The following is a 57,671-nucleotide window of genomic DNA, read 5'->3' on the forward strand; positions in this document are numbered from 1 at the left end:
ACGCCGTCGGTGACCTCGAGGGTCTCCAGCTCGTCCGCGTCGAAGCCGTCGAACGCCTTGTCCGCGTCCTGGTTCTTGATGTCCTTGGCGGTCATGTCGAAATCCTTCCGAAGATCCGGGGTGAGTGGTTCAGCAGGCCGAGCAGGTGCTGGACGAGGAGGACGAGGTGCCGATCGAGCCGCTGGAGGCGCCCATCTCCGGCAGGGCGACGCCGTCGGTGACCTCGAGGGTCTCCAGCTCGTCCGCGTCGAAGCCGTCGAACGCCTTGTCCGCGTCCTGGTTCTTGATGTCCTTGGCGGTCATGTCGCATTCCTTTCGTCGAGGCCGTGCATTCCGTCACCGGAAATCCCGGCCGTGAATTCCTGGTCGCCTTCCGGGATTGTTTCCGTCCCGTCCGGCTCTGACATCCATATTGCTCGGGCCATCACCCCGGCGCCAGGGTTCGCGGCCGCCGGCTGACATTTATCACGGGGTGGATGACTTATCGCCGCCGCCCGGGTTTTCGGGGCCGTCGAGCGGAATTGCCCAGTCAGGGCTGTTCACCATGTGCCATTCCTCGCCCGGGTCCGCGGGCAGCCCGGTGCCGCCGGCCGGCGTACCCAGCAGGAAGTCGCCCACCGAGGACTCCTGGAGGTAGTCCAGGCCCAGCACCCGCGCCGACAGGTCGGCGTCGCCGTTGCCCAGCCCGCAGGGCGCCAGACCCATCGCCGTGGCCACCAGATACATGGTCTGGTAGAGCACCCCGGTGTGCCGCAGCGTCGTCGCGTACGCCATCGCCCGGTACTTCCACGCCATCCGCTGGAAGCGCGAGGTCACCGTGAACAGCACATCGGGATGGACGTCGAAGCCCACCGAGCGCGACGCGACGCCCAGCAGTGCCCGCCGGTCCGCCTCCTCGGCGCTGACCAGGACCAGGCGGTGCGCGTAGGAGTCGTAGTGGTAGACGCCCGGCTCCAGCCCGTCACAGCGCAACACCGTGACGTACAACTCCAGTTCGTACAGCGAGCCGCCGCTCGGATACGGCCGTGACACCACCTCGTCCTCGCCCGGGGAGTCCGCGCCCGGGGTGCGGTGCACGCGCACCCGCTGCACCCGGTACAGGAACTCGCCCAGCTCCCGCGCCGTCAACGCCCGCTGCCCGAAGGTGCGGTGGGAGCGGCGGGACTCGATGGCGGCGGTCAGCGACGGGTCGGCGGCGTCGAGGTCGGCGCGGCGCGGACGGTACAGCTCGGTCACCGGGCCGGGCGGCGCGGGCTTCACGGCGGGCAGCGGGTCGATCTCGCCCCGGTAGGGGTAGACGGCCCCGAAGACACCGTCGTGACGCCCCGAGCGGACCCGCGAGTGGAACAGCAGATCGTGGAAGTCCCACTGCCGCAGCACCGGTTCACTGTCCGAGGCGAAGGTGCCGTCCGGCCCGGCGACCTCGGCGAACCCCAGACCGACCAGGTGGGCCAGGACGTCGAGGGTCTCCGCCTCGCTCAGCCCGGTGACCTCCCCGGCGCTCCCCGCCCGGCCCGGCTGCCCCAGGGCGGCGGCGAGCTCCCGCGCCGCCCGGTCCACCAGCACCGCGCGGAACTTCACCAGCGGCGACTCCAGGACGAGCACGCCCTCGCGGGTACGGCAGAGCGCGAACCGGGAGAGCCGGACGCGGTCGCCCGCGGCCACCTCCGCGACCCGGTGCCCGGCGTCCCGCGCCGTCGGCTCCAGCCGCAGCAACTCCCGGCGCAGCGGCGGCTCGTCCTGCGTCAGCACGCTGTACGCCAGCAGCTGCCCGGCCCGCTGGAGCAGGGCGTCGGCCCGCTCCCGGCCGGCCGCGTCGAGCCCCTCGTACAGCTCCTCGCGCGGCAGCGGCCCCTCGGCCAGCCGGAGCAGGACCGTACGCAACGGGCCGCGCACCGGGCGCAGGACCAGGGAGGTGACGGGCCCCCTCAGCAGCGCGGTGTGCGAGCCGTCGTCGAACGTCACCCGCACATCGGTGCGCAGCGCCCGGGCGGCGGACCCGGGGGGTTTCTCGGTGATCGCTTTCGTGCCTGCGGGATTCATCGGGCCTCCGGTACTCGACTCGCGTGGGCGGACCTGTCGAAATCCACTCTGCGGCCCGCTACACCGGCTCCCCCCGCCCCGGCCGCACCGAATGACAGTCGCCATTCCCGCTCGTGACCGGGGTCATGGAATACATGACAGATGACAGGGGCGGACTTCAATCGCTCGGACATTCGGCACCCGGCGCGCATCCTCGGAACAGGAATTCTCCCCGCAACTCACCGACAGTGAAGGAAAACCTCGTGTTCAGTCGTCGACATGCGATACGTCTCGGTCTCACCACCGGCGCCGTCGGGGCGGTCGGCGCGGCGGGCGGGGTCTTCCGGACGCTCACCGCCGGACAGCCGGCCGCGGCGGCCGAGGGAGCCGCCGCGGCCGACGGAGCCGCCGCGGGGAAGGCCGCCCCGGCCGGTGCGGCAGCCGCCCCGGTCGAACCCTTCTCGCTGCCCCTGACGATCCCACCGGTCCTGGCCCCCTACCGCCGCACCAGGAACGCCGACTTCTACCGGATCACCATGCGCCGCGCGGGCGTGGAGATCCTGCCGGGCACCCGCACCGACGCCCTCACCTACAACGGCTCGTTCACGGGCCCCACCATCCGCGCCCGCACCGGCCGCACCACGGTCGTCCAGCAGGTCAACGCGCTGGACATGCCGACCTCGGTGCACCTGCACGGCGGCAACAACCCGGTGGCGCACGACGGCGGGATGATGGACACCATCGCCCCCGGCCGCAAGCGCACCTACGTCTACGAGAACGAGCAGCCCGGCGCCACCCTGTGGACGCACGACCACGCGCACCACATGGAGTCCGAGCACGTCTACCGGGGCCTGTCGGGCCTGTACCTGCTGCGCGACCCCGCCGAGGACCGGCTGGGCCTGCCGTCCGGGAAGTACGACATCCCGCTGGTGCTGCGCGACGCGCACTTCGACGCGGGCGCCCAGATGGTCTACACGATGGACGACGCGGAGAACCGCACGACCATCCTGGTCAACGGCCGCCCCTGGCCCCGCCTCAAGGTCGAGGCCCGCAAGTACCGCTTCCGGCTGGTCAACTCCTGCAACCTGCGCATCTTCATCCTGGCGCTCTCCGACGGCTCGGCCACCCAGCACCCGGTGCGGCAGATCGGCACCGACGGCGGCCTGCTCGCCGCGCCCGCCGAGACGCCCGTGCTGGTCCTGTCGCCCGGCGAGCGCATCGACTTCGTCGTCGACTTCTCGAAGTACGCCCCCGGCACCAAGCTGACCCTCGCCAACATGCTGGGCCCAGGACCGACCGAACTCGTCGGCCAGGTCATGCGGTTCGACATCGGCGAGCGCACCGCCGACACCAGCAGGGTCCCGGACACCCTCGCCACGCTGCCGGCCCTGCCCGAGCCGACCGTGGAGCGCGACTTCGAACTCTCCATGGACGAGCCCGGCTCCGGCGGCCACCGGGCCTACATCAACGGCAAGACCTTCGACCCCGACCGCATCGACACCCACATCAAGTGGGGCAGCACCGAGGTGTGGACGGTCACCAACAAGAGCGCGACCGTGCCGCACAACTTCCACACCCACCTGGTGCAGTTCCGCATTCTCGAACGGGACGGCCAGCCGCCCTATCCGGCGGAGACCGGCTGGAAGGACACGGTGCTGCTCTTCCCCGGCCAGACGGCGAAACTCCAGCTCACCTTCGATTCGCACCGCGGTGTCTATCCGTACCACTGCCACATGATCGACCACAGCGCCATGGGAATGATGGCGCAAATGAAGATCGCCTGAATCCGCCGATCGAATTCCGACCGGCTTCCGACCGGCTTCCGACCGAATTTCGACCGGCTTCCGACCGATTTCCTTTCCAGGAAAGGAGGACCATGAACACCGAGGCAATCGAGCGGCCTTACGCCCGCCGCGTTCTCGCCGCACTCGGCCGGGACCCGACCCGGGTCGCTCTGCACCGGCCGGAACGGACGGTGACGGCAGGCGAGTTGCGCGCGTCCGTCCTGGGCAGCGCGGCGCTCCTGCACTCCCACGGCGTCCGCCCCGGCACCACCGTCGCCATCCTGACCGGCCCCAACCACCCGCTGATGCTCAGCGCCCGCTGGGCCGTCCATCTGCTCGGCGCCACCTCCGTCTACGTCCGCTCGATGAACCCGCGCACGGACACCGAGACCTTCTCGGTCGCCACCCAGACCGGGCTCCTGCGTGACCTCGGGGTGTCGCTGCTGCTGGTGGACGACACCGACGAGGAGAGCACCGCCCGCGGCCGATGGCTGGCGCGGCGCAGGCCCGGACTGACCGTGCGGGCGATCCCGCGCACGGCGGACGGCCACGACACCGTGCCGGCGGCCCCGCCGCCACGCCCCGACGACCTCGCCGTCGTCGACTTCACCAGCGGCAGCACCGGCCGGCCCAAGATGGTCGCCCAGCGCTACGGCACCCGCGAACACCTCGTCCACCGGCTCGCCACCGGCCTCGACCCACGGGGCCCGGCGACGCTGCTGTCCGTCACACCGGTCAGCCACACCACGGCTCCCATGGCCGACGCCGTGCTGTGCGGAGGCGGCACGGTCGTCCTGCACGACGAGTTCGACGCCGACGCGACCCTGACGGCCATCGCCGAACTGGGCGTCACCGACGTCTACCTGGCGGTGCCCCACCTGTACCGCCTGCTCGACCATCCGCTGGTCACGTCGTTCGACCTGTCCTCGCTGCGCCGCGTCACCTACAGCGGCACACCGGCAGCCCCCGAGCGGGTCCGGCAGGCGGTCCGGGTCTTCGGCGACGTCCTCATCCAGGTGTACGGCACCACGGAGGCGGGCGGCATCAGCAGTCTCACGCCGCTCGACCACCGGGAACCCGAACTGCTGGGCTCGGCGGGCCGCCCCTTCCCCTGGGTGCGCGTGGAGATCCGGGCAGCGGACTCCGGCGCCCCGCTGGGCCGCGGCCGCACCGGCGAGATCTGGATCAACTCGCCTACCGTGTCCGCCGGTTACCTCGACGACGCGGAGCTGACCCGGGCGACCTACCGGGACGGCTGGCTGCGCACCGGAGACCTCGGGCACTGGGACCGCTACGGCTACCTCCGGCTCGACGGCCGGGTCGGCGACGTCATCAAGCACGGCGGCCTCAAGCTCGACCCGGCCGCCATCGAGGCGGCGCTGCTCCAGCACCCGCAGGTGCGGCAGGCGGCGGTGTTCGGCGTACGCGACGACGACCTGGTGGAACAGGTCCACGCCGCCGTCGAACTCCACTCCGGCGCCGGCCACACCTCCTGCGACCTGCGCGGCTACGTCGCCGCGACGCTCACCCCGGAACACGCCCCGGTCGGTGTCTCGGTCTGGCCCGAACTCCCGCTGACGCCGTCCGGCAAACCGGACCGGACCAGATTGCGAGAGGTCACCGCCCCAGTACGGACCCGTCCCGGGGGGTCTGGACCGCGGCCGGTACCTGCCCGGCCGGGTGAGTCTGGTCCGCCGCCGGTACCAGCCCGGCCCGGTGAGTCAGGACCGCCCGTCGGGCCGCGTGGCGCTGGTTCGTCCGGTCCGTCCGCCGAGCCGCGTGGCGCCGGTCCGCCCGATCCCGGCGGCTCCGCCGGACCAGACGCCCGCCGGGCCACCGACCGGCGTACGCGCAGCGATCCGCGCAACAGAAAGGGCATCCCATGACCACATTCGGCCACTTCGCCAGGTCACTGAGGCTGCGGCGGCTCTACCGCCACAGCACGGCAGGCCTGATGATCACCCCTCTCGACCACTCGATCAGCGACGGGCCCGTCGCTCCCAAGGGCACCAGCCTCGACCACCTCGCCGGGCAGCTCGCCGCCGGCGGCGCGGACGCGGTCGTGGTGCACAAGGGCAGCGTCCGGCACATCAGCCCGGAGCGGTTCGCCGCGATGTCGCTGATCATCCACCTCAACGCGTCCACCAGCCAGGCCCTCGACCCCGACGCCAAGTACGTGGTGACGCAGGTCGAGGAGGCCCTCCGGCTCGGCGCGGACGCGGTGAGCGTCCACGTCAACGTCGGCTCGGACGACGAGCGGCAGCAGATCGGCGACCTCGGGCGGATCGCCGACGCCTGCGACCGGTGGAACCTGCCGCTGCTTGCCATGGTCTACCCGCGCGGCCCCCGGGTCACCGACCCGCGCGACCCGGACCTGGTGGCGCACGCCGTCACCGTCGCCTCCGACCTGGGCGCGGACCTGGTCAAGACCGTCTTCCTCGGCTCGACCGCGGAGATGCTCGACCTGACCGCGGCCTGCCCGGTGCCCGTCCTCGTCGCGGGCGGACCCGCGATGCCCACCGAGGAGGACGTGCTGGCCTACGTCCGTGACGCCCTGGCCGGCGGCGCGGGCGGGGTGGCGATGGGCCGCAACATCTTCCAGGCCTCCGACCCGCGGCAGCTCGCCGCCAAGGTCGCCCGACTGATCCACCACTTCCCGGAGCAGCACTTCGCCCCGCTGGCCTTCCCGGCCGACGCGCACCGTGCGGAGCGGCTGACCCCCGATCACCTGGACGCCCCGGCCCATCTCGGCGCGCCCGGCTCCCCGCTCGAGAACGACACGCCCCACCTCTCCGACCCTTCGTACTCCTCAGACCCGACAGGAGGTCCGCATCATGACGGACGCAAAACTGTGCTGGCTTGACATCCGCGGAGCCGGCAACGCCACCCAGGCCGTCCTCGAAGAGGCCCTGCACCAGCGCATCGACGGCATCGTCGCCGCCGACCCGGCCGCCTTCGCCGGGCTGCCGCCCACCGTCCGCAAGGTCCTGCTCTTCGAGGACGGACTCGACGCCGTCCCCGCCGACCTGGGCGCCGCCGACCTGGTCGTCGTCCCGGGCCCGCGCGAGGCCCGTACGGCGCTCCAGAAGGCGCACCCGGACGTCGAGTTCGGCCGGTACGTGGAGATCGTCGACGCCGACACCCTGGAGGACGCCTGCCTCGCGGCCCGCCTGGAGCCGTGGAGCGTGCTGGACTTCCGCGACCCCACCAAGATCCCGCTGGAGATCGTGATCGCCGCCGCCACCGGCGCCCCCGGCTCCATCATCACCACCGCGTCCAACACCGAGGAGGCCGAGATCATCTACGGCGTCCTGGAACTGGGCTCGGACGGCGTGCTGATGCGGGCCAACACCGTCGGCGACGCCACCGCCCTGCGCACCGCCGCCAGCGCCCGGGGCGGCGAGATCGACCTGGTCGAACTCACCGTCACCCGCACCACGCACATCGGCATGGGGGAGCGGGCGTGCGTCGACACCACGACGCACTTCCGCAAGGACGAGGGCATCCTCGTCGGCTCGCACTCCAAGGGCATGGTGCTGTGTGTCAGCGAGACCCACCCGCTGCCGTACATGCCGACCCGCCCCTTCCGCGTCAACGCCGGGGCCCTGCACTCGTACACCGTCTCGCAGGCCGGCCGCACGCACTACCTCAGCGAACTCCACGCCGGCAGCAAGGTGCTGGCCGTCGACGTCAAGGGCCGCACCCGGCCCGTCAGCGTCGGCCGCGTCAAGATCGAGACCCGTCCGCTGATCTCCATCGACGCGGTCGCCCCGAGCGGGCAGACGGTCAACCTGATCCTCCAGGACGACTGGCACGTGCGCGTCCTCGGCCCGAACGCCGCCGTCCTCAACTCCACGGAGCTGAAGCCCGGCGACACGATCCTGGGCCACCTGCCCACGGCCGACCGCCACGTCGGCTATCCCATCGACGAGTTCTGCCTGGAGAAGTGACCCCGGCACCACACCGCACACCCCACGCCGTAGCGAACGCACCAGCCCGCCCAGGGCTCGCACGGCACCAACGCCCCGCCCCGGCACCCCTCGTGCCGGGGCCGGCGCGCGTTCCCCCACCGCCGGCACGGCCCGCACCACCGTCGTCCACACCGCTCGCGCCGCCCACCGCGCCCGCGCCCGCGCCCTCACAGCAACCCGTGTTCCCCGGCTATGCGCGCCGCGTCGAAGCGGTTGCGCCCGCCGAGTTTCTTGATCGCGGCGGACGTCAGATTGCGTACCGTGCCCGCCGCCAGATACAGCTCGCCCGCGATCTCCTTCACCGTCGCGCCGCCGGCCGTGAGCCGGAGCACGTCCATCTCCCGCGTGCTGAGGGACAGTTCACCGACGGAGACCGGCCGCAGCAGGGACGGGTCGACGGTCAGACAGCCGCCCGCGACGCCCATCAGCGTGGTCACCAGCTGGGGGAGCCGGGCGTTCTTCGGCACGACACCCAGCGCACCGGCCGCCACGGCCCGGTCCACCACCGATGACGTGGCCGCCCCCACCATCAGCGCGACCCCGCACCGCGGATGCCGGCTGCGCACATCCGTGGCGACGCGCAGCGCCTTCCCGCCCATCGTGGACTCGCCGAGCAGCAGCACCGTGGGCCGGTGCCGCTCCACGGCCGGCTGCACGGAGTCGTACGACGTGGCCAGACCGACGACCTCCAGCCCGTCGACGCCGTTGAGCGTCTCGGCGAAGGCCTCCAGCACGAGTTGGTGATCACCAGCGAGGACTATGCGTATCGACATGCTCGACCCCCGTACGGCAGGACTAAGGCAAAGACTCTGAAAAACATGACAGGCGGTGTCCGTCAGCCGGAGGGGGTGCGCCACCGCTCGTGCAGCCGCACCAGCCGCTCCACCACCGCCTGGGCCGCCTCCTCAAGACCGAAGCCCTCACGGCCCACATCGACCTCGATGTGCTCGGCGCCGGCCGGCAGCGAGGCCGCGACGACCCCCGACAGCACACGGAACGCCGGACCCAGTCGCCCGCCTCCGCTTGCGGACGGCACGACCACCACACTGGCGGTCACCGGCCCGAGGTCGGCGGCGATCTGACCGGTCAGCGCACCGAAGCTCTCCGGCCGTTCCACATCGGCCTGATACGGCAGCGCGACCAGCCCGATTCCGGCCAGTTCCTTGCACAGGAACGCCGCATTGGTGGCGGCGTCGTCGTCGCGCCCCGGATGCCCGGCACCGACCACGGCGACCGCCGCGCCGAGCGCGCACAGCTGACTGGTGACCCGCCGCCCGACGCCGGTGGTGGCGTCCACGACGAGCACGACACAGCCCTGCAACGGCGGTGATACATGTGCGACTGTGTGCGACACCGGAACTCCTGAGCGGGTAACGTGGCCAATATGTGAACGATCTACGGGGGAACTTCGACCGACCTGCGACGCCTCCCCCGTGCCGCGCTGTCGCTCTCGAGCCGGCGCGACGGTCCGGACCAGACATGCGGTTCACATGTGGTTCAAGGGGGAGATGCCACGTGGACGACGTATCGCCGCTCGATCAGCAGACCCTCGCGGTGTACCGCGCGATCCTGTTCCACAAGCAGCATGATCCGGACAAGCTCGCCGAGCTCCTCGACATCGGCCCCGACGACGTGCACGCGGCACTCATGCGCCTGTCGGACCTGTCGCTGCTCGCTCCGTCGGGTGACTCACCCGGCTCACTGCGCGCGGTGAACCCCTCGCTCGGCCTGAAGGTCCTGCTCCAGCGGGAACAGGACGAACTGGCCTGGCGGCAGCAGCGCATCGAGCAGAACCGCGCGGCCCTCGCCGCACTCGCCGCCGAGTACACGGCGTCGGGCGGATCCGGCTCGGACGGCACCGAGCAGCTCGACAACGTCGACGAGATCCGCATCCGGCTGGAGGCCCTCGCCGAGTCGTGCCAGCAGGAGTCCCTCGTCTTCCACCCCGTCGGCGGGCTGACCAAGGAGGCCATCGAGGCCTCCCGGCCGCTGAACGAACGCGCGCTCGCCCGGGGCGTGCGCTTCCGCTCGATCTACCTCGACAGTGCCGTCAACGACCGGGTGACGAGATCCCACGCGCAGTGGATGGCGGAGCACAACAGCGAGATCCGCACCTCGCCGACCCTGCCGATGAGACTGCTGATCATCGACACGACCGCGGCCATCGTGGCCAACCTGCCCGGCCAGACGGGCCCCGCGGCGCTGATGTTCCACAGTCGGCCCGTGGTGCTCGCCATGCGGGCCCTGTTCGAGGCCTACTGGGAACACGCGACGCCGTTCCATCAGCACCCCTCACCCGACGACGACCCGCAGGGCCTCACCCCGCAGGAGCGCAAACTTCTGCAACTCCTCGCCACCGGCCTCACCGACGAGGCGGTGGCCCGCGCCCTCGGCATCGGCGTCCGCACCGAACGCCGCATCATGGCCGAACTGATGGAGCGCCTGGGCGCCTCCAGCCGTTTCGAGGCCGGAGTCCAGGCGGCCCGCCGCCAGTGGATCTGAGGACCGGTCCCGGGCGGAATCACCGCTCGCCCACCGGACCGGGCTGCCAGGTGAAGTCGTCGGGACCCTCGGCCGGCGACCGGTGCCAGGTGAAGTCGTCACGGTTGTGCAGCGGGTCCGGCGTCCAGGTGAAGTCGTCGCCGCCCAGGGGCACCGGCGTCCAGGTGAAGTCATCGGGCGTACCCGGCAGATGCGGCAGCACGATGTCACCCGGGACCCCGCCCCGCACGGAAACAGCCGCCCCGGCCGCCGCCCCCTGCACGGCAGTGACCGAGCCGGTCGCCCCCTGCGGGCCCGTCCCCTGCTGGCCCGCGGCCTGAGCCGGCGCCGCCCAGGCGAGCGTGGCGAGCACGGCCGAACCGACGACGACGGCGGCGGCGGAACAACGCTTGGTGATGCGGATCATTTCTGGTCTCCGTTCCCTGCGTGAGTCAGGACCTTTGCGACGATGCGCATGGAGCCAGTGGTGCTTCAGCTCCCCCGGACCGTTCCGCGTTCCCCGCGCTTCCCGGCCGCTGAGTAGAGACAACCACCCCGCCGACCCCCCTGTCCGCATCCGGCCACGCCAGGAAGCTGCCTGGCAGGGAGTTGCACTCCGGGGACCCGACGTGGGCGGCACCGCCCTGCCGAACACGACACGTTCCTCGCCCGGGCCCGGGCGTCTGAGTACCCGTACGGATGCGCGAGCCCGTGCCGCAACTCCAAGCTGTGGACATGCATGTGATGGCACGTCATCCCCGAACAGGTCGGCAAGGGGCATGAGCCAGTCGAAAAGACCGACGACCGGCAGCCAGATCGGCGTCAGCCTGGCGCTGCTCGTCATCGACCTCATGGTCATCGCCTGGTCGGTGTACAGCGTCGGCATCGCGGGATGGGCCGACGGCTACGAAAGCGACGGCGTCGTCCCGACGAGTGCGTCACGGGCGGCGTCGCAAGCACTGTGGCTGCTGTGCGGCGGCGCGGTGCTGACCGGCGGCGGCCTCCTCGTCCTGGGCTGGCGCATCCCCGGCACCGTGCAGCTGATCGTCCTGTTCGGCGGGGCGGTGCTGGTCTCTTCCATGGTTGCCGGTGGGTAGCGCGCGGCGGCGACGGCGCAGAGCGGGGAGGAAGGTCAGCAAGGCCGGGGTGTGCCGCGTTCCTGTGGCATAGGGTCGGCGGATGGATCTGGGATCGATCAACTGGGGCGATGCTCCCACCTGGTTCGGAAGTGTCGCCGGTGCGGCAGCGCTCGGTTTCACGGCTTTCACCGTGCGTCAGCAGACGAATCAGTTGAGGGCCCAGCAGGAGCTCAACAAGGAACAACTCGAGATCTTCCGGCTGGAACGGAAGGCGCTGGCCGCCGAAGTCCGTGACCGGCACACCGCCCAGGCACGCGGGGTGAAGTTCAGCCTGCAGAAATCAGCAGGGCAGGACTTCCCCGACGGACCCGACAGCGCGTGGTACTCCGCCGAAGTCACCAACCAGTCGGACGAAGCCATCACCGATGTGACCGTCGACTACAACGGCTGGGAAGAACCGCAGGCGGCTCGACTGAGCCCTGACCACATCCTGATGGACCAACCCTGCGTCATGGGCCCGGGCCACGTGGTCGCCTTCTCGTCCCAGCCGACCCACATCGACCGCCTGGAGCACATCCACCCGACCTGCCAGTTCAAGGACGCCGCCGGAGTCAGCTGGACCCTGGACCAGGACGGCCGTCTGACAGAAGACCTGAGCACACACCCCTGACCCCCGCAACGGGTGGTCCTCACACCCTCGATTGCCGCTCAGGTCAGCGATGCCTGGGAGCCGGCCCAATGGATCAGCGATGCCGGGTGTCAACCACGGTTGACGGCTCGGCGGTGTCAATCTATGTTGACAAGATGGTTGATCAAACGCTGCTCGCCTGTGGGGTGGCCGCCGGACCTCTCTTCACGGCCGCGTACTTACTGGAAGGCGCCAGCCGTGCGGACTACAAGCCGCTCCGCCATCCCGTCAGTTCGCTCACCCTCGGCCGCTCCGGGTACATGCAGACCGTCAACTTCCTCTTCGCGGCCTCGCTGTCCCTGATCTTCGCCGTGGGTTTGTGGCGTGCTGGGCCCTCCCACTGGGGTGCGCTGCTGATCGGCGTGTGGGCGGCCGGTCTGCTGGGTGCAGGCGTCTGCCGCACGGATCCGGTGAGCGGTTACCCCGTCGGCACGCCCGACCAGCTCCAACACCCCACCCGCACAGGAACCCTGCATGACCTGTTCTCCCTGATCGGGTTCCTCGCCCTCACCGCAGCCTGCTTCGTCTTCGCCCTGTCCAGCTCGCCGGGATGGGCCCTCTACTCGATCGCCAGCGGAGTGCTCTTCGCCGCCACGATGGCGCTGGCCAGTACCGCGTTCGGCCAGCATCCACGCTGGGTGGCTCTGGGCGGACTGATCCAGCGCGTTTCACTCACGATCGGCTGGACCTGGCAGACGCTGCTCGCTGTGCGCACTCTCCGCGGCTGACGGTCGTCCACACGGCTGGCAGGTCCAAAGCTGACGGAGCCACGCCGCGATGTCATGGGACTCGGCTAAGACGATGTCTCAGTTGGCGTTGGCTCGTTGCCCTTGCATGGGGATAGTTGAACGGCTCGTGCCGGATCGGTTATGGGAGATCTTCCTGGACGTGGCGCCGGAACCACCGGCTCGCGCACAAGGTGGGGGCCGTCGGCGGTGCGCCGACCGTGCGGTGCTCGCTGCAGTCATCTTCGTGGCCACGTCGGGCTGTACCTGGCGGCAGTTGCCGCCCGTCTTCGGTGCGTCCTGGCAGACGGTGCACCGCCGCTTCACCTACTGGTCCAAAGCCCGGGTATGGGCCAAGCTGCACCGCGTCGTGCTTGACCGGCTCGGCGCGAACGGCGAGTTGGACTGGTCCCGGTGCGCGATCGATTCGGTCAGTGTCAGGGCGGTCAAAGGGGGCCCTTGACCGGACCGAATCCGACCGATCGCGGCAAACTCGGGTCGAAGATCCACGTCATCTCTGACCGCAACGGCCTGCCGATCTCAGTGGGCATCTCCAGCGCCAACCTGCACGACAGCCGGGCCCTCATCCCGCTCATGCGAGGCATCCCACCCATCCGCTCCCGCTACGGGCCCAGACGACGCCGACCGGCCAAGCTCCACGCGGACAAGGGCTACGACTTTGACCACCTGCGCAACTGGTTGCGGCGACGACAGATCGTCCCGCGCATCGCCCGCCGCGGCATCGAGTCATCCGGCCGCCTGGGCCGGCACCGCTGGGTGATCGAACGCACCATGTCGTGGCTCAACGGCTGCCGCCGCCTGCATCGCCGCTACGAACGCACCGCTGACCACTTCCTCGCCTTCGTCGGTATCGCCTGCGCCCTCATCTGCTACCGCAGAGCAGTGCAGGTCTAGGACTTGGCCCAATAGATCATGCGCTCGTGCGGTCCCATGACGGCCGCCTCCGGAGCACCCACCACGACGCGCGCTTCGATCAGCGGGCCGTCTGGTTGGAGAAAGGCGTCCAGGTCGGCGATCGCATCGGCGAGGTCTTCGTCGATCTCGGTGGTATGGCGATGCACCCAAAAAGAGAGCAGCACTCTGTCCTCCTCGACCCCAACCGCTACCGCGACCACGTCGGAGGAGATCAGCCCCAGCAGGGCCTGCACCGCAGTGAGGGCAATGTCGTTAACACGCTCAAGCTTCGGATCTGCCATGCCGGTGCATCTTGCCTGGGAATCGAGCAATCACGCCAACTGAGACATCGTCTAAGTTGCACGAATGACTGACAGCAATCCACTCGTGCCGGCACTCGCCAACCTGCTCGTCGACGTCGTGTGGTGGCTGGAGAGCTGCGGGGACGAGGAAGTGGATCCCGACTCGGCGGTGAAGATGATGGAGAGCGTGGGCGGGGTGCTCCTGCGGCTGCCCTCAGACCAGCGTCAGCAGCTCTTGCGAGTGCTGGGGGACTTGGCCGAAGCGGAGCAAGACCCTGCGCGGCGCGAGTTCCTGGAGTCGTTTCCCCTCTCCATCGGCATGGTCGAGGACGAAGAGAGCTGAGGCGAGGCCGGTTGGTTGGCGCCTGATCATCCACAACTGACCACGGCCGGCCCTGACGTGCGGCCGCCTCATCGACCATTGCCCTGACCTGCTGCTGAGCTGTCGGCACCATTTGCGCACTCGGGCTCTCCTGGTTCCGACGTCCGCGGGTTCCTCGTCCGCCTGGAGAGGGAGACGATCGCCGCAACGGCCAAGGCAGGCGCCGGAGCTTCAGGCAGCTTCCGTCCGGCCGTTGGCAGGTCCGCTATCGCGACCCGGAGACGGGGCAATACGCCCGGCAGAGAAGACCTACGCTTCCAAGACTGATGCTCAAGTCGCTCTGACACACATCGAGTCGGACGTAGCGCGCGGGCAGTGGTCAGACCCGGATGCCGGGGCGGTGAACTTCCAGGAGTACGCCACCGCTTGGCTGCGGGACCGGAAGCTTGCCGACCGGACCCGTGAGCGGAACGAATCGGTGATGCGGCTGCACATCCTGCCGACCTTCGGGGCCGGGAGAGTGGCCGACGTGACGACAGCCCGGGTGCGCGGCTGGCGCGGCAAGCTCCTCGCGGCCGGCATCGGGGAGCCGACGGTGGTCAAGGCGTACCAACTGCTGCGCGCCCTGATGAACACTGCCGTGGATGACGAGCTGATCCGGCGCAACCCGTGCCGCATCAAGGGTGTGGACCGCTACGACGTGCCCGAACGGCCTGTCCTCACAGTGGCCGAGGTCTTCGCCGTGGCCGACTCGATGGCGCCGCGCTATCGGCTGCTCGTGCTCCTGGCGGCCTTCACCACTCTCCGGTTCGGGGAGCTAGCGGCCTTGCGGCGCCGGGACATCGACCTGGAGGGGCTGACCGTCACCGTGCGCCGTGCTCAGGCCGAATTGCAGGACGGTCGGCTCTTCGACAAGGCGCCGAAGTCCGCCGCCGGGGTGCGCTCCGTCTCCTTCCCGGCCGAACTGCTCGACGCGGTCACCCACCACCTGGAGCACTTCGCCGCTTCCGGCCGTGAGGGGCACGTCTTTGTCGGACCCCAGGGCGGGCAGTTGCGTCGCAGCAACTTCCGCGACGACTGGGTCAAGGCCCGGAAGGCAGCTGGTGTCACGGCCGAACTGCACTTTCACGACCTGCGGCACACGGGCAACACGCTGGCCTCCACGGCCGGGGCCAGCACGCGGGAGCTGATGACGAGGATGGGGCACAGCAGCTCGCGCGCCGCGCTGATCTATCAGCACATGACCAGCGACCGTGACCGGGCCATCGCCGATCGTCGGAGCCATGATCCGCGAGGGTGGGGGAGAGGCCGCCGACTAGGGGATGTGGACTCCGCGTGGACTCTAGTGGCACGCGTGTGGCACGGCCTCGAACACGACGAAGGGCCAGCCTGGGAGGAAAGCCTCCTGAGCTGGCCCTTTCTTGTGCCCCCGGCAGGATTCGAACCTGCGACACCCGCTTTAGGAGTGGGATCGGATCCTTGCCGGGGGGTGTTCGACACTGCTATGCGGTGCGGTTTCTCCTGGTCAGAACCGCATGCCGAGACACTCGATCCGGCTCATGCCGCCCTGTATCGGGCCGTCCGCTCACGCATCGCTCACGCGTGGATGTTCCCGACGGGCGTTGCGTGCGCTCTTGCCGCATCGCCAGCGCGCCGCGAGGCTTCCGCCTGCGGCTGGGTCTTGTCCTCGTTCTGCGACCGCATGCTCGTCACGGCACCCTGTCATACGGGCCTGGCGCGAGCAACCACAGGAGCAACGGCTTGAGCGCCTTTCGCGGGGTGCAGGAGTAGCTCCTGCGGAAGCGGCGCCCCCGATACAGCCACAGTGCATCACTTCCCCCGTCGGTCACAGATTCATCACGCAACGTTTCCATTCTCATGAGCATGGCAAATATTGCGCCAAGCAAAAGTCATGACTGGGTCGTGATCTTGGGGTGGGGTTGTGAGCTTGAGATGGGGGCGCCGCGCTGGCGGCATGCACGGAAGACCGATACGGACGCTGGTTTCGGCTGTGGCTACGGCGGCAGTGCTGGCATCTCTGCCTGCTTGGGGGCCGGTTTCCCAGGCGGTGGCGGACGAGGCCCAGCCATCGCCGTCGGAGGGGCAGAAGGCGCTCGCCGAGGCCCAGGAGTCGGGGAAGCGGGTCGAGGTCGTCGGAGAGCGGTCGGAACGCACGACGGTTTTCGCCAACCCGGACGGCTTCACCTTCACGCTGGAGGAGTCCGCGGTTCCCGTGCGGGTGCCCACGTCCAGCGGGGGCTGGCAGGCGCCGGACCCCATATTGGAGATCCGCGGGGACGGAACGGTAGCGCCGAAGGCCGCGGCAGTCGAGATGGAGTTCTCCGGCGGTGGGGACGCCGAGCCGCTGGTGAAGATTTCCGATCAGGGACGGTCGCTCCAGTTGGGGTGGCCTGGCATGCTCCCCAAGCCGGAGCTGGACGGGGCCAGTGCGGTGTACGCGGAAGTGCTTCCGGGCGTCGACCTGAGGGTTACGGCGTCCGTGGAGGGGTTCCGTCATGTGCTGGTGGTGAAGTCTCCTGAGGCCGCGACCCAGGAGGAGCTGGCACAGATCGACTACTCGTTGAAGGCGACCGGCCTGAGTCTGCTCAAGGGGAAGGCAGGCAACCTCACCGCGATCGACGACGACGGCAACCGGGTCTTCCGAGCTCCGCCAGCCCAGATGTGGGACTCTGCCGGCACGGCATCCGGTGCGCAGCCGATGTCCCTTACAGCAGCCTCGGTGGACGCCGCGGACGCAGTGGGCTCGGATCCGGCCGAGGTGGGTGCGTCATCTGCAGAGGGTGCTGAACCCGGCGCGGGTGACACCGTCACCACCATGGACGTGAAGGTCTCCGACGACGCGCTGACCGTGATCCCGGATGCGGAGATGCTGACCGGGACGGAGGCGTCGGCGTTTCCGCTGTACATCGACCCGACAGTGACTTGGGGTGAGTCCGAGCGCACGCTGCTGCGCAGTGACGGCTACGAGTCGTATGGCTGGGGCAACGGGGATGACGGCCTGGGCAAGGGCGCGGGCAAGTGCGGGACCTGGAACGGCTATTACTGCGGTCCGGGATATGTGCAGCGGCTGTACTTCGAGTTCTCGCCGGCCAGTCTGAAGGGCAAGCATGTCCTGGATGCCACGTTCCGGGTGACCGAGCCGTGGGCGTTCCAGTGCGACCCGCGCTGGGTGGACCTGGTGCGCACGAACAACATCTCCTCCTCCACCACTTGGTCCTCACGGCCCAAGGCGCTCGACCTGATGGGCGACCGGCACGTGTCGGCGGGACGCGGTTCGCTGTGTGACCCGGACTCCCCGGACGCGCCGATCGAGTTCAACGACAACCCGGAGGAGACGAACGAGAACCTCACGCCGACGGTGCGCAACTTCGCGGCCGGCAAGTTCTCCCGGCTCACGCTGGAGGTCCGGGCCCACGATGAGTCCGACACCAGTGCCTGGAAGCGGTTCAAGAACGATGCCGTCCTGTCCGTCGACTTCGTCGGCCTGCCTGCCAAGCCGGCCGGCATCGGGCTGGTGACCGGCTCGGGCACGGTGTGTGAGACGGCCGAGTCGGACCCGGCGATCGTCTCCGACCCCACCCCGGCCCTGACGGCGACGGCGCAGACCGCATCGGGCGGTGAGAAGGACGCGCAGTTGCGGGTCTACTTCGACCTCGACCACAAGAACAGCGACAGCACGTGGTCGGACACCACGGCGGGCAACGGTGATCTGAGCCCCTCCACCGGGTACGTCGGGGATGGTGTGAAGCTGACCAAGTCCTGGTCGACACTGACCGAGGGCAAGCTCTACCGGTACCGGGCGTGGGTCCGCTCGTACTACAACAGCGGTGGCAGCTACCTGTCGGGACCGTCGAACGCCTCGACGACCGGCTGGTGCTACTTCAAGGTCGACCCGACAGCCCCCAAGGCCCCGAAGATCACTGTAGGGAGCCCATACTCCGCCTGCACAGACACGGCCTGCGCGGCGGGAGGCGGACCGGGCCAGAAGGGCACCTTCACCTTTGCCCCGGCCACGGGTGACTCGAACGTCGCCTACCAGTACAAGCTGTCCTCCGAGGACGCCTGGTCGACGGCCATCAACGGATCGACCGTGTCGAAGGACATCACGCCCGATAGCTCCGGCACGTACAGCCTGTATGTGCGGGCGAAGGACACGGTAGGCCGCTGGGGTGCCCAGAACGTGGTCGACTTCCTTGTTGCCGCGGGCGAAGGCCCGGTCGGACGTTGGCACTTCGACGAGGCCAGCGGCACGGCGCTGGATTCCGCGACCGGCGACGGCAGCGACAACGCGACACTGGGCGGCGGCGCGGTTCGCGATGACCGGGGGCGGCGCGGGCTGATCACGCACGACAGTGAGGGACAGCCGCTGGCGGAGGCGATCACGGACAAGGGGCTGTCTCTGAACGGCACCACCGCTTATGCGGAGACCAGCGCGCCGGTGCTGGAGACCCGCTCCGCCTACACGGTCTCCGCCTGGGCGCGGCTGGACGATGGCGGCAAGAACGCCTCCGTGCTCGCACAGCCCGGGGGACAGGGCAACACGTTCGTGCTCTGGTACCTCGCCGATGTGAAGCAGTGGTTCTTCGGCGTGCTCGACCAGGACGGCTCCACCCTCCGAGGGAGGTACTCCGTGTACGCCGCCCAGACGGGAGTCTGGACCCACCTGGCCGGCAGCTACGACCCGGCCACGGAAGAGCTGATCTTCTATGTGGACGGCCGTCGGCAGAGCCAGCCCCTGGCGACCGGCGCGGGCTCCTGGGAGTCCACCGGAGGGCTGCAGTTCGGCCGCTACAAGTTCCCGAGCGGCAACGCCACCTACCACTTTCCCGGCTCCATCGATGAAGTCGCCGTCTGGCAGCGAGTCCTGACCCACGAGGAGGTCGCGGACGAGACGAAGCTGCTGGTGTCAGAGAAGTTCGCCGGCGTCGAGCTCGTGGCCGACTGGAACGCCGCCCGGGGAAGCGGAACAACGGTCGCGGACACCACCTCCGGCTACGGCAGGACCCTGACCCTGTCCGGAGGCGCCGCCATCGGCGAAGAGGCCATCGTCCTGGACGGAGTCGACGACGCGGCCACGGCCCCTGGCCCCCTGGTGTACGACCATGCCCCCTTCACCTTGTCCACGCTCGTCGAGCTGGACTCCGCGAAGCTGCTGGGCAAGGACATCGGATACACAGGCCAGGTCCTGGGCCAGCGCACGGAAGACGGCTCGGCCTGGGGCCTGTGGTACGAGCTGACCGGCAAGGACACGGTCCTGGACGAGGAGACACTGGAGGAGACCACGATCCCCGTCGGTGTCTGGCACTTCGGCCGCCTGAACGCTGACGGCACCTTCTCCTCGGTCGTCTCCGACGAAGTAGCGGCTCTGGACAGCCCGGTGCGGCTGACCGGTATCTACGACTCGGTGTACGGCACGATCAGCCTCTATCTGAGCTACGGGCAGAACGGCGACGCGAAGGCGTTCACCGTCCAGCTGGGCAGCGGGGACTTCGCTATCGGCAAGGGCTTCACGAATGGCGCGTGGGGGCATTACCTGCCCGCCCGTGTCTCTGAAGTCCGTCTGTGGGCAGGGGCGATGGCGAGCCCGGAGCAGGTCGAGGTCCGCGTGGGCGACTGACCTCGCGAAGCGGCGGTGCGGCGCCATCGTGGCGCCGCACCGAAGCGCCACACCACATCACTCGTCGGCCTTTCACGGCTCTGTCGGCCTTTCATGACGCGGAACAACGGGGTGGGAGCGGACAATCGTGGCTTTTGGCATAGGCACACCAAGAAAAATGCGGAGCGGCAGGAGACGCCGCGCCGGGACGATCGTGACGATCCTGGCGCTGTCTCTTGTGGTCCCCACCGGCCCAGCCCCCGTGGCTCAGGCGGCCGAGAAGGGGCTTGGCCGGCCGAAAGTTCCTGATCAGCGGGTGAGCAAGGTAAAGGAACTCGGCGGGCCCGGCGCGAAGGAAGCCCGCGCGAGGGTTGCCAAGGACAAGAAGGCCGATGCCGAACGCGTCCGGCAAGCCCGTGCGGAGCGGAAGGCTGCCTGGCCCGAGCAGGGTGACGCGAGCGTCGAACTGGACGCCGGCAAGCCAGTCCAGGCAGAGCCCGGCGGACTTCCCATTAGCATCGCTCCGCCCGGAGGCAAGAACGGCGCCGAATCCGGCACCACCGCACGGATCACGGTCCTCGACCAGAAAGCCGCCAGGGACGCCGGCATCACCGGCGTGCTGCTGACCGCCGAGGTGGACGAGGCAGGACGGGCCGAACTGGGCATCGACTACAGCGGCTTCGCCTCGGCGATCGGCGGCGGCTGGGCCTCCCGACTGCGCCTGGTGCGCCTCCCCGGCTGCGCCCTGGACACGCCAGAGAAGGCCGCGTGCCGCACTACCACCCCAGTCAAGTCCGACAACGACCTCGTCGGCCAAACCATCACCGCCTCTGTCCCACTGTCCGAGACCAGTGACGGCCCCTCGACGCAACTGGCCGACGCGGCCACCTCGGAGACAGCGGTGTTCGCCGTGACCGCGACCGACCCGGGCGCGGGCGAGTCCCCCTCGGGCTCCGGTGACTACTCGGCCACCGAACTGTCGGAGTCCTCGTCCTGGGAGGCGGGCGACAACTCCGGCACCTTCTCTTGGAGCCACGACTTCAACATGCCGCCCGCCGCGGCCGGACCGACCCCCGAGCTGTCCCTCACCTACGACTCGGGCAGCGTCGACGGCCGCACCGCCGCTACCAACAACCAGGGCAGCGCGGTCGGTGAGGGCTTCAGCATCACCGAGTCCTACATCGAACGCTCCTACAACTCCTGCGACGACGACGGCCACAAGGACGTCTTCGACACCTGCTGGAAGTACGACAACGCCCAACTCGTCCTGAACGGCAAGGCCAGCCGCCTGGTGAAGGTGTCCGGCACCTGGGACAGCACCTGGCGGCTGGAGAACGACGACGCCTCCCTGGTGACCCGCTCCACGGGCGCCGACAACGGCGACGGCAACGGCGAGTACTGGACCGTCATCACCGGCGACGGCACCAAGTACGTCTTCGGCCTGAACAAGCTCGACGGCGCCACCGATCAGCGCACCGACTCCACTTGGACCGTCCCGGTCTTCGGCGACGACTCCGGCGAGCCCGGCTACGGCAACGGCGACTCCTTCGCGGACCGCTCCGTGACCCAGGCGTGGCGGTGGAACCTGGACTACGTCGAGGACACCCACGCCAACGCCTCCACGTACTGGTACGCCAAGGAGACCAACTACTACAAGAAGAACAAGGCCACCACGGCCAACGCCTCGTACACCCGCGGCGGCTACCTGAAGGAGATCAAGTACGGACTGCGCAAGGGCGCGCTGTTCACCGACGACGCCGACGCCAAGGTGACCTTCAGCCACGCCGAGCGCTGCACCGTCACCGACTGCTCCTCGCTGACCAAGGACACCGCCAAAAACTGGCCCGACGTGCCCTTCGACGCGATCTGCAGCGACGGGGACACCGACTGTCTGGCCTCCGGCCCCTCGTTCTTCTCCCGCAAGCGGCTGACCGGCGTCGCCACCTCCTCCTGGAACGCCACCACCAGCGCCTACGACCCGGTGGACTCCTGGGCACTCACCCAGGAGTACCAGGACGGCGGGGACATCGGCGACACCTCCGACCACGTACTGACCCTGAAGTCGATCAAGCGGACCGGCAAGGCCGGTGACACCGCCATCGCGCTGAACCCGATCACGTTCACCTACCAGTGGCGCGAGAACCGGGTCGACGGCACCGACGACATCCTGCCGCTGACCCGCCCCCGGATCTCCACCGTCACCTCCGAGACCGGCTCAATCACCACGGTCACCCTCTCCTCACCGGAGTGCGTGCGCAGCGAGGTGACGGGCGCCGCGGAGGACACCAACACCCGTTCCTGCTACCCGAGGTACTGGAACATCAACGGCTCCTCCGAGGCGTCGGTGGACTGGTTCCACAAGTACCGGGTCCTGGCCGTCGTCGTTTCCGACCCGGCCGGGCACAACGACGCCGTCGAGTATGCCTACGACTACAAGGGCGCCGCCTGGCACTACAACGACGACCCGCTCACCCCGAAGGCGGAGCGCACCTGGTCCGGCTGGCGCGGCTACCGCGAGGTCACCGTCCTCACCGGCGCCGCGAACACCACCCGCTCCAAGACCGTCTCCCTTTACATGCAGGGCATGCACGGCGACAAGAAGAAGGACGGCACCACCCGCTCCGTCTCCCTCGCCCCGCTGACAACCCCGTCGATCGGGGTGGCGAGCATCACCGACAGCGACCAGTACGCGGGCACGCGCCGCGAGCACGTCACGTACAACGGCTCGACCCCGATCACGGTGGAGGTCAACGACCCGTGGTCTAAGGAGACGGCACGGCAGAGCGCGCCCGACGCCGCCGCCCACGTGGCGCGCTACGTCCGCTCGGGGAAGTCCACCACCCATACCTACCTGACCGCCTCCGGGACCTGGCGCGCCCGCACGGTCGCCACGACCTACGACGACTACGGCATGCCGACCACGGCCGACGACTCCGGCGAGGTCGGCAAGGGCGGCGACCAGACCTGCACCCGCACCTGGTACGCCCGTAACGACGCGGCTGGCATCACCGACCTGGTCTCCCGCACCCGTACCGTCGGCCAGTCCTGCTCGGTGGCCGACACCAGCCTGAACCTCCCGGCGAACTCGGAGACCCGCGGCGATGTCCTCACCGACACCGCCACCGTCTACGACAACCCCTCCGCCACCACCTGGTCGGCGTCCCAGACCCCGACCAAGGGCGCGGCCACCTGGACCGGCCGTGTCTCCGGCTACACCGCCACCGCGGGCACGGACGGCCTGCGCCCGGCCTCCGGCTGGCAGCGGACCACGACGACCACGTACGACACCCTGGGCCGCCCCATCGACGCCACCGACGCCGAGGGCAACACCACCAGCACCGCCTACACCCCCGTCGCCGCGGGCCCGCTGACAAAGACGATCGTCACCGACCCCCTCGGCCACAAGGTCACCAGCTTCCTGGACCACCGGCACGGCCAGGAACTGCGCGTGTACGACGCCAACCTGAAGAAGACCGAGACCACCTACGACGCCCTCGGACGGCTCACGGCGGTCTGGCAGCCCAACCGCAACAAGGCCGCCGGCTACAGCGCGAACACCACGTACGCGTACCGCATCAGCGCCACCGAACCGTCCTGGGTCTCCACCTCGACTCTCAAGAGGGACGGCGAGACGTACAACACCACCTACGAGTTCCACGACTCGCTGATGCGCCCGATCCAGACGCAGTCCCCCACCCCGGTCGGCGGCCGGATCCTCACCGACATCCGCTACGACACCCGCGGACTGGAGTACGAGAAGTACGAGGACATCTTCGACAGCACCAGCACCCCGAACGGCACTTACACCCGCGAGGAGTACGGCGAGGCGCCTCGGCAGACGGAGACGGTCTACGACGGCGCGGAGCGGGCGATCACCAGCACCTTGTACGTGTACGGGGTGAAGAAGTGGTCGACCACCACGACCCACACCGGTGACTCCACCGCCACCAGCGCCGTGCAGGGCGGCTCCGCGACCCGCACCATCACCGACGTCCGCGACCGGACGGTGGAGACCCGCGAGTACGCGGGCCCGAGCCCGGCCGACCCTCAGTTCGACGGCGGCGCGGGCACGGCCTCGTACACCAGCACCCGCTTCCAGTACACGCTGGACGACATGCAGACCGAGGTCACCGGCCCCGACGGCGCCAAGTGGACCTACGGCTATGACCTGTTCGGCCGCAAGACCAGCGCGGACGACCCCGACAAGGGCCTGACGAGGCTGGCCTACGACAAGATGGACCGGCCGACACAGACCACCGACTCCCGTGGCCGGTCCGTCATCACCGGCTACGACGCCCTCGGCCGCACCACCGGCACCTGGAAGGGCTCGAAGACCGACGCGAACCAACTCACCGCCTACACCTACGACGGACTCCTCAAGGGCGAGGCGGACGCGAGCATCCGCTACGTCGGCGGCAAGACGGCCAAGGCGTATGCCGAGACCGTCACCGCCTACGACAGCATGTCCCGCCCCACGACCACCGAACTGACCCTGCCCGCCTCCGACCCGCTCGCCGGGGCGGGTGCCACCACCGTCCAGTTCGAGACCAACTACAACATCGACGGCACCCTCCAGAGCGCCAAGGAGCCCGCGCTCGGCGGCCTGCCCTCGGAGATCGTCGACTACGGCTACACCGGCACCGGTCAGCTCACCTCCCTGGGCGGCAGCACCGGCTACCTCCTCGACGTCGACTACTCCCCCCTCGGCGAGGCCAGACAGGTGGTCCTCGGCACCGCCAACACTGAGGCACACAAGAAGGCGTACGTCACCAACACCTGGGAGGAGGGCACCGGACGGCTCCTCGGCAGCCACGTCACCGATCAGACGCACCCCTACAAGCTGCAGAACCTCGTCTACACCTACGACCAGGCGGGCAATGTCACCTCCATCGCCGACACCAGCACCCTCGGCGGCACCGCCGCGCCGGAGACCCAGTGCTTCACCCATGACGGCCACCGCCGGCTGACCGAGGCATGGACACCCGCCTCCCAGAACTGCTCCGACACCCGCGACGCGAGCGCCCTGGGTGGCCGGGCCCCGTACTGGACCAGCTACACCTACAACGACGCGGGCCAGCGCACCACGGAGACCGCCCGCACCAGCACCGCCACCACTAAGACGACCTACTGCTACGAGAAGCCGGCCCAGCCGCACGCCCTGACCGGCACCAGCAAGACCGCGAACTGCACCACACCGGATCGCGCCTACGACGTCGACAGCGCGGGCAACACCAGCACCCGCCCCGACGGCACGGCTACCCAGGACCTGGTCTGGTCGGACGAGAACAGACTGTCAAGCCTGACGGAGAACGGGAAAACAACGGACTACCTCTACGGCGCCGATGGCACTCTCCTGATCCGCGCCACGCAGGACGGTGAACGCGTCCTGTACGCGGGCGCGACCGAACTGCACCTGCGCGCCGACGGCACCACCTGGGCACAGCGCCACTACGGCACCGACGGCCTGACGGTGGCCGTCCGCTCCAACGAGAGCGGAACCAACCAACTCAGCTATCTCGTCGCCGACGAGCACGCCACCGCAGCCCTCGCCATCGACGCCACGGATCAGGCGTACTCCCGCCGCTACCTGATGCCCTTCGGCGCCCAGCGCGGCAGCACCACCGGCACGGCCTGGCCCGACGACAAGGGCTTCCTCGGCAAGACCACCGACACCGGCACCGGCCTCACGCACGTGGGCGCCCGCCAGTACGACCCCGTGATCGGCCAGTTCATCAGCGTCGACCCGCTCCTCCAGACGGGCGTGGGACAGACCCTCAACGGCTACAGCTACGCCATCCAGAACCCGTCGACTCTCGCCGACCCGTCGGGCCTCGGCGTCCCCGAGTGCAACGAGCCGCAGAAGTACGGCATCACGTGCCGGGGCGGCATTCCGGTGAGTACCAGCAAGAAGAAGGCCGGCAACTCCGAGGGCCCGGTCCGGGCCTGCCGCTGCGGCAGTCGCCCCCCGCTGGTCAAGGGCAATACCAAGCCCACCGGTCTCGGTGGCATCCCCGGCCGCCGCAACCTCGACCTGCCGTCCACGCCCGCCCCGAAGGGCTGGCTCAAGACCACGCCCCCGCCCAACCCCGGGCCCGCACCCAAGAAGGACGACGGCTTCTGGGGCAAGCTGAAGGGCGCGGCACGCGGCACGGGCGGCTGGCTGAAGGACACGTTCACCACCTGGGACGGCTGGAAGAACCGGGTCATCCCAGGGCTGGCCTTCGGCGCCTGCGTGGTGGTCTCGGCGGGAGTCTGCACCGTAGCAGGCGTGGTCGCCGTCGGAACGACCTTCGTCGGCGACGGCCTGACAACCGGAAGCTGGAACTACGCCGCGGCGGGCAAGAGCCTGGCCTGGACCCTCGCGGGCGGCGGCGTGGCCCGCGGACTGGCGGGCAGCTGGCGTGGCGCGGCCTTCGTAGGCCGAACACGGGTCAAGACAGTCTCCGAAATGGAGAACGTCACGATCTACGGCTACCGCAAGACCGTCGACTGGGGCGCCACCCAGGCCAACATGACCCTCAACCTCGGCAACTCGCTCACCTTCTGCGGCGTGGGCGCGTCAAGCCCGGGAGCGTCGGCGGGCTGGTGCTGAGCGGCCACCGCCGAACGCGACCATGAGAACCTGAGGCACCGCCGAAGGGCCAGGAACGGAAAGAGAGCGATGACGAAGCCATCACCACAAGGTCGAACCGTACTTCGCCGCCGTTCCTGGCCCGTCCTCTGCGGAACAGCCATCACGGCCCTCGGCATCGGAATGCTGGCGGCCGTCTGGAAAGTCACCTCGGTGAACGGCTTCCGCATGGGCTGGCAGGGAATCCCCGTCTACCTGGCCCTGGCAGCGATCCTGGGCCGAATCGCCACCTGCAAGGTCGTCCTGCAAGAGGCCACACTGGTCGTCATCAACCCCCTACGCACCCACACCATCCCACGGTCCGCCCTCGCCCGAGCGGAGGTGGACGACCACGGCACCCTGGAGCTGCACCTCCACGACGACAAGCGCATCCCGTCGTTCGCGTTCGGCGGCTCGCTCGTCGACCGCATCAAGGGGACCAGCGAGGAAGCGGCCCACACCATAACCACCTGGCTCAACACTCCCCACCCACCAACTTCCGACCTCCACACTGAAATCCACTGGACACGCTCCCTCTACGCCGATACCGCCCTCGCCCTCTGCGCGGCGACCACAGCAGCGGGCGCCCTCTGGATGGCGCTCAGCGGGGGTTCGTGACCGGTTCCGTCACCTGGTCGGGAGCCCAAGAGGGAAAACTCCCGAAGGGCTTGTGCCAGTTTGGATGGTGGCTTCTTCGTCAGCATGGAGGGCTCTGCCTGCATCGTGATGACGCATAACTAAGCCGGACGGGTCCGTGGACTTCGGGTGGACGCGGTCCATCAGTTTCGGCGGTGCCGGATTCGGTTTCAGCAGTGACGTTTCCATGCTCCGCAGCAACGCCGATGACAACGGTCAGTTCGCCGGATACGGGCGCGACGTCGGGGCATCCTTTGGAGGGCGAGCAGGTGCACAGCCTAGAGGTGGGCTTCGGTGTGAGCCTCAAGTGCGAGGGGTATGCCGGCGTGAACAAGACATGGAGTGGCACATGGTTCGCTCGGTGAGGGTCGGGAAGGTTCAGACATGTTAAGCCTGACCGTGGAATCCTCCTAATCATCCTCGGTGTCTGTCTCATCGGGGACTTCGGAAGGATTGCAAGTTGCCTCTACGCTTTCTTTGCCGATTTCATGAATCCTGGACGCGCCACCGCCGGGACCTTCCGGCCGGTGGGAGTATTCGCGGTCCTGCTGGGAGTCGGCTGGATCGCGACTTCATTCCCGCTCGGATAGCAGTCGGATGACGGGCGAGGCGTGCCGTGACATTCTGCGGCACGCATTGCTGATCTCAGTCACTCATGAGGAGCTATGGATTTCCTTTATCTGGCATGGAAAGGAATTCTTGGAATTCTCGGATTCTGCCTCGCTCTCAACATTCGCGACTCGGTCTATCGGATCTACGAGTTCCTCACGAATCGCGGGCCGTTTGCCCCTGGCCTCGGCTTCAGCCCGTTCGTCATCAGGATCGTCGGGGCACTCATAGGCGCCGCTTCGACTTGGTCATGCGTGAACGACCTAACCTTGGGTTAGCTCATGGTGGAATACGGTCGGCGTCCCTCCGTGGGAGCGCTCGATGAGCCGAAGCTGCTGCCGCTGCTGGTCAGATGGCACTTGCGGAGGGAACAGAGCAGAAGGCGAACAGGGGTTCTGTGTTCGCCGAGATCAGGGAGCCACTTCGAAGCCTGACGTACAAGGCGGGTGTCGTGTCTCTCTGGGAGAATGGCGTTGAACTCTGCTCCCGCAGTCGCGACGCTAAGATGCCCGAATTCCTTGAGCTGCCGCCTGGCGTGCACAGGTTCGAGTTCAAGGTGATACGCGTGAGGGCAGGGAAGAGTTTCTCGCTCCAGAGGGCCGTGGACCTGGAAGAAGGCGAGATCCTGGTCGCGGTGTGTGATCCCGTTCAATCGAACGTATTCTACAGGCGAAGCCCGGAACCTCCGAGGACACCACCCCCGAAGCGGAGCCCGAGCCCGACGAGGCGGAGGCGGGGTCCGTGCCGGATGGTGCTGATCCGTCGGGAGAGATATCGGAGCCTGGCGACCCGTCCGCTCACGCACCGCTCACGCAAACGGCCCCGGACGAGGAGTCCGAGGCCGAATAGAACCCCTCCCTGGGGGAGAAATCCCAGGTCAGAGCGGTAACGCGCTGTGCCCCCGGCAGGATTCGAACCTGCGACACCCGCTTTAGGAGAGCGGTGCTCTATCCCCTGAGCTACGAAGGCAGCGGCTTGTAGGAAACCTTGTTGAAAACCCAGGGTGTGGATCTTCGGCGAGGAATGCAAGCCAGCTGGTCAGATGTGGTGCGACGCTCTCCGTTGGGTGATCTGGGCAGACAACGTCACGTACCAACGACTGACCAGGGGTAGCTTAGCGGATGTGCGCCAGTGAGGGTCCTCGGTCTGGGGGCGGGCGGTCGGGGCGGCGGGCTGGAGGGCCTCTGACCTGCGGTGCCTGGGGCTTGCATCGCGCGGTGGGTGGATGGGCGGGCGCTGTGGGAGCCGGGGGCGAGGGCCGTTGGGCCGTTGTGTTCGCTGTGTCGGCTTGTGGGGCTACTTGCCCCCGTCTCGGTGCCTGGCCTGACAGGCCGACACGCTCACCACCTCGGGGTTGGCCCACGGTGAGAGCGACGCGCAGGTCAGCGTCAGTCACCATCGCCGACCACCTTCTCGCGCGGCACGCTCCCTCCGGGGGCGTCGGACGGCGAGGATGACGAGTCATGACGATCGTGTTCCGGGTGCCCGCCGGTGGCGCGGAGCGGGTGGGGTTCGCCTACTCGCCGACGATGGAAGCCGTGCTCAGCCTTCACGTGCTGGTGGAGCCCAAGCACCACCCCGTCCAACACGGCTGGGTGCGCGCGATGCGCAAGCTGTCGCCGGCGCTGAAGCGGGAGATCGAGGCGTTCTCCTACGCGGTGCGCTCGTACTTTCCCGAGTTCCTCTTTCCACGGCCGACCGGTGGGCTCGCCGACTTCGGCAGCGAGCTGGCCGGCCTGCGCACGGCGGACCCGGAGCTGGTCCGGCTGGAGTTCGCTGTCCCGCTGCTGTCGCCGTGGCCGGGCGGCGGCGAGGGCAGGGACCCTCACGCGCTGCGGGATCCGGACGTACGCGCCCTGCTGCGGGAGCGGGTCGCACGGGAAAGCGACGAAGCGATGGCCGCGATGCTCCTGGACGACCCCCGCGCACTCCTCGAAAGGTTCCTGAGCATGCTGGAACGCTACTGGCGGGAGGCGTTCGAGGAGGAGTGGGCCCGGATCGAACCGGAACTGGCCGCCGGGGTCAGCGAGGCCGGGCACCAGATCGAACAGCGCGGACTGTACGGCATGCTCCGCGGCCTGTGGCCGGAGGTGCGCAGCGACCGGCAGGCCGAACGCTTCTGGCTGGAGCGCCCCCACGACCACGAGGTCGCCATCGGCCCGGACGACACCCTGCTGCTCGCCCCCAGCGCTTATGTGTGGCCGCACGTCCGGGTCAACTGTGACGGCCCCTGGCCCCTCGGCCTCGTCTTCCCCGTCTCTTCGATCGCCCGGGAAGCCCGCCCCAGGATTCCTCCCGCACAGCTCGTCGCCATGCTCCGCGCGCTCGCCGACGACACCCGCCTGCGCGCCCTCCGGCTGATCGCCGAACGACCGCGCAGCACCCAGGAGTTGGCCCCGCTCGTCGGCGTCAGCGAGGCCGCCCTTTCCAAGCACCTGCGTGTCCTGGCGGACGCGGGCCTGCTCGAACGGCGCCGTGAGGGCTACTACGTCCTGTACCGGCTCCTGCCCGGGCAGATGGCGGGTCTCGCGCCCAGCCTGGAGAGCTTTCTGCACACCACCGACCCCATGGGTCGGCCCGCCGCTGATTAGCCATCTGCCTAATCAGTGGATCGGATGCCCGAGGAGATCCGACAGTGACGGCATGTCACTGCTCAGGGACCGCGATTTCCTGTTTCTCTTCGTCGGCCAGGCCGTCTCACGCTTCGGCGACGGCCTGTACACCGCCGCGACCGCCTGGCTGGCCTGGTCGCTGACGAAGGACCCGACGGCCGTCGCCGTGGTCAGCGTGGCCGCGTTCGCGCCCGCGTTCCTGGCCACGTTCGTGTCCGCTTCGTACGCCGACCGTTACGACCGCCGCAAGCTGATGATCGCCACCGATCTGGCCCGGGTCGCCGTGGTGGCGGTGGCCGCGGTGTTGCTGTCCCTCGGTCTGCTGAACCTGCCCCTGCTCGTGGTGACAACGGCCCTGCTGGCCCTGATCGGTGCCCCGTTCGCCCCGGCCCGCAACGCCATCGTCACGCAGATCGTCCCGGCCGAACGTCTGCAGCAGGCCAACGGGCTGCTGCAAGTCGCCTTCCGGGCCGCCTTCTTCGTCGGCCCGCTCATGCTCGCGCCGCTGCTGGCGTACGGCTCCATGCGGGCCGCGCTGGTGGTCAACGGACTGACCTTCCTGGGTTCGGCGGGCGCCGTGGCCGCGATCCGCGTGACCCGCCCCGTCCTCGCCGCAGGGCAGGTGGGGCTGTGGGCCGATCTCGCCGCCGGGCTCAGGGCCGTGCGGGCCGCTCCCGACGTGCTGGTGGTCATCGTGACCTTCGTGCTCGCCCTCGCTCTGACCAGTGGTTTCCTGACGGTGGGGCTGGTCGCGGTCGTCGGGCAGGGCGGCCGCTACGGCCTGTTGCTGGGCGTCGCCGGGGTCGCGGAAGTGGTGGGGGCGCTCCTGCTGGCCGGCCTGCGGATGCGCAGACTGGCCCTGGTGGCGGTGCTGGCCTGGGCCCTGCTCGGAATCTTCCGTGCGCCGCTCGGAATCGTCACCTCCACTGCCGGGGCCGTAGTGCTCCTGATCATCACCGGGCTGGCCTCGGCCCTCACGGACATCCCGCTGATCGCGCTGGTGCAGCAGCGCATACCGAGTCACCATCTGGCGAAGGCGTTGGGTCTGTGGGAGGCCGGAGTGGCGGGGGCCCTGGCCGTTTCCCCCTTCGTGGCCTCGACCACCATCGCACTCACCGGAGTCCGGGACGCCTTCCTCCTCTCGGGCGCCGCCCTCGTCGTCCTGGCCACCAGTGCCGCGCTCACCCTGGCCCGCATGGACAGAGCACAGCGGCCCGGGCAGTCGCGCACCGGCGTCCCGTCTGGTGCCGAGACCGAACAACCGGCAGCCGCGCCGGAGTCCGCCCGGTGACCGGCCCGGCCCCCTGCTGTCGTCCCGCCTGCCCCGATTCCGGACGGCCCGCCGTGAACGAGGCTCGCCGCACCAGTCGTGAACCGCCGTCGTGAGCGAGGCTCGCCGCACCCGTCGTGAACCGCCGTCGTGAGCGAGGCTCGCCGCACCAGTCGTGAGCCGTTCGTGCTGAACCGGACTTCCGCGCCGCCGCCCTTTTCCCGAGCCGCCGCTCACCCTCACCGGCCAACCGCGCCGCGCCCGGACCGTACCGGATCACGACCGTGTCACCTACGCCGGACAGCAAGCGGCGGCCGCATCGAGAAGGTCGATGCGGCCGCCGCTGCCGTGAGGAGGTTGGTCGCCCGACGGTGATGTCGGGACGACGAGAGTCAGACGCCGTAGGGGTTGTCGATGATGTAGACCCAGTCGCCCTCGCTCGTCCTCTTCATCACCTCGACCGCCTTTCCTTCCACGGTGCCGCTCTCGCTCGTGATCCGCCAGGACGGCTGGACCATCGCCAGATCGCCGTTCTGATGGACCGACGTGGCCACCACCTCCATGGTGCTGGGCGAGGCGAGGTAGGGCTTCAGCGCTTCCTTGATGCTTTCCCTGCCGTAGACGGGCTGCTGTCCCGGTCCCGGTACGAACATGGCGTTTTCGTCGAACAGGGAACCCAGTCCGTCGAGGTCCTGGTCCTTGAGGTAGTGGGCGAAGCGCTGGTGCACGGATTCCGGTGTCATGTTCTTTCCTAATGCTGGGGGAGGTGTCAGTGGGTGTGCGGGAGGGGCAGGGTGATGGGTCGGCCGGGGGTGGGCCAGTGCAGCGGGACGCCGACGCCGTCGAAGACCTGCTGGACGTGGCTGCGGTCCTCGGTGTAGTGCGCCCAGCCCTCGGCGTGCACGGCCACCACGAGGGGGTCGCCGAGCAGGCGGCGGGCCTCGATGGCCTGGACCGCGGTCATCGACAGTCGTATGTCACCGAGTTCCTCGAAGCCGGCCGCACCCAGGTGCAGCAGCGCCACGTCGACGCGGTGCCGCTCGGCCAGGGCGCTCATCGCCTCCAGGTCGACGGTGTCACCGGAGACGTACACGTTCGGTGTCGAGTCGTCGTCGGTGTGCAGGAGGAAGCCGGTGACCGGACCGGTGATGTGCTCGGTGCCGACGGGGCCGTGGCGGGCGGGGACCGCGGTGATGTGCAGCGGCGTGCGGTCCGGCTTCGACAGGGTCCGGATCTGCCAGGGTTCCAGGCCGGTGGCCGTGCCTCCGAGGTCGTCGGCGCCGGCGAGGGTGGTGAAGACCTTCGAGGCGGCGGTGGCCACCGTGCGTCCGGTGGTGTCGAGGTTGTCCAGGTGTCCGGTGTGGCTGGCCAGGACGGCGTCGAGGGCGGGCAGTTGTGCGGGTTTCAGTGCCGGGTCGGCGGTCTTGCGCACGATGACCGGGCCGTCTTTGTACTCGGTGCCGGCGGGGTCGAAGGTCGGGTCGGTCAGCAGTGTCCAGCCGGCCAGGTGGATCAGGGCGGTGGGGCCGCCGAGTACCGTCACGGTGTTCGCGTCACGGGGCACGGCATCGTCGGTTACCACGGGTACTCCTTGACGATCAGGGGTTGGCTCGCTCACTCTGGCCGAGTTACTTACTGCAGGGAAGTACGTACCTTCAGGTGAGGTGAGCACGTGCAGGAAATCGCGCGGGGCAACGTCCGTAATCCCGCCTGCCCTGGCAGGCAGCTGTTCGACCTGGTCACGGCCCGGTGGGCCGCCCTGGTACTTGTCGACCTCCAGGACGGCCCGCAACGCTGGTCCGAACTGCGCCGACGGGCCGGCGGCGTCAGCGACAAGATGCTCGCGCAGACCCTGCGCGACCTCGAAACCGGTGGACTGATCACCCGCACCGTGCTCAACAGCCGTCCACCGACGGTGCAGTACGACCTGACCGACCTCGCCCGCGGCGCCACTACCGCACTGCAACACCTGCAGGACTGGGCCGAAGAACACACCAGCGACTACGACCACCACCGGCGCACCCACACCCCCCTGGGCTGAGGCCGTGACGCGCCGATCAGGTCAGGTGGCCGCCCTCAGTGAGGTGGCCGGCATCGTCGCCGCTCAGCGGCAGTCACTGGCCGAGGCGGCTCTGGAGGCCATGCGGGCGGAGATTCCCGGCTACGCCGCCCTCGTGGACGAAGCGCTGCTGGCCGACGTGGTGGCCCATGTGACGGAGGCCGTCGACGCGCTCAGTGTCAGCCTGGCCCGCGACCGACCGGTCACGGACGACGACGTGGCGTTCGTCCGCCCGCATGCCGCGCGGCGGGCACGGCAGGGCATGCCCCTGGTGGATTTCATGCACGCGCTGCGCATCGCGCACCGCGTGATGTGGGAGGCGATCGCCGACTGGGCGGTGCACACGACCGGCGGGCGTGACGTCGCGCTGGAAGCGTGCGGACTCGTCATGGAACTGATCAACCGGGGCAGTACGGTCGCGGCCCGGGCCTATCTGGACGAGGAGCAGTTCCTGGCCGTGGAAGGCGACCGGGTACGCCGGGACCTGCTCGAAGACCTGATCGCGGGGCGGGAGCCGGCGCCGGGACCACGGCTGACCGCGGCCACGAAGGCCGGGCTGCATCCCGATACGCCGTGTGCCGTGGTGGTCGCGGTGCCCGTGGGGCCCGTCGGCGACCCCTACAGTCTGCGTTCCGCCGCGTCGCTTCTCGGGCAGGCCGCGGGCGACCCGGCTCGTGCGCTGACCGTGCTGCGGCAGGACGAGATCGTGATCGTGCGGGCGCTGCGCGACAGGGTGGGCAGTGTGTCCGGGGACTCCGTGAGGACGGCTCGGCGGACGCTCGCCGACCAGGGGACACGGCTCGCGGTGGGCGTCAGCACGCGGTACGACACCGTCGCCGATCTGGGGAAGGCGTACCACGAGGCGGTCTCCGCGCTGGGCACTCTGCCGCCGGACGGTGGCGTCGTCTGCCTGTCCGATCTCGGTGTGCTCGACTATCTGACCCTCCGAGCGGACGAGACCGCCGCACGCATCGTGCCGCCGGCGCTCCGTACCTTCGTGGCCGAGGACTCCAGGGCGGACGGCACCCTGATCCGAACGGTGGAGGAGTACGCCGCCAGCGATCTGAACGTGAAGGCCGCGGCCCAGCGACTCGGTGTTCACATCAACACCGCGCATCACCGTCTGGCCCGTGTCGAGGAACGGACGGGGTGCGACCTGCGCAGGCTCGCCGACCTCCAGGAGCTGCTGATCGCGATAAGGCTGTTCGGAGGCGGCTCCGGCACCGCGGTGTGACCCGGTCACCTTCGCGGGTGGAGACCTGATCACCTCCCGGCACAGGGGTGTGATCGGATCACAGTGCGGCGGCCGCTTTGTTGGGCGTCATGCCCGATGCCCCGCGCGCCACGGATGCCTAGCGTTGCCGTCGTCGAACCCGCGCGCTCACGCCGCGGCTTTGCCGGCGCCGCCGTAGCCGTATGTGTGCGCGTCGGGCCTGTCGAGCGTGAGTTCCGGTACGAGCCGATCGACGGGAACTGATCCATGACCGACCCCACACCCATGCCCGCCACGCTCTGCGATGCCTTCCAGCGCACGGCGGCCGTCGCGCCCGACACGGTGGCCCTGCGCACCGTGGGCGCGACGCGCACCGTGACCTGGCGGGCCCTCGCCGAGGACGTGCGCCTCCTGGCGGCCGGCCTGGCCGGGCTCGGAGTCAGGCGTGGTGACACCGTCGCGCTGATGATGACCAACCGGGTCGAGTTCTTCCCCGTCGACCTCGCGGCCCAGCACCTGGGCGCCATCCCGTTCTCCGTCTACAACACTTCGCCGGCGGCCCAACTCGCCCATGTCCTGCGCAATTCCGGAAGCAGGGTGATGGTGTGCGAAACCCAGTACCTTCCCGTCGTCCGAGAATCCGGCGTGGCCGTCGAGCACCTCATCCTGGTGGACGGGGACGAAGTCCCGGCGGCGGGCACCCTCAGTCTGGAAACCCTCCGCGCCCGGGGCCGGGCGAACACCTCCTTCGACTTCGACGCGGCCTGGCGGGCCGTCCAGCCGGACGACGTGCTCACCCTGATCTACACCTCGGGCACGACCGGCCCTTCGAAGGGCGTGGAGATCACGCACGCCAACCTGCTCGCCCAGGCCGCGGGGGTGGCACAGGTCCTGGACTTCCGCTTCGGCGACCGGACCACCTCCTACCTCCCCTCCGCCCATGTCGTCGACCGCTTCACCTGCCTGTACGCACAGGCGATCTTCGGCGTGCAGGTCACGGTGGTGCCCGACATCAAGGAGATCGGCAAGGCGCTGCCGGACTGCCGGCCGACGATCTGGTGCGCCGTCCCCAGGGTCTGGAACAAGATCAGGCAGGCCGTGGAGCTCGGCATCGAGAGCGAGCCGGACGCGGTACGGCGGGGGGCAGTCCGGGGGGCGCTGGAGACCGGCCTCGAACGTACGCGCCTGCTGCAGGCGGGCAAGCCGGTCGACGACGAGCTCGCCGCCACGTACGCCACGGCGGACGCCGGGGTGCTGTCCGCACTGCGGTCCCGTCTGGGGCTGGACCAGGTGCGGTGGGCGGTGACCGGCGCGGCACCCACACCGCCGGCGACCCTGGAATTCTTCGCGGCGCTCGGCGTCCCCATCGCCGAGGGCTGGGGCATGTCCGAGCTGAGCTGCTTCGGTGCCGTCAGCCCGCCCGCGCGGGCACGCTTCGGCACCATCGGCACACTGCTGCCCGGCCTGGAGGCACGCCAGGCCGCCGACGGCGAACTCCTGGTGCGGGGGCCGTCGGTGACGAAGGGGTACCACAACGACCCCGACCGGACCCGCGAAGCCTTCGACCAGGACGGCTGGTTCCACACCGGCGACGTCATCATCTCCGACGCGGACGACTACCTGACCATCGTCGACCGCAAGAAGGACCTGATCATCAACGAAGGGGGCAAGAACATCTCGCCCGTCACGGTCGAGACCGCCCTCACCACCGCCAGTTCCCTGATCGGCACCGCTGTGGCCATCGGCGACAGCCGCCCCTACCTCACCGCGCTGCTCGTCCTGGACGCCGAGGCCGCGGCGGCCTTCGCCGCCGGGCACGGGCTGCGGCCGGACCCACGCTCCCTGGCCCGCTCCCCCCTGCTGATCGACGCCCTGAAGGCCGCGGTGGCCGAGGGCAACAGCCGGCTGGCACGCGTGGAGCAGGTCAAGCGCTTCCGGGTGATCCCCGCGTACTGGGACGCGACGAGCGATGAACTCACCGCCACCTTGAAGCTCAAGCGGCAGAAGGTCGCCGAGAAGTACGACGCGGACATCGCCGCACTGTACGCGGACCCGATCCCCTCCGACAGCCACGAGCCGGCCGGCCGCTGACCGGCCCCATCCGCACAGCCAAGAAAGAGAAAGAGGGAGGTGAGCGGGCATGAAGTGGAAGCCTTCAGCCGGCAGCGCCGAGCATGCACCATCCCCGCGAGGCCCCGTCCGACGCCGGCTCGCGATCTCCGGATCTCTCATCCTCGCGGCAGGGCTCTGCGCCATGCCGGTCCACGGGGCGAGCGCGTCCGCACACACAAGACCCGGCCAGCCGGTCCGCTCCTGCGAGAGCCTCACGGCTCTGCGCTTTCCGGACGGCACGAGGGTCACCAGCGCCTCGCGGACCACCACCACTCCGGTGATCTGCAACGTCGAACTGCTGGTTCCCCAGAACATCCACATGCGCGTGTCACTGCCCGTCGGCACCTGGAACGGGCGCTTCCAAGGGGTGGGAGGCGGTGGCTTCAACGGCTCCGTCCCGGACACGGAGAGCGCGGCGAAGACCGGTTACGCCGCCGCGGGTTCCGACTCCGGTCATACCGCCGACTCCAGTGACGCCTCGTGGGCCTGGTCCCCCACCGGCATGAACCGGTCCCTGATCAACGACTTCATCTCGCGCGCGCTGCACGAGACCACCGTCAAGGGCAAGGCCGTCACCCAGGCGTTCTACGGCACGTCACCCACCTACGCGTACTGGAACGGCTGCTCCAACGGCGGCAGGGAAGGCCTCCAGGAAGCGCAGGTCCAACCGCGCGACTACGACGGCATTCTGGCGGGTGCGCCGGCGATCCAGGCGGACCGGTTCCTCCCCGCGGCGATGTGGCCCCAGGTCGTGATGCACGAGCTCGGCGACTTCGTGCCCTCGTGCAAGTTCGACGCGGTCGACAAGGCGGTCACAGCAGCGTGCGACAGCCGCGACGGCGTGACCGACGGTGTCATCGCGGACCCCCGGGCCTGCCGCTTCGACCCCACCTCGCTGGTCGGCACCGTGACCCCCTGTGGCACGATCACGGCCAAGGACGCGGCCGTGGTGAAGAGGATCTGGGACGGGCCGCGACGCCCGGACGGTCGCCGCCTGTGGTACGGAATCCTGCCCGGCGCCTCGTTCGCCAGACTCGCCGCCACCGCGGACGGCGACGGGGCCCCGACGCCCCTCGCGGCTGGCTGGTTCACCTACTGGCTGGCGAAGGACCCGTCCTTCGACTGGCACCGCCTGACCATGGCCGACTTCGCCCGCTACTTCGACCGCTCCCGTCAGGAGTGGGGTCCCGTCGTCGGCACGGACGACCCCGACCTGCACGCCTTCCGTGCCGCCGGCGGCAAACTGCTCCTCTGGCACGGCCTGGCCGACCAGCTGATCCCTTCCCAGGGAACGATCAGGTACTACGAGCAGGTCACCGCCGCGATGGGGGGCCGGGGCAAGACCGAGCAGTTCGCCCGTCTCTTCACGGCCCCCGGCGTGGGCCACTGCCGGGGCGGCTCCGGCGCCGCCCCGGCCGACCCGCTGGCGGCCCTGGTGAAGTGGGTCGAGCACGGCAAGGCCCCCACCACACTGCGCGCCGCGAACGGGCCCATGAGTCGGCCGCTGTGCCGGTGGCCTGCCGTCGCCCGCTACGACGGACACGGCAGCACGAACGACGCCGGCAACTTCCGCTGCACCGGCCGCCGGTGACGCACCGGGCGTCTCGGCCTGCGCGGGCCACTGGAGGATGACAGTGCCGAGGATCGCGGGGAGCCCGGCGACCTCGGTGAAGTCGAAGCAGGCGTCAGCGCACCGGGTACGGGGGTCAGGTCAGGGGGACGTGGGTGAAGCGGGCCGCCGTGTGGAGGTCCGTCTGGATGCGGGCGGCCGTCGCCGTCAGTTCCGGGACCAGGTCCGTCACGCACTCGCTCGGCGTGCGGCGGCTCGCGTGCATCGCCGCGCTCAGGGCCGCCACCACCCTGCCCGAGCGGTCGCGGATCGGGACGGCGATCGAGCGCAGGCCCTCCTCCAGTTCCTCGTCCACCAGGGCGTAACCCTGCGTGCGGACCGAGGTCAGGGTCTCCGTCGGCGTCGGGGCGTCGTCGTACGCGTCCGCCAGCAGCACCCTGCCCTGTGCCGTCGCGTACGCCGGCAGCCGCGTGCCCACCGTGATGTTCACGCTCAACACCCGCGCCGTCGCCGCCCGGGCCGTGTACTGGATCTCCTCGCCGGAGTCCGCCAGCACCGCCAGTGACGTCGACTCGTGGATGCGCGACGTCAGGTCGGCCAGGTGGGGCTGGGCGATCGCCGGGAGGGACGTGCGGGACAGGGGAGGGAAGCCGAGGGAGAGGACCCGGGGGGTCAGGGTGAAGGTGCGGCCCACCGTGGCGACCAGACCCAGGTGTTCGTAGGTGATCAGGGCCCGGCGGGCCGTCGCCCGGGCCAGGCCCGTCGCCTGGGACACCTCCGTGAGCGTCAGCTCCGGCCTGCCCTCGCCGAACGCCGTCAGGACCGTCAGCCCCCGGGCCAGGGATTCGATGAACTCGCGGCCCAGCCGCTGCTTGGACGCCCCGGTCCACAGGGCCAGGTCCGACGGGGGCGGGCCGGGCTCGGGGGGTGGGGCGGCCTGGAGTTCGCGTTCCATCGTCCGCACCGCGGAGCGCAGCCTCGGCAGCAGCGTCGTCCGCAGGCCGCGTGCGGTGTGGCGGCTCGTATGGCTCACCACGCTCGCCACGCCGGCGATCCCGCCCTTCGGGTCCGGGTGGCGCACCGGCACCGAAATCGCCACCAAGCCCGGCTCGATGAGCTGGTCGTCCAGGGCCCAGCCGCGCGTCGACGCCTCTCGCGTGCGCCGTACGAACGCTTCGTCGTCCTCCGCGTCCCCTCCGTACGCGCGGGGCGGTACGGCCGTGAAGGACAGGTCCCTCGGGTCCGCCGCCCTGCGCTCACGCCAGCGTTGCCAGTCCGCCGCTGTCCACTCGGTCGCGAACAGCGGGCCGGGGGCCGTGCGTTCGGCGGGGAGCAGGTCGCCGATGCGGAAGCTGAGGGACATCGCGCGGCGGCGGGCCGCCTGGTGGATGAAGCGGATGCCGTCGCGGTCGGCGACCGCCAGGGAGACCGACTCGTCCAGTTCGTCGGCCAGGGCGTCCGCGTGCGGGGAGAGCAGGGCGGGCAGGCGCAGGGCCGACAGGTAGGCGTTGCCCAGTTCCATCAGGCGGGGGGACAGGTGGACGTCCCGGCCGTCCAGGCGGACGTAGCCCATGCGGGCGAGCGTGGCCGTGACGCGGTCGACCGTGGAGCGGGCCAGGCCGCTGGCGCGTTCCAGGGCGCTCAGGCTCAGCGTGCCGCCCGCCTCCGTCAGTTCCCGCAGGACCGCGACGCCGCGGATCAGGGGGGTGACCGCCTCGGCGGGGACCTCTCGCCCTTCGACCGAGACGGCCCCCTTCCCAGGGCCGGCCGGTGGGGTGGACCCCTCCGGGGTCTCGGTCGTGCGCTTCGCTGGCATCGGCTCTCCGGTACGGCGCTCGCGACGGTCGCGGCAGGCCCACCGTAATCCGGAATCCGGGGGGCGGAGGCCGGAGGCCGGGAGGGGGCACCCGCGCCCACGCCCAGTGCCTCGTCAGTCCCGGGTCACCCGAACCCGGTGACCCCCCTCCACCGCCGCCCCCGCCGCTCCCGCCCCCACCCCCGCGACCTCGATCGTGACCCCCCTCTCCGCGTCGCGGAACCTCTCGCCGGGCGTGAACGTCGCGTCCGACAGTTCCGCGTGGACGTTCGGCGCGCGGGTGCAGCCGCCGCTGTCACGTCGGGAGTCCTGGACGGTGACCGGGCCCATGCCCGTGTCCACCTCCGCGTCGACCTTGTAGATCAGGACGCCGGGGCGGCACACGGCCTCGTCGTTGCCGGCGCGGGTGCGCAGTTCGACGGCGTAGCCGGTTCTGGTGTCCAGGGGGACGAAGACGAGCTTGGAGCCGCCCGGCAGGGCCAGCGGCGTCAGCGTGTACTCCGTGGTGCCGGGGGACGCCGCGCAGTGGACCTGGGCGGCGTCGAGCCAGCCCAGTTTCCACTTGTGCCAGCCGAGGAAGTCGTTGTTGGCGCCCCAGTCCTCGCTCATGATGTCCCAGTGGCCGACCGCGCCCCCGCCCTCGGCGGTGTACAGGTCGGGCAGGCCGAAGACATGGCCGTTCTCGTGGGGGAGGACGCGGTAGCCGGTGCGGTGGTAGGAGCCGGAGCCGTCGTCCTGGCGGGAGTAGACGAAGGAGGCGTTGGCCACGGGTATGCCGTCGGCCGTGGGTGCCTCGGGGTTGCCGGCGAAGGTGACGGACAGCACGGTGTCCAGGGCGGACGGGCCGGCGTTGGGGCTCACCAGAACGTTCAGCAGGTCGTACGCGCGGAAGTCCACCTTCGGGTCGGCCACCGCCACGAGGTCCTGGACCAGCGCCCGGTATCCGGGTTCGAACGGGGCCCCGCGCTCTATGCCGTAGTCCCGGAACGACTTCGGCATGCGCAGCCACCCCGGGATCGGGGTCTCGGGGCGGTAGTCGAGGCGGCCGTAGGAGCTGGTGCGGAACCACTCGCGGGTCTGCGGGAAGAACTCGTGGTAGCGGTCCTGGGCGTCGCCCTGCCCGGGAGCGTCGGAGAAGTCGATCATCAGGGTGAGGGCGCGGACGGTGCCGGTGGAGCGGGTGTAGCCGGTGGCGGTGGGGATGCCCTCGGACATCTGGACCTCGCGGGCGCCGCTGATCATGCAGGGGCCGTGCTCGGCGGTGTGGGACAGGGTGATCGGGCCCGCTCCCGCCGCGTTGGGGCCCGGGGTGAGACGGCCCGAGCCGGCCGAGGTGCTGACCGTGAAGGTCAGGGCGGTCACGCAGGCCAGGGCGGCCAGCCGGCGCCTGGGTATCCGGCCGCCGGACGGACCCGTGCCGTCCGGGCGGGGGCGCCGGGGCCGGGGCCAGGGTCGGGGCCGGGGCGGTATGCAAGGGACCTGCAAGGGACCTCCCGCGCCACGGCAGCCTCCCGGTTCCGGGCTGCACCCTTGCGATCACCCTGCGTCGCGGGGTGGAGGGACGCGCGCTGGAAGAGACCGATCGTGGGTTTCCCGTCAGTAGCGGTCTCAGGTGCTTGTGAGTCAGGTCACAAACAATTTCCGCGGGAGTGGGAAATACCGGGGACCCACTCCCCGTTTAGCCATGTGTCGGAACGAAACGGGGACCCGCTCCCCGGATCGGACCGAGAGACACCCGACACGTACGAACCGAGGAGTACGCCGTGCAGACCGCCACCCCCGAAGCGCGCAAGGTGCCCCGGCCTCGCGCCGACGCCGTGCGCAACCGGGAGCGGATCGTCACCGCCGCCCGGGAGATGTTCGTCGAGCACGGCCCCGAGGTGCCGCTCGACGACATCGCCCGCCGGGCCGGCGTCGGCAATGCCACGGTGTACCGCAACTTCCCGGACCGCGACGCGCTCGTCCGCGAGGTCGTCTGCTCCGTCATGGACCGTACGGCCGCCGCCGCCGAGGCCGCGCTCACCGAGACCGGCGACGCGTTCGGGGCGCTGGAGCGCTTCGTGCACGTCACGGCCGACGAGCGGATCAGCGCGCTGTGCCCGATGGTCTCCAGCACGTTCGACCAGCACCACCCGGATCTGGAGGCCGCGCGTGAACGGGTCGAACGACTGATCGCGGAGGTCATGGACCGCGCCAGGTCGGCTGGGCAGCTCCGGCCGGACGTGGACGTCGGAGACGTCATGATCGCCGTAGCCCAGCTCAGCCGGCCCCCGGCCGGTACGGACTGCTTCCGCGCCGACCGCTTCGTCCACCGCCACCTCCAGCTGCTCCTGGACGGGCTGCGGGCTCCGGCTCGCTCCACCCTCCAGGGCACGCCGGTGACCATGGAGGACCTGCGTCGACCTTGAGCACCGACCTTGAGCGTCGACCTTGAGTGCCGACCTCGACCGATCAGTTTCAGGCCGCCCCACCGGTCTGAACCCCGACCACCAACCGACCGGCTGACCGCCTGACGGGCGGTTAGGGCGGCCGTCCCCGCCGACGAGCCGTCACCTTTCGTCACCCTTTTTCCAGCACGACGTCCCGATTTTCCGTCACGAAGTCCCGAAGTGGGTATCCCCATGTCTGAAACAGCCTCAAAGGCTCTCCGCGCTCCGGCCGCAGAACCGGATTCCGGGCGCTGGAAAGCGCTCGTCTTCATCGCGCTCGCCCAGCTGATGGTCGTCCTGGACGCCACCATCGTGAACATCGCCCTGCCCTCCGCCCAGCAGGACCTCGGCATCTCCGACGGCAACCGGCAGTGGGTCGTCACGGCCTACGCCCTCGCCTTCGGCGGTCTGCTGCTCTTCGGCGGCCGGATAGCCGACCTGTGGGGCCGGAAGAAGGCCTTCGTGGTCGGGCTCGGCGGCTTCGCCGCGGCCTCCGCGCTCGGTGGCGCGGCCACCAACGAGGCGATGATGTTCGGCGCCCGTGCCCTCCAGGGCGTCTTCGGTGCCCTGCTCGCGCCCGCCGCGCTGTCCCTGCTCGCGGTGATGTTCACCGACGCCAAGGAGCGCGCCAAGGCGTTCGGCATCTACGGCGCGATCGCCGGTGGTGGCGGTGCCGTCGGCCTGATCCTGGGCGGTTTCCTCACCGAGTACCTGGACTGGCGCTGGACGTTCTTCGTGAACATCCCGTTCGCCATCGTTGCCGCGGCCGGTGCCTACTTCGTCATCCGTGAGCCCGAGGGCGGCCGCAACCGCTCCCCGCTCGACATCCCCGGTGTCGTCCTCTCCACCCTCGGCCTGGTCGCCCTCGTCTACGGCTTCACCCGCGCCGAGTCCAACGGCTGGAGCGACTCCGTCACCGTCGGCATGTTCGTCGCCTCGGCCGTGCTGCTGGCGTCCTTCGTGCTCGTCGAGTCGAAGGTCAAGGCCCCGCTGCTGCCGCTGCGCGTGGTCACCGAGCGCAACCGTGGCGGGATCTACCTCTCCCTCGGTCTCGCGATCATCGCGATGTTCGGCCTGTTCCTCTTCCTGACCTACTACCTGCAGATCGTGAAGGGCTACTCGCCGGTCAAGACCGGGTTCGCCTTCCTGCCGATGATCGCGGGCATGATCACCGGATCCACCCAGATCGGCACCCGCCTGATGACCCGGGTCGCGCCGCGGCTGCTGATGGGCCCGGGCTTCCTGGTCGCCGCGCTCGGCATGCTGCTGCTGACCCAGCTGGAGATCGGCTCCTCGTACGCAGCCCTGCTGCTGCCGGCGATGCTGCTGCTCGGCCTCGGCATGGGTACGGCGTTCATGCCGGCCATGTCCCTGGCCACCCAGGGCGTCGAGCCGCGGGACTCCGGTGTCGCCTCCGCGATGGTCAACACCTCGCAGCAGGTGGGCGGCGCGATCGGCACGGCGCTGCTGAACACCGTCGCCGCCTCCGCGACCACGGCGTACGTCGCCGACCACATCGCCGGGGCGACCAGCCGGTCCCAGCAGCAGCTGGTCCAGCTGGAGGGCATGGTGCAGGGCTACACCAGCGCCATCTGGTTCGCCGTCGGCATCCTCGTGGTCGCCGCCGTGATCGCCCTGACCTTCGTCAACGCCGGCCGCCCCGGCGGTACGACGGTGGCGTCCTCCGGTGAGGACGCGGCGGACGAGGTGCAGATCCCGGTCGTCGCCCACTGACACCCGCCCAACCCACCCCTTCGGGCCCTCCGTAGGACGGGGAAGGGGACGCCCCGCCCCTACGGAATCCAGGACCTGCCCTGCTCCAGCACCACCGGAGCAGGGCAGCTCCGTGTCCGCGGCTTGGCGGGCGGGTTCGTTCCCGCCCTTCGGTGAGCGGGGCGGTTGCGCGTGCGCGGCTTGGCGGACGGGTCCGCGCCCGCCCCGCGGCGAGTAGGGCGGTTGCGCGTGCGCGGTTTGGCGGGCGGGTTCGTTCCCGCCCTTCGGTGAGCGGGGCGGCTCCGTGTCCGTGGCTTCACGACAGGTCGGCCCCGTCTCGGTCGGTCACCACGCCGCCGTCAGCGAAGCCACGGCAAGTCCGCCCCCGCCTCGCTCGGCTGGAGCCCCTCCGCCACGATCCGCATGATCTCGCCGAGGGACTTCTGCTGTTCCGGGGAGAGCCGGTCGAAGACCGCCTGGCGTACGGCCTCCACATGGCCCGGCGCGGTCTGCCGCAGCACCGCCAGGCCCTCGTCCGTGAGGACGGCGAACTGGCCCCGCTTGTCGTCGGGGCAGTCCTCCCGGTGCACCCAGCCGTTCTTCTCCAGGCGCGCGACGGCGTGCGACAGACGGGACCGGGTGATCTTCGCCAGCATCGCGAGCTCGGTCATCCGCAGCCGCCGCCGCGGCGCCTCGGCGAGCTTGACCAGCAGGCCGTAGTAGACGTGCGGCATGCCCGCGTCGCGCTGCAGCTGCCGGTCGAGATGGTCGTCGAGGAGGGTGACGCCCTCCATGAACGAGCGCCAGACGCGCTGCTCCTCGTCGGTGAGCCAGCGCGGTTCCTGGGGCTCCGCGGGGGAGCCCTGTGCCGGGTCGGATGCGGGTGCCTTCATGTGTTCCACTCTACGTGGACCCTCCTTGAACTTTAAACAAATGGCCCGTACAGTTTTGTAGGGAACCACGTTTTGGAAGGAGCCGCAGCATGTCCGCCGCCACCCAGGAGCGCATGCCCGCTCTGTACCTCAGCCACGGCGCCCCGCCCCTGGCCGACGACCCGGTCTGGCCCGGTGAGCTGGCCGCCTGGTCCGCCGGACTGCCGCGCCCCAAGTCCGTGCTGATCGTCTCCGCCCACTGGGAGGAGGCCCCGCTCGCCCTCGGCGCCACCGAGACGGTTCCGCTCGTCTACGACTTCTGGGGCTTCCCGGAGCACTACTACCGGGTGACGTACGACGCCCCCGGCGCACCGGAGCTCGCCGAGTCCGTACGCAAGCTGCTGCGCGCCCCCGGCGTGCCCGTCCAGGACGTCCCCGACCGGGGCCTCGATCATGGCGCGTACGTGCCGCTGGTCGAGATGTACCCGGAGGCCGACATCCCGGTCCTCCAGGTGTCCATGCCGACGCTGGACCCGGTCCGGCTCCTGGAGATCGGCCGCAAGCTCGCCCCGCTGCGCGACGAGGGCGTGCTGATCATCGGCTCCGGCTTCTTCACCCACAACCTGGCCGCGCTGCGGCAGGGCGGCATCCCCGCCTGGTCGTCCGAGTTCGACGACTGGGGCCGGCGGGCGCTGGAGTCGCGTGACGTGGACGGCCTGCTGGACTTCACCCACAAGTCGCCCGCCGGGCGGCTGGCCCACCCGCGCACCGAGCACTTCGCCCCGCTGTTCGTCACCATGGGCGCGGCCGACGCGGCCGGTGAGCTGGACGCGCAGAAGTCCGTGATCGACGGGTTCTGGATGGGCCTGGCGAAGCGGTCGGTGCAGTTCGGCTGAGGAGGCCTCCGCAGGGGCGCCGAGGGGAGTGCCGCCCCTACAGCGGCTTCTCGTACCAGGCCACGTCCCAGTAGCGGCCGAACTTGCGGCCGACCTCCCGGTAGGTGCCGACGTACCGGAAGCCGAACCGCTCGTGCAGCCGGACCGACGCCTCGTTCGGCAGGGCGATGCCCGCGTAGGCGCGGTGCAGGTCCTCGCCGGACAGGGCCTCGAAGAGGGCCGTGTAGAGGCGCGTCCCGACGCCGCGCCGGCCGGCCTCCGGGGCGACGTAGACGGTCGTTTCCACGGAGGTGGCATAGGCCGGCTTCGTTCGGAAAGGGCTTGATGTGGCGTAGCCCAGAATCTCCTGTGGGTTCGCCGTCGTGGCAACCATCAGGGGGTGCGGTCCGTCTTCAGGGTGGGAGAGCAGCCAAGGGCGGCGCTCCTCCGGAGTGAAGATCGCGGTATCGAATGTGATCGCCGTCTCACGTACATAGTGGTTGTAGAGAGCCGTGAGGGCCTTGAGGTCTCCCTCGACTCCCGGTCTGACCTGCACCTCTGTGGGTCGTGACGGCATCGTGCCTCCCCGTGTGGCCGGACAGGGTACTGCATGATCAGAAAAATCGGAGGCCAGGTTGGGAATTCTGTCCTGATTCCAGTCGTTGTTTCCATCGGATGCAGGGCACCCGAGGAGAGTCCGGAGAGTCCCGGAAGACGGAGTCCAGCGTCCGAAGGACCACCCGCTGACCTCACCATCGCAAGGGAGCTCGCATGGCAACCCGTGCCGTCGCCCGTCGTCAGTCCGCCACCGGCGAGACGGCCGACGCGGCAAGCAGTGTTCGCGCCCATGGCGGCGAGATCGCCGACCGCGACCTGGTCGGCATGTACCTCGACGAGATCGCGCGCACACCACTGCTCGACGCCGCCAAGGAGGTCGAGCTGTCCCAGATCATCGAAGCGGGTGTGTTCGCGCAGCAGATCCTCGACGGCCTCGAGGAGAACAAGGCCGGGGCCTCGCCCGAGGAGCTGCATGCCCTGGTCGACGCGAGCGAGCGGGCCAAGGACGTCTTCATACGTTCCAACCTGCGCCTCGTCGTCGCGGTCGCCCGCCGCTACCCCCGCAGCGGCCTGCCGCTGCTGGACCTGATCCAGGAGGGCAACGCCGGCCTGGTGCGCGCGGTCGAGAAGTTCGACTACCGCAAGGGCTTCAAGTTCTCCACGTACGCGACGTGGTGGATCCGCCAGGCCATCACCCGCTCCATAGCCGACCAGTCCCGTACGATCCGCCTGCCCGTCCACCTGGTGGAGGAGCTCGGCCGGATCCGCCGTGTGCAGCGCGAGTTCAACCGCGAGCACGGCCGGGACCCGGAGCCCGCGGAGATCGCCGCCGAGCTCGGCTCCACGCCGGAGCGCGTCACCGACGTGCTCGACTGGGCCCGTGACCCGGTCTCGCTGAACATGTCGGTGGACGACGAGGGCGAGACCCAGTTCGGCGACCTCCTGGAGGACACCTCGGCGGTGTCGCCCGAGCAGTCGGTGCTCACCCTGCTGCGCAGCGAGGAGCTCGACGACCTGATCGGCCGGCTCGACCAGCGCACGGCGTCCATCATCAAGATGCGCTACGGCATCGAGGACGGCCGGGAGCGCACGCTGACCGAGGTGGGCAAGGAGCACGGACTGACCCGCGAGCGCATCCGGCAGATCGAGAAGCACGCGCTGCTGGAGCTGAAGAAGCTCGCCCGCAGCACGGGGTTCGACGCGGCGGCGTGAGCCCGGCCCGCCCCCACGGCCAGTGGGTGACGGGGCGCGTGCGCCCGGAGGGCACCGCGTACGCCGGGTGGCGAAAGACCGCGCAAACATGGCGATGTAACGTCGCTTCAATTCGCGGACTCAGGGAACAAGACTTCTGGGTCCACCAGTTCGGGCCCGGGGCCACACCCCCAGGCCCCCGACAGCCAAGTCCCGTCGCACTCCCCCCGGCGGCCGGGACTTTCCCCGAGGCCGGGCTTCGGCGTCCTTCCCCCCGGACGTCGGGGCCCGGCTCTCTTCTGCCAGGTGCCGGCTTCTGCCAGGTGCCGGGTGCCGCCGTGCCGGAGACGGAGCGCCGGAGACTGTGTGCCGGAGCGCCGGAGCGCCGGAGTGCGGAGACCGTGTGCCGGAGACGGTGTGCGCGGGACGGAGTGCTGAAGGGCGGGCCACCCCGTACCTGAACCACGGGGTGGCCCGCCAGATGGCAGATTGTGTCACATGGGCATAGCCTGCCGGGCGTGAGCAGCACCACCCCGACCCCGCCTCCGGCCTCGACTCCGGCTTCACCCCCGGCCTCGCTGACCGAGCGGCGGAAGACCGAGACGCGTATGGAGATCGCCCGGGCCGCGGCCGGCCTCTTCGTACGGCACGGCCTGCGCGCCACCCGCGCGGAGGACATCGCCCAGGCCGCCGGTATCGCACCGCGCACCTTCTACCGGTACTTCGCCACCAAGGAAGAGGCCGTCGCCCCGCTCTACGCGGCCGGTGCCCAGCGCTGGGTGGAGGCGGTGCGCGCCGCTCCCGCCGACGTGGGCGTGCTCCACGCCCTGGAGCAGGGCGTCCGTCACACCCTCACCCCGGGTGTCGGCGTCTCGGTGTCCTCGTGGGAGTGGGTCCGCACACTGCTGCGCCTGGCCGAGACGACCCCGTCCTTGCGCAGGGTGTGGGCGGAGGTCTGTCAGGGGTCGGAGCGGCTGCTGGGGGAGGTGCTGGCGGAACGGGTGACGGCTGGCGGGGTTCCAGGAGCGGCCGGGATTCCAGGAGCGGCCGGGGTTCCAGGGGCGGCCGGGGGCACTCAAGCGACCGGCGCCCCTCAAGCCCCCGGGCAAGGTGGTGACAACGTTGCCGCCATGTCCGAACCGGGCCTCGCCACCACCCCCGAGCTGCGCTTCGCCGCCGCCGTGGCGAGTGCCGCCGTACGTGCCGCGCTGGAGGCGTGGGCCGCGGGGGACCGCCCCGCCGAGGGCCCGGACGGTCCGGCGGAACTCGCCCTGCGCAACCTCAAGGCGCTGCGGGACTTCCCATGGGGGCCGTGAGGCTTCCCGCGGTGATGCGCGGCGAGGGCTCATCCCTTCGTCGCCCATGGCCTCCGTCGCTCACCCCGCCGCCGCCCTGCTCAACCGCGCCCCCAACTCCCTCACAGCGGTGACGAGTTGCTCCGGCTCGTGCACCACGAAGTCGCACTCCAGCATCGCCAGCCGGAACGCCACCCACTGCACCGCGTCCCCGACGGATCCCCGCAGCCGGCAGCTGTCGTCGTCCAGCGGCTCGGGCGTGCCCAGCCAGTGCGGTACCCGGGCCGCGACGAAGTCGGCCGGGGCGGCGAACGTGACGTCGAAGTCGTAGACCTGCTGCTGGCGTTGCATCGAGCGCCGCAGGTACTCCGCGGCGTTCCCCGTGGGCAGCTCGCGCGGTGCGAAGCGCGCCCCGGTGGGGAACGGCTCGCTGACCCTGTCGACGCGGAACGTGCGCCAGTCGTCCCGGTCGATGTCGTACGCCACCAGGTACCAGCGGCGGCCCGTCGACACCAGCCGGTACGGCTCGGTCAGGCGCCGGGTCTGTGTGCCGTCCGCCGCCCGATAGGCGAACCGCAGCCGCTCGTGCCCGGCCACCGTCGAGGCCATGACGGTCAGGGTCTCGGGCGCGATGCTCGGCCCGTCCCCGCTGGTCCAGGGCGTGGTCGCGGCCTGGAGGGTGGTCACGCGGTGGCGCAGCCGGCCCGGCAGGACCTGCTCCAGCTTGGCCAGCGCCCGTACCGACGCCTCGTCGAGGCCCTCCACCGCGTGCCCCGCCCCGGCGCGCAGCCCGACCGCGATGGCCACGGCCTCCTCGTCGTCGAGGACCAGCGGCGGCATGGCCTTCCCGGCGACCAGCCGGTAGCCGCCGTCGGCGCCCTTGGTCGCCTGCACGGGATAGCCGAGTTCGCGCAGCCGGTCGATGTCCCGCCGCACGGTGCGGCGGGAGACCCCGAGCCGCTCGGAGAGTTCGCCGCCGGGCCATTCGCGGGGCGTCTGGAGGAGGGAGAGGAGGGTCAGCAGCCGAGCCGGTGTGTCCGTCGTCATACCGTTGAGGATGCCGCACCAGTAGGACACGATCTGACCTAATGGGGGGCTAACTTCGAGACATGAACTCCACCGACACCACCCTGGGCACGACGGGCGGCGGGACCGACCGCCGGCGCTGGTTCGCCCTCGCGATCGTGATGACCGCGGCCTTCATGGACCTCGTCGACGTGACGATCGTCAACATCGCCATCCCCTCGATCCAGCGGGAGTCCGGCGCCTCCTTCAGCCAGATCCAGTGGATCACCGCCGGTTACGCCCTCGCCTTCGCCGCCGGCCTGATCACCGGCGGACGGCTCGGCGACATCCACGGCCGTAAGCGGATCTTCCTCGTCGGCATCGGTGGATTCACGGTCGCCTCCGCGCTGTGCGGACTCGCGGCGAACCCGGAGATGCTGGTCGCGGCGCGCTTCCTCCAGGGCGGCATGGCGGCGCTGATGGTGCCGCAGGTGCTGTCGATCGTGCACGCGACCTTCCCGGCGCACGAGCGCGGCAAGGTGTTCGGGCTGTTCGGCGCGGTCGTCGGTCTCGGTGCCGTGTCCGGGCCGCTCCTGGGCGCGCTGCTGACCGAGTGGAACCTGTTCGGCTGGGAGTGGCGGTCGATCTTCCTGATCAACCTGCCCGTGGGCGTCGCCGGACTGATCCTCGGCAGCCGCTTCATCACCGAGTCCAAGGCGCCGCGCGCCCTGCGCCTCGACCTGGTGGGTGTCGCGCTCGTGACGCTGGGCCTGCTGATGCTGCTCTACCCGCTCATCCGCGGCCGCGAGCTGGACTGGCCGGTGTGGGGGTACGTGTCGATGGCCGGGTCGCTCGTCGTCCTCGCGGTGCTGGTGGCGTTCGAGAGGCGCAAGGCCGCACGGGACGGCTCCCCGCTGGTCGAGCTGTCGCTGTTCCGGGTCAAGAGCTTCGCGGCCGGGATCGCCGTGCAGACCGTCTTCGGTGTCGCGCTCGGTGTGTTCTTCCTGGTGTGGACGCTGTACATGCAGTTCGGGCTGGGCTGGAGCCCGCTGAAGGCCGGGCTGACGGGCGTGCCGTTCTCGATCGCGGTGTCGGTGGCCGCCGGGATGTCGGTGCAGAAGCTGGTCCCGCGCTTCGGCCGCAGGGTGCTCCAGGCGGGCGCGCTGGTGATGGCGGCCGGGGTGCTGCTCTACATCTGGGAGTCCGGCCACTACGGACTCGCCATAGCTCCCTGGCAGATGGCCCTGCCGCTCGTCGTGATGGGTGCGGGCATGGGCCTGATCGTCGCGCCGCTGACCGACGCGATCCTCTCGGAGGTGCCGCGCGAGCACGCCGGTTCGGCGTCGGGACTGATCAACACTGTGCAGCAGATGGGCAACGCGCTGGGGCTCGCCCTGGTGTCGGTGGTGTTCTTCGGCACGATCTCCGACCGTCTGCGGCCGGAGCAGGTCGGTCCGGCCTTCGCGGACGCCTTCCAGAACGCGCTCGGTTACGTCGCCGCGGTGATGGGCGCCATCTTCCTGCTGATGTTCGTGCTGCCGAAGCGGCCCGCGCAGCATGTGGAGGGGGAGCAGGCGCCGGTGGAGGGGAAGGAACCGGCGCTGGTCTCCTAGCGGATCGCTCCCCGCGGAAGCAGGGGGTACGGCGGGCTCGGCACCTCGGTGCCGGGCCCGCCGCATTTCTGTCTGTGCCCGATTGGGTCCGAACCTGTTTACATTGCCGACATCCCGGCGTAGCCTCCCGCTGAAACCACACGTTCGGGCATGAGGCGGAGGCGAACGGACATGTACGCACCGGAACGGCAGCAGGAGATCCTCCGGCTCGCCCGTGACGGCGGCCGAGTGGATGTCGTGTCGCTGGCCGAGCAGTTCCAGGTGACGGCGGAGACGATCCGCCGGGACCTGAAGGCCCTCGACCGCGCCGGGCTCGTCCGCCGGGTGCACGGCGGGGCCATCCCGGCCGGGCGCCTGGACTTCGAGCCGGACCTCGCCGAGCGCGAGACGACCGCCGCCGACCAGAAGGACAGCATCGCCAAGGCGGCCCTCGCCGAGCTGCCCAGCGAGGGCACGGTGATCCTGGACGCCGGGACGACGGTGGCCAAGATGGCCGCGGCCCTCCCGCTGGAGGCCTCCCTCACCGTCGTCACGCACAGCCTCCCCATCGCGGCCCGGCTCGCCGACCACCCCGGCATCCAGCTCCACCTCATCGGAGGCCGCGTACGGCACCGCACACGCGCCGCCGTGGACGCCTGGGCGCTCAGGGCGTACGGCGAGATCCGCGCCGACGTGCTGTTCGTGGCCGCCAACGGCTTCTCCGCCGAACACGGCCTGACCACCCCCGACCTCGCCGAGGCCGCGGTGAAGCGCGCGGCCGTGGCCGCCGCCCGCCGCGTGGTGCTGCTCGCCGACTCCTCCAAGCACGGCCAGGAGCACTTCGCCCGCTTCGGCGACCTGAGCGATGTGGACCTGCTGATCACCGACAGCGGGCTGAGCCCGGAAGACGCCGTCGCGATCGAACGCGGCGGCACGGAAGTAGTGCGCGCATGATCCTCACCGTCACCCCCAACCCGTCCCTGGACCGCACCTACGAGGTGCCGTCCCTCGACCGCGGCGAGGTCATCCGCGCCACCGGCGAGCGGATGGACCCGGGCGGCAAGGGCGTGAACGTCTCGCGCGCCGTCGCCGCCGCCGGACAGCGCACGGTGGCGGTCCTGCCCCTGGGCGGCGCCCCGGGCGCCCTGGTCGCCGACCTGCTCGACCAGCAGGGCATCGAGGTCGCGCCCGTCCCGGTCGCCGGGGCCACCCGCTCCAACATCGCCCTCGCCGAGTCCGACGGCGTCCTGACGAAGATCAACGCCCCCGGCCCCGAACTCTCCGGTGCCGAACGCGAACTGCTCCTGGAGACCGTGCGCCAGCAGTCCCGCACCGCCTCCTGGATCGCCTGCTGCGGCAGCCTCCCGCGCGGACTCGCCCCCTCCTGGTACGCCGACCTGGTCGCCCGCGCGCACGCCGCCGGGGCCCGGATCGCCCTGGACACCTCCGGGCCCGCGCTGCTCGCCGCCCTGCGTGAGCGGCCCGACGTGGTCAAGCCCAACGCCGAGGAGCTCGCCGGAGCCGTCGGCCGACCCCTCGCCACCGTCGGCGACGCCGTCAAGGCCGCCGAGGAACTGCGCGAGATGGGAGCCCGGGCCGTCCTCGCCAGCCTCGGCGCCGACGGGCAGCTGCTCGTCTCCGCGGAGGGCGCCTGGTTCGGCAGCGCCCGCGTGGCCGCCGTCCGCAGCAACGTGGGCGCCGGTGACTCCTCCCTCGCCGGTTTCCTGATCGCCGGCGGCAACGGCCCCGAGGCCCTGGCCTCCGCCGTCGCACACGGCGCCGCGGCCGTCCAGCTGCCCGGCAGCGTGATGCCGACGCCGGGCGACCTGGACCCGGCGGCTGTCACGGTCACGGCCGAGGTCCCGGCGGAGCGTGTCCTGAAGGAGCCGGTGTCATGACCTACGACCGGCAGGGCGCGGCTGCGCGCGAGCGGCTGGCTCCCGCACCCTCAGGGGTCCTTTCACTATGCCCGTCCGGGTCGCGCGGCCTGGCACCGCACCTCGCCGCGTTGCCGAAAAGCCCTGGTAGCTCCGCTACGAGGGCTCTCCGGCGCCTTGCGATGCACGGCACCAGACCACGCGACCTGATCGGACGCTCATAGTGAAAGGACCCCTTACTCGCGGGCCCCGCCCGCCTCCCCGTCACCCCCCACCGCACTCCCCTCACCCCCCACCGCACCCCCGTCCCCCTCCCCGCCCACCCCTCCCACCGGGCGATACGCGTGCTAAGGAGCCCGCGATGAGCGACATGATCACGGCGGATCTGGTCGACCTCGACCTGTCGGCCGACACCAAGGAAGCGGCGGCGCGGGCCCTCGCGGAACGCATGGTGGCCCTGGGCCGGGTGACCGACCTGGAGGGCTTCCTCGCCGACGTGGCCGCCCGCGAGGCCCAGATGCCGACCGGTCTCGACGGCGGCATCGGCATCCCGCACTGCCGCAGCGAGCACGTCACCGAGCCGACCCTCGCCTTCGGCCGCAGCGCCGACGGCATCGACTTCGGCGCGGCGGACGGCCCCGCCGACCTGATCTTCCTGATCGCCGCGCCGGCCGGTGCGGACGACGCCCATCTGACGATCCTGTCGTCACTGGCCCGGCAGCTGATGAACAGTGAGTTCACCGATGCCCTGCGCGCGGTGGGCGACGCCTCCTCCGCCGCCGCCCTGATCCGCGGCGACGAGCAGGACGCACCCGCCCCCGCGGGCCCCGAGAACACCGTGGCGTCGGCGGGAGCGGCCTCTCCCGCCGCCGCCACGGTCACCGCCGAAGCCGAAGCCGAAGCCGAAGCAGGAACAGGAGTAGCAGCCGGAGCAGGAGCCGGGGGCGAGACGCGGCCGTTCCGGATCGTCGCCGTCACCTCCTGTCCCACCGGCATCGCCCACACCTACATGGCGGCCGAGTCGCTGGAGAACGCGGGCCGTGAGGCGGGCGTCGAACTCACCGTCGAGCCCCAGGGGTCGGCCGGCTTCACCCGGGTCGCCCCGGAGGTCATCGCGGCGGCCGACGCCGTGATCTTCGCCCACGACGTCCCCGTACGGGAGAAGGAACGCTTCGCCGGCAAGCCCACCGTCGACGTCGGAGTGAAGGCGGGCATCAACCGCCCCGCCGAACTCATCGCCGAGGTCCGTGAGAAGGCCGCGCGCGGCGAGGTCACCTCCGGATCCGCCCCGGCCACCCCCGTGGAGCGCGCGGGCGAGTCTGGCGAGGGCTACGGCACCAAGCTGCGCAAGTGGCTGATGTCCGGCGTCAGTTACATGGTGCCGTTCGTCGCCGCGGGCGGCCTGCTCATCGCCCTCGGGTTCGCGATCGGCGGCTACAAGATCAACAAGGCTCCGTCGGTGATGGACCACTTCCTGTGGACCCAGGCCGACAGCTGGGCGGCCCTGCTCTTCCAGATCGGCGGCGTCGCCTTCGGCTTCCTCGTCCCGGTCCTGGCCGGCTACATCGCCTACGGCATGGCCGACCGGCCCGGCATCGTGCCCGGCTTCGTCGGCGGCATGATCGCGTTCAACATCAACGCCGGCTTCCTCGGCGGTCTGGCCGCCGGTCTGATCGCCGGTGGCGTGGTGATGGCGATCCAGAAGGTGAACGTCCCGACGGCGCTGCGCGGCATCATGCCGGTGGTGGTGATCCCGCTGGTCTCCTCGGCGATCGTCGGGTTCCTGATGTTCGTCGTCATCGGCAAGCCCATCGCCGAGGCCCAGAAGGGCATGACCGACTGGCTGAACGGCCTGTCCGGCAGCAACGCGATCCTGCTCGGCACGCTCCTCGGCCTGATGATGTGCTTCGACCTGGGCGGACCCGTCAACAAGGTCGCCTACACCTTCGCCACGGCCGGTATCGCGGTGGCCAGCCCCAGCGACTCGGCGATGAAGATCATGGCCGCGGTGATGGCGGCCGGCATGGTCCCGCCGCTGGCCATGGCCCTGGCGACGACCGTGCGCGGCAGGCTCTTCACCCAGACCGAGCGCGAGAACGGCAAGGCCGCCTGGGTGCTCGGCGCCTCCTTCATCTCCGAGGGCGCCATCCCGTTCGCCGCGGCCGACCCGCTGCGCGTCATCCCGGCCTCCATGGCGGGCGGCGCGGTCACCGGAGCCCTGTCGATGGCCTTCGGCGCCACGCTGCGCGCCCCGCACGGCGGCATCTTCGTGGTCCCGCTGATCGGCAACGCCTTCCTCTACCTGATCGCCATCGCCGCCGGTGTCTGCGTCACGACGGCCCTGGTCGTCGTCCTGAAGGGGATGCGCAAGCCCGTCCCGGGCGCCGCACCGGCCTCCGGCGAGGGCGAAGCGGCCCGGGCGGCGGAGGCGAAGCAGCCCGTCGCGGCCTGAGGCGGCTGAGGGTTCGCCCCTTCGGTGTGCGTTTCGGATTGTGTGAACCGTTCATGCCACCTGCGAGATAGATCACGAAAATCACGGCCCGGGACCGAAGGCCCGGGCCGTGGTGTCTACTGGGGCGCATGCCCGAGCACATCTCCCGATGGCCCGAAGGCCACCCTCTCCCCGCCCTCCCGCAACAGCGGCAGACGGGCCCCCGGTCGGAGTCCGTGGAACTGACCCCCGAGGAGAGAAACGCCTTCACCCAGCTGGTGCGTCACCTCGGCGGCAGACACCTCTAGCACCCACAGCTCAGGGCCTTCGTCAGGAGAGCTGCGCCGCCCGCCGCTCCATCGCCTCGCGCGCCGCGTCCTCGCTGACGTACACCTCGCACATGTGCCGCCCGTCCGGCGTCGCCGTGTGCTCGACCTCCCAGAGGGAGATCTCCGCGCCGTCGCGCAGCAGGAACGCGTGCTCGTAGAGCGAGAATCCCAGCCCCGCCCGGCCCGCGCGGCACGGCCGGCCGAAGGCCTGCGTGATCTGGTGCCCGGACGCCGTGGTCAGCATCTGAGCGGTGTCCGCGCCCGGCCGGTCCGCGTTCTCCGCCCGGCGCAGTAACCTGCGCGCGTGGTCCGCGGAGTCCTCCGCGGCGTACGCGTGCCGGGGCGCCGGGACCGTCGACAGCTGCACCGCCACCGGCAGTTCGAAGTCCGGGGCGTCCGGCGGCAGCGGCAGCCGCAGCGTGGCGGCGCGCAGCTCCTCCTCGTCGACGTACACCTCGTGCTGCGGCTCGCTGCCGGGCGCGGTGTTGTGGACGAGCTCCCAGAGGGTGAGGGCCGAACCGTCGGCGAGCAGCCAGGTGTGCCGGTACGTCTCCCGGTGCAGGCCCGCGCTGTGGTGCGCCGAGTGCAGCGAACCGTCGTGGGCCAGCGCGCAGTCCAGGCGCCGTATCGCCTCGTCCGGTAGCTCGAAGGAGTTCAGGGCGCGGCCGAGGAGTCGCGCGAGGTGCTCCTCCGGAGACTCGGGCGAGTCGTGGGGTTCGTACGCTGCCGTCTCGTACGGAACGCTCAAGGTTTCTCCCGGCGTTGCTGCATGTCACCTTGTGGGTGCATACCGTAGCCCCTCGGTCGGACATCATGTCCGGGAACCGAGAAAACGTACGTCCGGGAAAACGCCCGGGCCGCGCGAAAAGTTCCCGCGCGGCCCGGTTCGGTCAGTCAATACCCCTGGCAGGGGCGGACGTTCGGCAGGTCAGGAGGTGCCGCCCGCGACCCACTGGCTCCACGGCATGTTCCAGCCGTTGAGGCCGTTGTCCGGCGCCACCGTCTTGTCCGGGGAGTTCTTCACGATCACCACGTCCCCGATGAGGGAGTTGTCGTAGAACCACTTGGCGGGCGTGCTGCCCCCCGCGCCC

The 57,671-nt window shown here is 70.2% G+C and carries 44 protein-coding genes and 1 tRNA gene (1 of these 45 cut by a window edge); 29 read left to right on the plus strand and 16 right to left on the minus strand.

Annotation, left to right across the window (positions count from 1 at the left end):
* Window positions 1–129: 129 nt before the first annotated feature.
* Complete coding sequence (locus ACFZDE_RS22495) at window positions 130–303, minus strand: thiazolylpeptide-type bacteriocin (protein WP_391001166.1); 174 nt, start codon at window positions 301–303, stop codon at window positions 130–132.
* A 162-nt stretch (window positions 304–465) separates the two neighbouring features.
* Entirely contained in the window at window positions 466–2,043 is a 1,578-nt protein-coding gene (locus tag ACFZDE_RS22500; protein WP_391202138.1) for a SagB family peptide dehydrogenase, read from the minus strand.
* 242 nt (window positions 2,044–2,285) lie between these two features.
* Between ACFZDE_RS22500 and ACFZDE_RS22505 the strand changes: the two genes are divergently transcribed.
* The 4 genes from ACFZDE_RS22505 (at window position 2,286) to ACFZDE_RS22520 (ending at window position 7,756) form a co-directional block, all read left to right on the plus strand.
* Window positions 2,286–3,806, plus strand: coding sequence for a multicopper oxidase domain-containing protein (locus tag ACFZDE_RS22505; RefSeq protein ID WP_391202141.1), 1,521 nt, complete (start codon window positions 2,286–2,288; stop codon window positions 3,804–3,806).
* 92 nt (window positions 3,807–3,898) lie between these two features.
* Window positions 3,899–5,692, plus strand: coding sequence for an AMP-binding protein (locus tag ACFZDE_RS22510; protein ID WP_391202144.1), 1,794 nt, complete (start codon window positions 3,899–3,901; stop codon window positions 5,690–5,692).
* Entirely contained in the window at window positions 5,689–6,669 is a 981-nt protein-coding gene (locus tag ACFZDE_RS22515; protein ID WP_391001176.1) for a 2-amino-3,7-dideoxy-D-threo-hept-6-ulosonate synthase, read from the plus strand. The genes ACFZDE_RS22510 and ACFZDE_RS22515 overlap by 4 nt, the downstream gene beginning before the upstream one ends.
* A complete protein-coding gene (locus ACFZDE_RS22520) occupies window positions 6,641–7,756 on the plus strand; it encodes a 3-dehydroquinate synthase II family protein (protein ID WP_391202147.1) in 1,116 nt (371 codons plus the stop codon). The genes ACFZDE_RS22515 and ACFZDE_RS22520 overlap by 29 nt, the downstream gene beginning before the upstream one ends.
* Window positions 7,757–7,944: 188 nt before the next feature.
* Here ACFZDE_RS22520 and ACFZDE_RS22525 read toward each other — a convergent pair whose 3' ends face one another.
* Together ACFZDE_RS22525 and ACFZDE_RS22530 are read right to left on the minus strand one after the other, a co-directional pair.
* Window positions 7,945–8,550, minus strand: a complete 606-nt coding sequence (locus tag ACFZDE_RS22525; RefSeq protein WP_031104995.1) for a response regulator transcription factor — start codon at window positions 8,548–8,550, stop codon at window positions 7,945–7,947.
* A 62-nt stretch (window positions 8,551–8,612) separates the two neighbouring features.
* Complete coding sequence (locus tag ACFZDE_RS22530) at window positions 8,613–9,131, minus strand: hypothetical protein (protein WP_391001183.1); 519 nt, start codon at window positions 9,129–9,131, stop codon at window positions 8,613–8,615.
* A 161-nt stretch (window positions 9,132–9,292) separates the two neighbouring features.
* Here ACFZDE_RS22530 and ACFZDE_RS22535 point away from each other — a divergent pair, with 161 nt between their 5' ends.
* Window positions 9,293–10,279: a helix-turn-helix transcriptional regulator gene (locus ACFZDE_RS22535; RefSeq protein WP_190899849.1), complete on the plus strand. Its 987-nt coding sequence runs from the start codon at window positions 9,293–9,295 to the stop codon at window positions 10,277–10,279.
* Between the two features lie 19 nt (window positions 10,280–10,298).
* On the opposite strand, the gene ACFZDE_RS22540 is transcribed toward ACFZDE_RS22535, so the two are convergent.
* Window positions 10,299–10,685 carry a hypothetical protein gene (locus ACFZDE_RS22540; protein ID WP_391202150.1) on the minus strand — a complete coding sequence of 129 codons (387 nt, stop codon included), beginning with the start codon at window positions 10,683–10,685 and terminating at the stop codon, window positions 10,299–10,301.
* 352 nt (window positions 10,686–11,037) lie between these two features.
* Here ACFZDE_RS22540 and ACFZDE_RS22545 point away from each other — a divergent pair, with 352 nt between their 5' ends.
* The 4 genes from ACFZDE_RS22545 to ACFZDE_RS22560 all read left to right on the plus strand — a co-directional run bounded on the left by ACFZDE_RS22545 (window position 11,038) and on the right by ACFZDE_RS22560 (window position 13,665).
* Entirely contained in the window at window positions 11,038–11,355 is a 318-nt protein-coding gene (locus ACFZDE_RS22545; RefSeq protein WP_391001189.1) for a hypothetical protein, read from the plus strand.
* Window positions 11,356–11,437: 82 nt separating this feature from the next.
* The gene (locus tag ACFZDE_RS22550) at window positions 11,438–12,007 is read left to right on the plus strand and encodes a hypothetical protein (RefSeq protein ID WP_391202153.1); all 570 of its coding nucleotides are present in this window, start codon (window positions 11,438–11,440) and stop codon (window positions 12,005–12,007) included.
* A 134-nt stretch (window positions 12,008–12,141) separates the two neighbouring features.
* The gene (locus ACFZDE_RS22555) at window positions 12,142–12,753 is read left to right on the plus strand and encodes a DUF998 domain-containing protein (RefSeq protein ID WP_391202155.1); all 612 of its coding nucleotides are present in this window, start codon (window positions 12,142–12,144) and stop codon (window positions 12,751–12,753) included.
* 106 nt (window positions 12,754–12,859) lie between these two features.
* Window positions 12,860–13,665, plus strand: a protein-coding gene (locus tag ACFZDE_RS22560; RefSeq protein WP_391202158.1) for an IS5 family transposase whose coding sequence is annotated in 2 segments (ribosomal slippage) — window positions 12,860–13,211 and window positions 13,211–13,665 — 807 coding nt in all. Because the reading frame shifts where the segments join, the coding sequence is not laid out codon by codon here.
* On the opposite strand, the gene ACFZDE_RS22565 is transcribed toward ACFZDE_RS22560, so the two are convergent.
* Complete coding sequence (locus ACFZDE_RS22565) at window positions 13,662–13,967, minus strand: hypothetical protein (RefSeq protein WP_391202161.1); 306 nt, start codon at window positions 13,965–13,967, stop codon at window positions 13,662–13,664. The two genes, ACFZDE_RS22560 and ACFZDE_RS22565, sit on opposite strands and share 4 nt — an antisense overlap.
* Before the next feature lie 64 nt (window positions 13,968–14,031).
* On the opposite strand from ACFZDE_RS22565, the gene ACFZDE_RS22570 reads away from it, so the two are divergent.
* The 5 genes from ACFZDE_RS22570 (at window position 14,032) to ACFZDE_RS22590 (ending at window position 27,134) form a co-directional block, all read left to right on the plus strand.
* A complete protein-coding gene (locus ACFZDE_RS22570; RefSeq protein ID WP_391202164.1) occupies window positions 14,032–14,310 on the plus strand; it encodes a hypothetical protein in 279 nt (92 codons plus the stop codon).
* A 379-nt stretch (window positions 14,311–14,689) separates the two neighbouring features.
* Window positions 14,690–16,054, plus strand: coding sequence for a tyrosine-type recombinase/integrase (locus ACFZDE_RS22575; RefSeq protein ID WP_391202167.1), 1,365 nt, complete (start codon window positions 14,690–14,692; stop codon window positions 16,052–16,054).
* A gap of 210 nt (window positions 16,055–16,264) precedes the next feature.
* On the plus strand, window positions 16,265–19,927 hold the full coding sequence (locus ACFZDE_RS22580) for a LamG-like jellyroll fold domain-containing protein (RefSeq protein ID WP_391202170.1): 3,663 nt from the start codon (window positions 16,265–16,267) through the stop codon (window positions 19,925–19,927).
* Window positions 19,928–20,084: 157 nt separating this feature from the next.
* Window positions 20,085–26,498: an RHS repeat-associated core domain-containing protein gene (locus tag ACFZDE_RS22585; protein WP_391202173.1), complete on the plus strand. Its 6,414-nt coding sequence runs from the start codon at window positions 20,085–20,087 to the stop codon at window positions 26,496–26,498.
* A gap of 192 nt (window positions 26,499–26,690) precedes the next feature.
* Window positions 26,691–27,134 (plus strand): hypothetical protein, encoded by a 444-nt coding sequence (locus ACFZDE_RS22590; RefSeq protein WP_391202176.1) that lies wholly within the window; start codon window positions 26,691–26,693, stop codon window positions 27,132–27,134.
* 1,523 nt (window positions 27,135–28,657) lie between these two features.
* Here the strand turns inward: ACFZDE_RS22590 and ACFZDE_RS22595 are convergent.
* Window positions 28,658–28,730, minus strand: a tRNA-Arg gene (locus ACFZDE_RS22595).
* 494 nt (window positions 28,731–29,224) lie between these two features.
* On the opposite strand from ACFZDE_RS22595, the gene ACFZDE_RS22600 reads away from it, so the two are divergent.
* A complete protein-coding gene (locus ACFZDE_RS22600; protein WP_391202179.1) occupies window positions 29,225–30,352 on the plus strand; it encodes a DUF5937 family protein in 1,128 nt (375 codons plus the stop codon).
* A 52-nt stretch (window positions 30,353–30,404) separates the two neighbouring features.
* Window positions 30,405–31,664 carry an MFS transporter gene (locus ACFZDE_RS22605; protein ID WP_391202182.1) on the plus strand — a complete coding sequence of 420 codons (1,260 nt, stop codon included), beginning with the start codon at window positions 30,405–30,407 and terminating at the stop codon, window positions 31,662–31,664.
* A gap of 371 nt (window positions 31,665–32,035) precedes the next feature.
* Here ACFZDE_RS22605 and ACFZDE_RS22610 read toward each other — a convergent pair whose 3' ends face one another.
* Window positions 32,036–32,386: a DUF4440 domain-containing protein gene (locus ACFZDE_RS22610; protein WP_391202185.1), complete on the minus strand. Its 351-nt coding sequence runs from the start codon at window positions 32,384–32,386 to the stop codon at window positions 32,036–32,038.
* 26 nt (window positions 32,387–32,412) lie between these two features.
* Window positions 32,413–33,225 (minus strand): MBL fold metallo-hydrolase, encoded by an 813-nt coding sequence (locus ACFZDE_RS22615; RefSeq protein WP_391202188.1) that lies wholly within the window; start codon window positions 33,223–33,225, stop codon window positions 32,413–32,415.
* Window positions 33,226–33,315: 90 nt separating this feature from the next.
* On the opposite strand from ACFZDE_RS22615, the gene ACFZDE_RS22620 reads away from it, so the two are divergent.
* The 4 genes from ACFZDE_RS22620 to ACFZDE_RS22635 all read left to right on the plus strand — a co-directional run bounded on the left by ACFZDE_RS22620 (window position 33,316) and on the right by ACFZDE_RS22635 (window position 38,618).
* On the plus strand, window positions 33,316–33,684 hold the full coding sequence (locus ACFZDE_RS22620; protein ID WP_391202191.1) for a winged helix-turn-helix transcriptional regulator: 369 nt from the start codon (window positions 33,316–33,318) through the stop codon (window positions 33,682–33,684).
* A gap of 4 nt (window positions 33,685–33,688) precedes the next feature.
* A complete protein-coding gene (locus ACFZDE_RS22625; RefSeq protein WP_391202194.1) occupies window positions 33,689–34,936 on the plus strand; it encodes a helix-turn-helix domain-containing protein in 1,248 nt (415 codons plus the stop codon).
* 246 nt (window positions 34,937–35,182) lie between these two features.
* A complete protein-coding gene (locus ACFZDE_RS22630; RefSeq protein ID WP_391202197.1) occupies window positions 35,183–37,006 on the plus strand; it encodes an AMP-binding protein in 1,824 nt (607 codons plus the stop codon).
* A gap of 163 nt (window positions 37,007–37,169) precedes the next feature.
* Entirely contained in the window at window positions 37,170–38,618 is a 1,449-nt protein-coding gene (locus tag ACFZDE_RS22635; RefSeq protein WP_391202200.1) for a tannase/feruloyl esterase family alpha/beta hydrolase, read from the plus strand.
* A 115-nt stretch (window positions 38,619–38,733) separates the two neighbouring features.
* Here the strand turns inward: ACFZDE_RS22635 and ACFZDE_RS22640 are convergent, their stop codons facing one another.
* Both ACFZDE_RS22640 and ACFZDE_RS22645 read right to left on the minus strand, forming a co-directional pair.
* Window positions 38,734–40,413, minus strand: a complete 1,680-nt coding sequence (locus ACFZDE_RS22640) for an IclR family transcriptional regulator C-terminal domain-containing protein (protein ID WP_391202203.1) — start codon at window positions 40,411–40,413, stop codon at window positions 38,734–38,736.
* 114 nt (window positions 40,414–40,527) lie between these two features.
* Window positions 40,528–41,775, minus strand: coding sequence for a M6 family metalloprotease domain-containing protein (locus ACFZDE_RS22645; protein ID WP_391202206.1), 1,248 nt, complete (start codon window positions 41,773–41,775; stop codon window positions 40,528–40,530).
* 401 nt (window positions 41,776–42,176) lie between these two features.
* Between ACFZDE_RS22645 and ACFZDE_RS22650 the strand changes: the two genes are divergently transcribed.
* Window positions 42,177–42,821 carry a TetR family transcriptional regulator gene (locus ACFZDE_RS22650; protein ID WP_391004317.1) on the plus strand — a complete coding sequence of 215 codons (645 nt, stop codon included), beginning with the start codon at window positions 42,177–42,179 and terminating at the stop codon, window positions 42,819–42,821.
* Window positions 42,822–43,034: 213 nt separating this feature from the next.
* Window positions 43,035–44,576, plus strand: coding sequence for a DHA2 family efflux MFS transporter permease subunit (locus tag ACFZDE_RS22655; protein WP_391004319.1), 1,542 nt, complete (start codon window positions 43,035–43,037; stop codon window positions 44,574–44,576).
* A 338-nt stretch (window positions 44,577–44,914) separates the two neighbouring features.
* Here ACFZDE_RS22655 and ACFZDE_RS22660 read toward each other — a convergent pair whose 3' ends face one another.
* Window positions 44,915–45,448, minus strand: coding sequence for a MarR family transcriptional regulator (locus tag ACFZDE_RS22660; protein ID WP_391004321.1), 534 nt, complete (start codon window positions 45,446–45,448; stop codon window positions 44,915–44,917).
* A gap of 89 nt (window positions 45,449–45,537) precedes the next feature.
* Here ACFZDE_RS22660 and ACFZDE_RS22665 point away from each other — a divergent pair, with 89 nt between their 5' ends.
* Window positions 45,538–46,323 carry a dioxygenase gene (locus ACFZDE_RS22665; RefSeq protein ID WP_391004323.1) on the plus strand — a complete coding sequence of 262 codons (786 nt, stop codon included), beginning with the start codon at window positions 45,538–45,540 and terminating at the stop codon, window positions 46,321–46,323.
* Between the two features lie 37 nt (window positions 46,324–46,360).
* Here the strand turns inward: ACFZDE_RS22665 and ACFZDE_RS22670 are convergent, their stop codons facing one another.
* A complete protein-coding gene (locus ACFZDE_RS22670) occupies window positions 46,361–46,879 on the minus strand; it encodes a GNAT family N-acetyltransferase (RefSeq protein ID WP_391202209.1) in 519 nt (172 codons plus the stop codon).
* A gap of 194 nt (window positions 46,880–47,073) precedes the next feature.
* Here ACFZDE_RS22670 and ACFZDE_RS22675 point away from each other — a divergent pair, with 194 nt between their 5' ends.
* Together ACFZDE_RS22675 and ACFZDE_RS22680 are read left to right on the plus strand one after the other, a co-directional pair.
* On the plus strand, window positions 47,074–48,072 hold the full coding sequence (locus tag ACFZDE_RS22675; RefSeq protein ID WP_391004327.1) for a sigma-70 family RNA polymerase sigma factor: 999 nt from the start codon (window positions 47,074–47,076) through the stop codon (window positions 48,070–48,072).
* 497 nt (window positions 48,073–48,569) lie between these two features.
* Window positions 48,570–49,367 carry a TetR family transcriptional regulator gene (locus ACFZDE_RS22680; protein ID WP_391202213.1) on the plus strand — a complete coding sequence of 266 codons (798 nt, stop codon included), beginning with the start codon at window positions 48,570–48,572 and terminating at the stop codon, window positions 49,365–49,367.
* A 60-nt stretch (window positions 49,368–49,427) separates the two neighbouring features.
* Here the strand turns inward: ACFZDE_RS22680 and ACFZDE_RS22685 are convergent, their stop codons facing one another.
* On the minus strand, window positions 49,428–50,393 hold the full coding sequence (locus tag ACFZDE_RS22685) for a WYL domain-containing protein (protein ID WP_391202216.1): 966 nt from the start codon (window positions 50,391–50,393) through the stop codon (window positions 49,428–49,430).
* A gap of 62 nt (window positions 50,394–50,455) precedes the next feature.
* Here ACFZDE_RS22685 and ACFZDE_RS22690 point away from each other — a divergent pair, with 62 nt between their 5' ends.
* From ACFZDE_RS22690 to ACFZDE_RS22705, 4 genes are all read left to right on the plus strand, one after another.
* Window positions 50,456–51,964, plus strand: a complete 1,509-nt coding sequence (locus tag ACFZDE_RS22690; protein ID WP_391202219.1) for a DHA2 family efflux MFS transporter permease subunit — start codon at window positions 50,456–50,458, stop codon at window positions 51,962–51,964.
* Between the two features lie 171 nt (window positions 51,965–52,135).
* The gene (locus tag ACFZDE_RS22695) at window positions 52,136–52,897 is read left to right on the plus strand and encodes a DeoR family transcriptional regulator (RefSeq protein ID WP_391004335.1); all 762 of its coding nucleotides are present in this window, start codon (window positions 52,136–52,138) and stop codon (window positions 52,895–52,897) included.
* Complete coding sequence (gene pfkB / locus ACFZDE_RS22700; RefSeq protein WP_391202222.1) at window positions 52,894–53,841, plus strand: 1-phosphofructokinase; 948 nt, start codon at window positions 52,894–52,896, stop codon at window positions 53,839–53,841. Before ACFZDE_RS22695 ends, pfkB begins: the two co-directional genes overlap by 4 nt.
* A gap of 340 nt (window positions 53,842–54,181) precedes the next feature.
* Window positions 54,182–56,272, plus strand: coding sequence for a fructose-specific PTS transporter subunit EIIC (locus ACFZDE_RS22705; protein WP_391202225.1), 2,091 nt, complete (start codon window positions 54,182–54,184; stop codon window positions 56,270–56,272).
* Between the two features lie 309 nt (window positions 56,273–56,581).
* Here the strand turns inward: ACFZDE_RS22705 and ACFZDE_RS22710 are convergent, their stop codons facing one another.
* A complete protein-coding gene (locus tag ACFZDE_RS22710) occupies window positions 56,582–57,328 on the minus strand; it encodes a DUF6227 family protein (RefSeq protein ID WP_391202228.1) in 747 nt (248 codons plus the stop codon).
* A gap of 180 nt (window positions 57,329–57,508) precedes the next feature.
* A protein-coding gene (locus tag ACFZDE_RS22715) for an Ig-like domain-containing protein (RefSeq protein ID WP_391202231.1) crosses the window boundary here: on the minus strand, window positions 57,509–57,671 show its 3' end. The gene runs 1,055 nt beyond the window's last position; 163 of the gene's 1,218 nt are visible here — the last part of the coding sequence; the start codon falls outside the window, past its right edge; it ends in the stop codon at window positions 57,509–57,511.

The organism is Streptomyces sp. NPDC007929, from assembly GCF_042959065.1.
Classification (GTDB): domain Bacteria; phylum Actinomycetota; class Actinomycetes; order Streptomycetales; family Streptomycetaceae; genus Streptomyces.

Bases quoted from the DNA above. Each gene is read 5' to 3' on its own strand.
- ACFZDE_RS22695 (WP_391004335.1), top strand. From the start codon at position 52,136: ATGTACGCACCGGAACGGCAGCAGGAGATCCTCCGGCTCGCCCGTGAC.
- ACFZDE_RS22585 (WP_391202173.1), top strand. From the start codon at position 20,085: ATGCGGAGCGGCAGGAGACGCCGCGCCGGGACGATCGTGACGATCCTG.
- ACFZDE_RS22670 (WP_391202209.1), bottom strand. From the start codon at position 46,879: ATGCCGTCACGACCCACAGAGGTGCAGGTCAGACCGGGAGTCGAGGGA.
- ACFZDE_RS22520 (WP_391202147.1), top strand. From the start codon at position 6,641: ATGACGGACGCAAAACTGTGCTGGCTTGACATCCGCGGAGCCGGCAAC.
- ACFZDE_RS22495 (WP_391001166.1), bottom strand. From the start codon at position 303: ATGACCGCCAAGGACATCAAGAACCAGGACGCGGACAAGGCGTTCGAC.
- ACFZDE_RS22675 (WP_391004327.1), top strand. From the start codon at position 47,074: ATGGCAACCCGTGCCGTCGCCCGTCGTCAGTCCGCCACCGGCGAGACG.
- ACFZDE_RS22570 (WP_391202164.1), top strand. From the start codon at position 14,032: ATGACTGACAGCAATCCACTCGTGCCGGCACTCGCCAACCTGCTCGTC.
- ACFZDE_RS22510 (WP_391202144.1), top strand. From the start codon at position 3,899: ATGAACACCGAGGCAATCGAGCGGCCTTACGCCCGCCGCGTTCTCGCC.
- ACFZDE_RS22635 (WP_391202200.1), top strand. From the start codon at position 37,170: ATGCCGGTCCACGGGGCGAGCGCGTCCGCACACACAAGACCCGGCCAG.
- ACFZDE_RS22540 (WP_391202150.1), bottom strand. From the start codon at position 10,685: ATGATCCGCATCACCAAGCGTTGTTCCGCCGCCGCCGTCGTCGTCGGT.
- ACFZDE_RS22660 (WP_391004321.1), bottom strand. From the start codon at position 45,448: ATGAAGGCACCCGCATCCGACCCGGCACAGGGCTCCCCCGCGGAGCCC.
- ACFZDE_RS22565 (WP_391202161.1), bottom strand. From the start codon at position 13,967: ATGGCAGATCCGAAGCTTGAGCGTGTTAACGACATTGCCCTCACTGCG.
- pfkB (WP_391202222.1), top strand. From the start codon at position 52,894: ATGATCCTCACCGTCACCCCCAACCCGTCCCTGGACCGCACCTACGAG.
- ACFZDE_RS22500 (WP_391202138.1), bottom strand. From the start codon at position 2,043: ATGAATCCCGCAGGCACGAAAGCGATCACCGAGAAACCCCCCGGGTCC.
- ACFZDE_RS22685 (WP_391202216.1), bottom strand. From the start codon at position 50,393: ATGACGACGGACACACCGGCTCGGCTGCTGACCCTCCTCTCCCTCCTC.
- ACFZDE_RS22515 (WP_391001176.1), top strand. From the start codon at position 5,689: ATGACCACATTCGGCCACTTCGCCAGGTCACTGAGGCTGCGGCGGCTC.
- ACFZDE_RS22600 (WP_391202179.1), top strand. From the start codon at position 29,225: ATGACGATCGTGTTCCGGGTGCCCGCCGGTGGCGCGGAGCGGGTGGGG.
- ACFZDE_RS22630 (WP_391202197.1), top strand. From the start codon at position 35,183: ATGACCGACCCCACACCCATGCCCGCCACGCTCTGCGATGCCTTCCAG.
- ACFZDE_RS22640 (WP_391202203.1), bottom strand. From the start codon at position 40,413: ATGCCAGCGAAGCGCACGACCGAGACCCCGGAGGGGTCCACCCCACCG.
- ACFZDE_RS22605 (WP_391202182.1), top strand. From the start codon at position 30,405: ATGTCACTGCTCAGGGACCGCGATTTCCTGTTTCTCTTCGTCGGCCAG.
- ACFZDE_RS22705 (WP_391202225.1), top strand. From the start codon at position 54,182: ATGAGCGACATGATCACGGCGGATCTGGTCGACCTCGACCTGTCGGCC.
- ACFZDE_RS22555 (WP_391202155.1), top strand. From the start codon at position 12,142: ATGGTTGATCAAACGCTGCTCGCCTGTGGGGTGGCCGCCGGACCTCTC.
- ACFZDE_RS22690 (WP_391202219.1), top strand. From the start codon at position 50,456: ATGAACTCCACCGACACCACCCTGGGCACGACGGGCGGCGGGACCGAC.
- ACFZDE_RS22525 (WP_031104995.1), bottom strand. From the start codon at position 8,550: ATGTCGATACGCATAGTCCTCGCTGGTGATCACCAACTCGTGCTGGAG.
- ACFZDE_RS22610 (WP_391202185.1), bottom strand. From the start codon at position 32,386: ATGACACCGGAATCCGTGCACCAGCGCTTCGCCCACTACCTCAAGGAC.
- ACFZDE_RS22655 (WP_391004319.1), top strand. From the start codon at position 43,035: ATGTCTGAAACAGCCTCAAAGGCTCTCCGCGCTCCGGCCGCAGAACCG.
- ACFZDE_RS22665 (WP_391004323.1), top strand. From the start codon at position 45,538: ATGTCCGCCGCCACCCAGGAGCGCATGCCCGCTCTGTACCTCAGCCAC.
- ACFZDE_RS22580 (WP_391202170.1), top strand. From the start codon at position 16,265: ATGCACGGAAGACCGATACGGACGCTGGTTTCGGCTGTGGCTACGGCG.
- ACFZDE_RS22550 (WP_391202153.1), top strand. From the start codon at position 11,438: ATGGATCTGGGATCGATCAACTGGGGCGATGCTCCCACCTGGTTCGGA.
- ACFZDE_RS22545 (WP_391001189.1), top strand. From the start codon at position 11,038: ATGAGCCAGTCGAAAAGACCGACGACCGGCAGCCAGATCGGCGTCAGC.